This window comes from Empedobacter tilapiae (genome assembly GCF_004785645.1).
GTDB classification, from domain to species: domain Bacteria; phylum Bacteroidota; class Bacteroidia; order Flavobacteriales; family Weeksellaceae; genus Empedobacter; species Empedobacter tilapiae.
The window spans coordinates 230,686-288,356 of record NZ_SRPE01000004.1; the positions used below are offsets into that span (position 1 = coordinate 230,686).

The following is a 57,671-nucleotide window of genomic DNA, read 5'->3' on the forward strand; positions in this document are numbered from 1 at the left end:
GATATGTGAACAATCAAATTGCTGTGGAAGCAGAAATGATGGCAGTTATTACAAAAGAATAATTAAAGAAATGGAAGTTATGAATCATCCGATGGCATATGTTCATCCAACTGCAATAATAGGTGAAAATGTTACAATAAGTCCTTTTTCTTCTGTTTACGAAGATGTAGAAATTGGTGATGGAACATGGATTGGTCCTAATGTAACAATTATGTCAGGAGCACGTATTGGAAAAAATTGTAAAATTTATCCAGGTACAGTAATTTCTGGTGAGCCTCAAGATTTGAAGTATGAAGGCGAAAAAACTTTAACATATATTGGTGACAATACAACGATTCGTGAATGTGTTACTGTAAACAAAGGAACTAATGCATTAGGTTATACTAAGATTGGTGATAATTGTTTGATTATGGCAACAGCGCATATTGCGCACGATTGTGTCGTAGGAAACAATGTCGTAATCGTAAATGCTGTTGGTTTAGCTGGACATATAGAAGTAGGAGATTTCGCTTTTATTGGAGGTTATAGTGCAGTTCATCAGTTTACAAAAATTGGAGAACATGCTTTTGTAGCTGGTGCGACACAAATTCGTAAAGATGTTCCTCCATACGTTAAAGCAGCAAAAAATCCTGTTGCTTATGCGGGAGTTAATGCAATTGGATTGAGAAGAAAAGGTTTTACATCAGAAGAAATCTACGAGATTCAGGGTATTTACCGAATTTTATATCAACAAAAAAATAACGTATCTCAAGCTGTAGAACAAATCTTAGAAAAATTCCCTGATTCACATTATCGTGAAGTAATCCTTGATTTTATCAATACAAGTGATCGCGGAATTATGAAAGGATATAGCTCGGGAGTTTAATAAAATAACAATAGAATAAATGGCAACAACTTCTGATATCAGAAAAGGTTTATGTATTATTTTTAATAATGATACGTATAAAATTATCGAATTTTTACACGTAAAACCAGGTAAAGGTCCTGCTTTCGTTCGTACAAAATTAAAATCATTAACTAATGGAAAAGTATTAGACAATACATTTTCTGCTGGTCATAAAATTGAAGAAGTTCGTGTAGAAACACGTAACTACCAATATTTATATGAAGATGATAATGGTTTCCACTTCATGAATAATGATGATTTCTCTCAAGTTTATTTAAACAAAGATTTGATTGATAATTCACAATTTATGAAAGCTGGTGACGAAGTAAAAATATTATTCCGTGCATCTGATGAAACAGCTTTAGCAGCTGAGTTACCAACTACAGTTGTAATGGAAATTACATACACAGAGCCAGGTCTTAAAGGTGATACAGCTACAAATGCTACAAAACCTGCAACAACAGAAACTGGTGCTGAAATCCGTGTTCCTTTATTCATCAACGAAGGTGATAAAGTGAAAATCAACACAGAAGACGGTTCTTATGTAGAACGTATTAAAGAATAATAAATTCTCAATAATTATAAAGAAAAGTAGCTAATTTTAGCTACTTTTTTTATTAGTTAAAATCAACTAGATTCATTTTATGAAAGCCAAAGCAAAAAATATTATCAAGAAAATATTTCTTTACGGAACAATTATTTGTGTGTTATCTCTTTTATTTACTGTTTTTGCTAATTCTAAAATAGAAAATTCCACTGAAGAATTTGTTACAAATCAATTAGAAAAATTACCCAAAACAAAAGTTGCAGTTGTTTTAGGAACTGCGCCTAATTTGGTAAATGGTTATCAAAATTATTACTTTACGTATCGTATCGAAGCTGCAACAAAATTGTATCAATCAGGAAAAGTAACGCACTTTATTTTGAGTGGAGATCATGGTCGAAAAAGCTACAATGAGCCTGAAGCGATGAAACAAGCCTTGATAAAAAATGGAGTTCCAGAAAATGTGATTTATTTGGATTATGCAGGTTTTAGAACGTTAGATTCGATGATACGTGCAAAGGAAATTTTTGGTCAGAATGAATTTATTGTTGTTTCCCAAGAATTTCATAATCAACGAGCGGTTTACATTGCCCGTCAAAATGGAATTAATGCATTTGGTTACAATGCAAAAGATGTCAATAAACATACTGGATTAAAAACTAATATCCGTGAATATTTTGCTCGAACTAAAGTTTTTATTGATAGCTTTTTTGGTATTCAACCTAAATTTTTAGGAGAGAAAATAGAGATAATATGACAAAATTTCTAAAGCTTATTCCGATATTGTTGTTTTTATTTAATTCATGTGATGGAAATAATGAAGAAATTGAGTCTATTTATATAAAAAAATCCTTAAGTAATGATATAATTCTTAAATACCCAAAATCTCAATATATCACTCATTTTTATGATAAAAAAGATGATACGATTATATTTAACTTGTCAAAGCAACAATTTGATTCAATTCAGGTTTTATATACTAAATATGTAATTTCTTATCCTACTGATACAGAAATTTATTTAAAAAATAATTCTTTTGAAACTTTAGCATACGAAACAAAATACCATTTCAATTTAAAAAATAGAAATTCTAAGATCATAAAACTTTTTGATGTTGGAGGAAACAATGTTGATAAGGAATACAAAAATTTCATGGAATTTGATACTTACATACAAAAACTTTTAAAATCAAAGAAGGAATTAAAAAATAAACCGAGGCAAAATAATATACCATATATTTAAAAATCTTATGAGAAAATTTTTAATTTATCTATTTTTTAGTCCAATTATATTTGCTCAAGAGTTGATTGATACTGATGAAGATGGAATTCCTGATATTGAAGATCATTGTCCAACTGTAAAAGGTCAAAAAGAAAATAATGGATGTCAGTGGCAAGAAATCATTTGTAAATTTCCTTTATCATTAATTTTTAATTTTGAACAAATACATTTAGCAAATCATCATTTAAAGATGTTAGATGAAATAATAAAATTGAGTAAAACGAATAAAATTGATAAATTAGTTATTATTAGTACTCAAAGGAAAAATAGTAAAAAAGGTTTATCAGAAAATAGAGCTATTGAAGTCAAGAAATATTTAAAGAAAAATTATTTTAATACAAATAATTATGAGATAGTTTTGAAAGAAGGAAATGAAGATAAAATATTTTTTAAAGTCGAAGAGAAATCAAACTAATGATTTCTCTTCTAATATTCTTACTTCAAACTACTAAAATATCCTCTTAAAATAGCATCGTTAGCAGAATTTCGTGTATCAATTTCTAAAATCTTCGGGCGATTACTTTCTGCATAAAAATCGTTGAATGAATTTTCTAAATCTGTTAAATTTGAAACAACGTTATATTCAAAATCATACATTTTAGCCAAATGTTCGGCAGTGAAATGGTGTTTTGTTTCAAAATAATCTTCAACAACATCGGTTTCAGATGGACCAGGAATAAATTTGAAAATATTTCCGCCTCCATTATTAATCAAAATAATTCTAAAATTATTCGGCATATTGACATTCCACAACGCATTCGAATCATAGAAAAATGAAATATCTCCTGTAATCATCACCGTATTTTGACCAGAAGCGATACAAGCGCCAATTGCTGTAGAGGTAGAACCATCAATTCCACTTGTTCCGCGATTACAGAAAACAGGATTCGAATTGTTATGATCGAACAATAATCCGTAACGAATAACTGTCGAATTTCCGTACTGAATTTGCCAATTTTTAGGATAGTTTCTGATAATAGAATCAAATGCTTTCAAATCACAAAACGGAATCATATTGATGTAGTTTTTGTGTTTGATATTATTTGCTTCTCGTCTCGAATTCCATGTAATGTAATATTCAGATTCTTTTGGATTAACAAACGGAACAAACTGTTCTAAAAATAATTCAGGTTTCGTTTCAATTTTATCTGTTAATGCTTGGAAAGTGTCTGGTTGCCAATATTCATCTAAATGCCAATGTTGCGTTGGTTTTTGATCGCGTAAGAATTTTTTAATCTTTTTGGAAACGATATTTTGCCCAATTGTCAATAAAATATCAGGTTTCAACGCTTCTAATTCTTCTTCTGAATAAGGGAAAATAACTTGATCAATTTTATTGAAAAATCGTTCATCATGAATATTTGATGTTACCTCTGTCAACACAACAACCGAATCATCTTGCGCCAATTGTTTTAAAAAATGATCAAATTTGGCATCAGGATGATGTAATCCGACCAAAATCATTTTACGCGTCGAAGCATTCCAACGTTTCATCAAATCAATCACATCAATTTCAGGATAATCTTTTGCAGGAATTGTAATTGTATCAATTTCAATATCTGGAGTTGTTACAGACTCGTACAAGGGTTCAGAAAAAGGCATATTGATATGAATTGGCGCAGATTTGTGCATACAATCAATCAACGCATATTTCGTCAACAACATATTTCGCGTTAAATCATCCGTTTCTTCACTTTCGGAAAGCTGAACATTATGAACAGAATGTTTCTCAAAAATATCTTTTTGGCGAATGGTTTGTCCATCAAAATTATCAACTAAATGTTCGGGACGATCTGCAGAAAGCACGATTACAGAAACATTTTGAAAAAAAGCTTCCGTAATTGCTGGGTAATAATTTGCTGTTGCCGAACCAGAAGTACAACAAACCACAACAGGTTTCTGAATTTGCTGAGCCATTCCTAAAGCGACAAATCCAGCCGAACGCTCGTCGATTACACTATAAGTTTTGAAACGTTTGTCATTGGCAAATTGCATCGTTAATGCTCCGTTTCGAGATCCTGGCGATAATACGATATGATCAATTCCGAAAGCCAAAAAAGTTTCAGCAATCAATTGAACATTTAATTTATTTGATATTTTTCTCAACGTAGTTGTCTTAAATTATAAAAGGTTTTGATTAGCAAATTTACTAAACAAAACCTTTCAAAAAGTATGATATTTTAAAGAATTAAGTATGTAAACCTCCGTCTACACTCAAAACTTGTCCTGTTACATAACTTGATAAATCTGAAGCTAAGAATAAACATGCATTTGCAACGTCTTCTGGTTGTCCTCCACGTTTTAATGGAATTCCATTGCGCCATTCTTCAACTACTTTTTGATCTAAAACTTCTGTCATTTCAGTTTCGATAAAACCTGGTGCAATTGCATTGCAACGAATGTTACGAGAACCTAATTCTAACGCAACAGATTTAGAGAAACCAATTAAACCAGCCTTAGATGCTGCATAATTTGCTTGTCCTGCATTTCCCTTGATTCCAACAATAGATGACATGTTCACGATAGATCCAGAACGTTGTTTCATCATTGGTTTGATAACTGCTTTTGTTAAGTTGAAAGCCGAATTTAAGTTTGTTTGAATTACTTTTTCGAAATCTTCTGCAGACATTCTCATCAACAAATTATCTTTCGTAATTCCAGCATTATTAATTACAATATCAACTTGACCAAACTCAGCAATTACATCTTCCACTAATTTTTGAGCAGCTTCGTAATCAGAAGCATCAGATTGATATCCTTTTACTTTACCGAATTGTCCTAATTCTTCTTCCAAAGCTTTTGCTTTTTCTACAGAAGAAGCATAAGTAAAGGCAACGTTAGCGCCATTTTTAACAAAAACTTCAGCAATACTTTTTCCAATACCGCGAGTTGCGCCTGTAACGATTGCTGTTTTACCTTGCAATAAATTCATGTTTATAGGTATTATATATTGCTTCAAAAATACGATTTTTTGTGAGAGTTAAAAATGTTAAAAAATACTTTATCAATTTTATTTAACATTTTATGGTATTATAATTGAAAATATTGATTGTTATAACCAATAAAAAAATAAAAACATGAAGAATCTATTGAAATTTTTGGCGGTAACATTTTTCGCCTTATTTGTATTCACAGCTTGTAATGATGATGACGATCCTGCAAATAACGATTTTTTTGCAGGAACTTACAAAGGAAGTATAAGTTATAAAGACGCGAATAATTCATTATCAACTCAAAGTGGTAGTGTGTTTGTAACAAAAATTGCAAGCGGAACAAAGTATAATTTTGCTTTTTCTGATAAAATTCCAGATTTAAACGGTGTTGAGTTTGAGAAGAAAGGTGACAATACTTTAGTGAGTGTTGGAGCAGATGAATTATCTTATATTAGAATTGATAATGCTAAATTGACAATTCTTTACACAAAAGACGGTAAAACTTGGACTGCAAATGCAACAAGATAATTTTTAGGAATAATAATAGAAAAGACGTTCAGTAGTGAGCGTCTTTTTTTATACAATATTTTGAGCTGAAAATAGTTAAATATAAAATGATGTTTTATGAGAACGATTGTATGTTTTGCTTCATTATTATTGATGATATTTTCTTGTAATAATGAGGATGATAGCCAGAATACTATTTATAAAGAAAAATATGAAAGACGATTTATTATTTTTCAAGATTCTTTAGGAGGAATTGTACAAGATAGTGGAGTAGTGCAAGTTTCTCAATCTAAGAATTTATATAAATTTGATTTTATCACATCTCAAAAAATTGATCCGATAGAAAATATTCAAATGGAAATGACAGGAAGCAATTCGTTAAGAAACGTGGGTTGGACACCAACAAAATTGATTATGCTTTCCAAAGATAGTATAAATATTTCTTACAAAGAAGGAAAACGATATTGGTTAGTCAATTCGATTAGTAAAAATTAATCATAAAAAAAACCACTCAATATTGAGTGGTTTTTTTTATGATTTAAAATTTCAGATTATAATCCGAAAGCTGTTTTAATTTGATCTACGAAGTCTAATTTTTCCCAAGTGAATAATTCAACTTCAACTTCAACAACATCTTGTCCATTAGCAGATTCAAAACGTTTTGAAACCGTTTTTGGTTCTCTACCTAAGTGTCCGTAAGATGCAGTTTCTTTGTAAATAGGGTTTCTTAATTTTAATCTTTGCTCGATAGCGAAAGGCTTCATATCAAAGATTTCAGAAACTTTTGTAGAAATTTCTCCTTCAGTTAACTCAACTTTTTGAGTTCCGAATGTATTTACTAATAAAGAAACTGGAGCAGCAACACCAATTGCATATGAAACTTGTACTAAAATTTCGTCTGCAACACCAGCTGCAACTAAGTTTTTAGCAATATGACGTGCAGCATAAGCAGCAGAACGGTCAACTTTTGATGGATCTTTTCCTGAGAAAGCACCACCACCGTGTGCACCTTTACCACCGTAAGTATCTACAATAATTTTACGACCAGTTAAACCTGTATCTCCGTGAGGTCCTCCAATAACGAATTTTCCTGTAGGATTTATATGGTAAGTAATACTATCTGTAAATAAATCGCGTAAATGAACAGGTAATTGTGCCTTAACACGAGGAATTAAAATGCTTACTAAATCATTTGTAATTTTATCTCTCATTGCTTCTTCATTCGCGAAGTCATCATGTTGAGTAGAAATTACAATAGTATCAATACGAACAGGTTTGTTGTCATTATCATATTCAATTGTTACCTGAGATTTAGCATCAGGACGTAAATATGGCAATAAATCTTTTTCGTATTTGCGGATATGCGCTAATTCTTTCAATAATCTGTGTGATAAATCTAACGCCAAAGGCATATAGTTTTCAGTTTCGCTTGTAGCATAACCAAACATCATTCCTTGGTCACCAGCACCTTGCTCTTCGTCAGATTGTCTGTCTACACCTTGGTTAATATCTGGAGATTGCTCGTGAATTGCAGATAAAATTCCACAAGAATTTGCATCAAACATATATTCACTTTTTGTATAACCAATTTCAGAAATTGTTTCTCTTGCAACACGTTGTAAATCGATATATGAATTAGATTTAACTTCTCCTGCTAAAACAACTTGTCCAGTTGTCACTAATGTTTCGCAAGCTACCTTACTTTTTGCATCAAATGCTAAAAAATGGTCAAGAATTGAATCAGATATTTGATCGGCAATTTTATCCGGATGCCCTTCAGAAACTGATTCTGATGTAAATAAATATGACATTTCTATACTTTTTTATATAATATAAAAGAGGGGAGGAGATAACTGAAGTCCTGTTTTAGCAATTATTTTTATGAGGTTGCAATCAGTCAAATCTTTCCTCTTGATTTTTCGAGTTCAAATATACAATGAATAATATGAATAAAGAAAGAAATTTAACATTTATTAGTCTGTTAAAGCTATTCATTCAATTCGATAATGAAATATTAAATAGAATAAACATGATGGAATTTAATGATTTGCATAGTTATTTTCTAAACAAATGTAAATTATTGTTCTTTTTTAGATAATTATTCAAATTATTATTATTACTTTAGAAAAAAATAATTATAATATGAAATTTGATACTCTCGATCAACAACTACTTATGTACCTACAAGAAAACAGTAAAATTACCTATAAAGAATTATCTGATAAATTAAATCTGTCTTCAACAGCAATCCACGAAAGAATTAAGAAATTAGAGAAATCTGGAATTGTTTCTAAATATGTTGCGCTTGTGAATAGAAGACTTATAAACAAAGAACTTTTGGTTTTTAGCCATATTAAGCTGCAACAACATTCAGCTGATAATATTCGTGTTTTTGAAACTGAAATTCAAAATTTAAAAGAAGTACAAGCTTGTTTTCATGTCAGCGGTGATTATGATTATATTGTAAAAATGTCTTTTGAAAATATGGACGAATACAGAGATTTTATGGTAAATAAATTAACAACTATAAATGTGATTGGTAGTACTCACAGTACCTTTGTAATAGGTGATGTAAAAGATGATACTGCTTATCAATTGATATAAAATAAAAACAGAAATGAGTAAGGAGATAGCAGTTTTAGGAGCGGGGTGTTTTTGGTGTGTGGAAGGAATTTTTAATTCGATAAATGGAGTAGAGGAGGCTATTTCTGGTTTTACAGGAGGAAATGTAGAAAATCCTACTTATCGTCAGGTATGTGATACAGACACAAATCATGCAGAAGTTGTTGAAGTTACATTTGATAATGAAGTTATTTCGTACAAAGAATTATTAGAGATTTTTTGGAACATTCACAATCCCACTCATTTAAATAGACAAGGTAATGATGTTGGAACACAATATCGTTCGAGTATTTTTTACACATCAGAAGATCAAAAAAAGCAAGCTGAAGAATCGTTAAAAGAGTTTGACAACGGAACTTTATATGAAGATAAATTCGTTACAACAATAGAGTCTTTAGATAAATTTTGGCCAGCCGAAGATTATCATCAAGGTTATTACAATGAAAATCCGGATCAGCCATATTGTTCGGCAGTTGTAGGACCAAAAATTGCAAAATTTAAATCTAAGTTCAAACAGATTTTAAAATAAGAAAAGCGACCAATTGGTCGCTTTCATTTTATTTTCCTTTTTTGCGTGCTTTCGCTTTTTGTTTTTGCTGACCACGGTTTTTAGGTTTAGATTTTGGTGGTTTACGTTTCGTAGGACCTCCTAAATTCACCTTTTTATTTTTATCTTTTTTCTCGTGAAATGCAGCACCACGTTCTTCGATTTTTACAGTTGTAAGCTGTTTCATTTTTACAACATCTTTCTCAAACTCACGTTTTACAGGATTGATTTTTACTTCCTCTTCAGGGAATGGAATCTCGTAAATCTCTTTATCCATTAATGCTTCAATAGCATCTAAACGTTCAATTTCTTTTTCAGAAAAATAAGAAATCGCTTCACCTTTTTTATCTGCACGTCCTGTACGTCCAATTCTGTGAATATATTGTTCTGGAACATCTGGAATCTCGAAATTGATTACATGTGTAACATCTGGAATATCCAAACCACGAGCCATAATATCTGTCGTAATAATACCTCGGTATTCATCTCTGGTAAAAGCTTCCATTGTTCTCAAACGATAATTTTGAGATTTGTTAGAATGAATTACACCAAATTCATCTGGATAAATTTCATCTAAATGATTAAAAATTAAATCAGCATGTTTTTTATTATTTGCGAAAATTAAAACTTTCTCAAATTTTGCTTTGTCTTCTAATTGATGAACAGTTAAATTCAATTTAGTATTGAAGTTCTCAACTGGAATAGCCGATTGAGAAATTTTTTCTAAAGGAGTTCCCGAACGAGCCAATGAAATTTCAATAGGATTTTTGAAATATTCGTGCAACATATCATCAACCTGATCTGTCATCGTTGCAGAGAATAAAATGTTTTGACGTTTATCGCTCATCATTGTAAATAAATGAATCAGTTGTGGACGAAAACCTAAACTCAACATTTCGTCAAATTCATCAACCACTAATTTCTTCATTTCTTTGAATGACAACACATTGTCAATCGCCAAATCTAAGACACGACCTGGCGTTCCAACCAAAATATCAACGCCTTCATACATCAATAATTTTTGTGTATTGATGTTTACACCACCATAAATTCCTAAAACACGAACATTGATAAATTCTGTTAATTGCTCTAAAATATCGGTAACCTGAACAACTAATTCGCGCGTCGGAACCAAAATAACAATCTTTGGTTGATTCGTTTTAGAGTATTGATAAGTATTCAACAAAGGCAATAAGTAAGCCATTGTTTTACCTGTACCTGTTTGGGCAATTCCCATTATATCTCGTCCAGAAAGAATCGGTTTGAATGATTTTTCTTGAATTGGAGTAGGGGTTGTGATATTCAACTTTTCTAAAGCCGAACTCAATTGTTTTGTTAATTCGAAATCCGCGAATGTAGCTTTCATTTTGCAAAGATAAGTTTTCTTGATGACTTCTTAAAAACTCAATGTGCAATCCGTTCAAATTCGTTGAAACTTCGTACTTTTGCATTTCGATTAAGTAAAAAGGAATAAAATGAGTTTAAAACAATACATCACGCAGAATGTTTTAGAAGCGATTCAAAACGTTTATCAAATTAACCCTGAATCTGTTGAAATTCAGTTCACAAGGAAAGAGTTTGAAGGTGATTATACATTAGTTGTTTTCCCATTAATCAGAACTTTGAAAGGTAAACCAGAAGAAATCGGTGCTAAAATCGGTGAAAATTTGGTTGAAAATAATAAAATTACAGCATTCAATGTTGTAAAAGGTTTCTTGAATATGAGTTTAAGTTCAGTAGAATTTCTAGAAAATTTTACTCAAAATGCTCAAAATTCAACTTTTGGAATTACGAAAGTTGATAAAAATTCGAGAACGGTAATGGTAGAATATTCATCGCCAAATACGAACAAACCTTTGCATTTAGGACATGTTCGTAATAATTTGTTAGGATTTTCGGTTTCTCAAATCATTGAAGCAGCAGGAAATAATGTGATTAAAACACAAATTATCAATGATCGTGGGATTCACATTTGTAAATCGATGATTGCTTGGGAAAAATTTGGAAATGGTGAAACGCCAGAATCTGCAAATATGAAAGGCGACCATTTGGTTGGAAAATATTATGTGGAATTTGACAAACATTACCGTCAAGAAATCAAAGAATTAGAAGCGCAAGGAAAAACGGAAGACGAAGCGAAAAAAGAAGCTCCAATTTTCTTAGAAGCACAAGAAATGCTGCGTCAATGGGAAGCACATGAACCAAAAGTTATTGAGCTTTGGCAAAAAATGAACGGTTGGGTGTATGATGGTTTCGCGAAAACGTACAAACGTCTTGGTGTTGCTTTTGACGAATATTTATACGAATCGAATACCTACATTTTAGGAAAAGATATTGTTGAAGAAGGTTTAAACAAAGGTATTTTCTACAAAAGAGAAGATGGTTCTGTTTGGATTGATTTGACTGCAGAAGGTTTGGATGAAAAATTAGTTTTACGTTCGGACGGAACTTCAGTTTATATCACGCAAGATTTGGGAACAGCTGTAGAGCGTTTCAAAAATAATCCAACGTTAGAAGAATTAACGTATGTTGTAGGAAATGAGCAAGATTATCACTTTAAAGTTTTGTTCTTAATCTTGAAAAAATTAGGTTATTCTTGGGCTGATGCTTTACATCACTTGTCTTACGGAATGGTTGATTTACCAAACGGAAAAATGAAATCTCGTGAAGGAACAGTTGTAGATGCAGATGATTTGATGCAAGAAGTTTACAATACAGCAAAAGAGATTTCTGAAGAATTAGGGAAATTAGACGGAATGTCTGATGATGAAAAAGCTGAGTTGTACGAAACAATTGCGATGGGTGCTTTGAAATATTACATTTTGAAAGTAGATCCTAAGAAACGTATTTTATTCGATCCGAAAGAATCTGTCGATTTTAATGGAAATACAGGACCATTTATTCAATACACTTTTGCGCGTATTCAGTCTTTATTGAGAAAAGAATCTCCAAAAGAATTTGATGCAAATGCATTAGAATTGAATGCTGCTGAAAAAGAAATTATTCGTGCATTATACGATTTCGAAGATACAATAGAAAAAGCAGCAACAGAAATGAGTCCAGCTTTGATTGCGAATTATGTGTACGAATTGGTGAAATTATTTAATTCATTCTACCAAAACAATCCAATCTTGAAAAATGAAGATGAAAACGTGAAAAATTTCCGTTTATATCTTTCTCAATGGGTTGCAAATACAATTCAGAATTCGTTACGTTTATTAGGAATTGGTGTTCCAGAAAGAATGTAATCGACTTATAAAATAAATAAAATGCCTCATCAATTTGGTGAGGTATTTTTTTAACTTTACAATATGAAAATAGGAGATTTACTGAAACAAAAAGATCCTCACGATAAATTTAATTTGAAACGATTTCATGATGCGCAAAGTTTTGTGTATGATGAAATTTTGATGGAAGTTCATGCAGGAAAAAAGCAAACGAATTGGATTGTTTTTATGTTTCCTCAATTAGTTGGATTAGGTTCGAGTGATTCGTCATTAGAGTTTTCGATTTCTTCAAAAGAAGAGGCGAGAGCTTTTGTGAAAGATGAAGAGCTTTGGGGAAATTATTTAGAAGTTTTATCTGTATTATTAATGCAACATAAAGGCGTAATTCCGCAATTAATTTTCGGAAAAAATGATGCAATGAAACTGAAATCAAGTTTGACATTATTCAATTTTATAGTTCCGAAAGAAAAAATTATTAAAGATGTTTTGAAGTTTTTTTATGCAGATCAAGTCGATAAAAAAACATTAAGTATATTGAAACAAATGAATAAATAAAAAAATCTCGCAATTGCGAGATTTTTTTATGCCTATAATTAATTATTTTTTAATTATTTTTTTAGTTACATCTTTTCCATCAATTGTAGTTTTTAAGATGTAAGTTCCTTTTGGTAAAACTGAAATATCAATCTGATTTTGATTAGAGTTTAATATTTTTTGTCCTTGCATATTATATAGGATAGAGTTAGAGACAGTACCTTTAGTTTCGATATTAATAAAGTCTGTTGTTGGATTGGGATAAACTTCAAATTTTACTGAATTTATATCAGAAGTTCCTAATTTTGGTAATGATACTAAAAATGAAACTACCCCTGAATTAGTTTTTCCTAAGCCTACAATTTTAGAACCATCTTTTGAAAGGCCTAATGGTAGTGCAAAAGTAATTCCTAAATCATCATAACCTAGTGATTTTACATATTCATTTAATTCAATTCGTCCAGTTTTTTCTGTCCAAATAAAACCTTCTCCCATCGCTGCAGGACCAGGCCAAGGTCTATAATAACCTATTATTACACTTCCGTCGCTATTTATTGCAGTAGAAGCTCCGTTAAAGTAAAATCCTTGGTTAGGATGTTCTATTTTTTGAACACCAGTTTCTTTGCTGTAGCGCATAGCTATATCGTCACCTGTAGCTCCAATCATCCATTTTCCATCACCAGAAATACCTCCTAATTCAAGAACTTCATTTCCATTCTGATCCAAAACTTGATGTCTTACACCATCTTCCCAGTATACACCCCAACGATCGAAATCTGTATCATGCCATCCAACAACAGTTCGTCCATCGTTGCTTATTCCATTTGCTCTAGAATAATATTCTCCATCAGTTTTTAAATCCACAAATCCTGTATTTTCGCTCCATACAATACCATGAAAACTTCCATCTTTTGTTGCTCCTAATCCTGAAATATATTTTCCATCAGCACTCATTCCCCAAACAGAACTTGATTCATTTTCAGAAACTCCACCTAATCCTCCTAAATATTTCCATGCCTTTGTTTCAAGGTTAAAAATAGACATTTCATTAGCTCCACTAGTAGGATTCATAACCATAACAGCTATTTTTTTTCCATCTGATGTTACTAATGGATGTCCAGAATTAGCTGTGTCAGCTGCTAATTCCCCCAACAATTGAATTCCATTCTCTTGAGTCCAATAGTAATTATTGTCGACAGTATTTAATGTTACTACTTTACCATCATCTGAAACACTATAAGCTGTTTCTCCCGCTCCAATAACATAAACCTGTGCATCAACAAGATTTGCTCCAACAAATAACATTGTTATAGCTACTAAGTTTTTAAGTTTTAAGTAAACTTTTTTCATAATCAAAAATGTGTTAATTAATTTCATTCTAAAATTATGTTGATTAGCTTTAGAAAAAATGTTTTTAGAAACAGAGTGTATTGTTTTCTGATTTTTTAAAATTTAGTGTATAGAAAATCAATATTATATCCGTTGGTGTTATTTAATTGATTTTGAGGAATTTCTTTGAATTAAGTAAAGTAATTATCACAGTATTGATTTTAAAAATCATAATTACGGTTTCATTTTTATTAAATATTCAATTTTTCTGAAATAAATATTAAAAATAAAACAGCTATTTTCTTGTTCGTTTTAAGTTATATATCTTAATTTAAAAATTAAATTATACTTTATTTAATTATTGGTTTACTTTTTGTGTATTTCGTGCAGTATAATTAGGGTATAAATAAAAGGAATACTATTTTTGAACCATGCAGCTTTCCACAAAACAAAAGTTTTTTAAATACATAAAAAAATCAGTTAATTTTTTTCAAAATTTATTGAATCTCTTAAAACTTGTTTTAACAGAAAGACAATTTTTATACCTTTCATGTATATTAGTAGCGATTTCTTCTGCATTAGCTGTAATCGTTTTGAAAAGTTTCGCTCATAGTGTGTTTCAGTTTACTGTATATATTAATAACTTGGTTAAACTTCCATATATAAATAGTATACTGCCTATAATAGGTATTTTATTGACTGTTTTTGTAGTGCAGAAATTTCTTGATGGTTCTATAGAAAAAGGGACTTCACAGATTATGATTGCAGTAGCAAAAAAGTCTGGAATAATGCCTAAAAAACAGATGTATGCTCAAATTTTAACAAGCTCTTTAACTGTAGGTATGGGAGGTTCTGCTGGATTAGAATCTCCAATAACAATTACGGGGGCAGCATTTGGATCAAATTATGCACAATATTATAGGTTTAAGTATAAAGAGCGAACACTTCTATTAGCGTGTGGTGTTGCGGCAGGAATAGCAGCAGCTTTTAATGCTCCTATCGCAGGAGTTTTATTTGCAATAGAAATTGTATTAGCAGATATGAGTGTAACTGCTTTTATTCCATTATTATTATCTTCAGCTACAGGAGCTTTAATAGCAAATTTGACACTAAAAAGTAATATGTTACTTTCATTTCGATATGCTTTAGGATTTGATTACCATAATGTTATTTTTTATGTTATTTTAGGTGTTTTAGCTGGATTTGTCTCTGTTTATCATGCAAGATTATTTAGAAAAGTGGAACACCTTATAGGTACTTATTCTGATAATGTCTATTGGAGAGCAATAGTAGGAGCAGGAAGTTTAGCAATTTTAATATTCTTTTTCCCAACCTTATTTGGAGAAGGATATGAAAGTATTAAGTTTTTAGCAAACGATGAAGCAGGATTTATTTTAAATAATTCTTTATTAGAAAATTTTAGAACAAATCAATGGATTGTTTTAGGTTTTGTTTTTGTGACGATTTTAATAAAATCTATTGCGACAGGTTTAACTTTAGGAAGTGGAGGAAATGGAGGAAATTTCGCGCCTTCCCTATTCGTAGGTTCTTACTTGGGTTTTGTTGTTGCTAAGTTTTTCAATTTAATTGGTTTCAAAGATGTTCCTGTAGGAAATTTTACAGTAGTCGGAATGGCAGCTGTTTTGAGCGGATTATTTCATGCACCTTTAACAGCAATTTTCTTAATTGCAGAAATCACAGGAGGTTATGGTTTAATGATTCCTTTGATGATTGTTTCATCAATTAGTTTTGCGATATCAAAACGCTATGATAAATATTCAATGGATATTTATGCTATAGCAGATAAAGGAATTGTATTTACATCAGATAAAGACCGAAATTTATTTAATAAAATAGATTTGTTTTCTATTTATATTAAAAATATTAAAACATTAACCGTTTTTGATTCTATAGAAGATATTAAAACAATTTTTTCAACTACAACCCAAGATTTTATTCCTGTTTTAAATGAAGATCAATCAATTTATGGTATTATTGTTTTAGATAACATTCGATCATTTATTTTTAATGAAGAAATAAAGAATAAGAGTTTTTTAGAATGTATAACCGAAGCTACTTCTACATCTATTTTTACAAATGCTGCGAATGTGATGAAGATGATGGAGAATAAAAAAATAGATTATATTTTGTTAACTAAAAAAGGTAAATACGAAGGTTATGTGACAGAAAGTTTATTGCTAGAAAACTATCGAAGCAACTTAAATAAATTACGAATAGAATAACTTATTTGTCATTGTTATTCGAATTATCTTGCAAAATAAGATCATAATTATCATATTTCTTTTTTAATCGTTGTTTAGCTTTCTTTACAGAGTCGGGAGTTATACCTAATAAGTGAGCAATTTCTATGTTATTTAGTCCTAATTTTAAAAGGTAAATAATTCGTAAATTTGATTCAGTAAGTTTTAGAAAATTTTGATTTAAATATTTAACAAATTCTTTCTGTTCATATTCAAAAATGTTTTTAAAATTGTTCCAGTTTTCATCTGTCATTAAATGTGAATTTAATAAATGAGTTAACTTTCCATGTTGTTCCTCCATTTTTGAGAAACTAGAGTATGAAATATTATTGATCTCTTTATTTAAGACTTCGATTTGTTTATTTTTATCAGATAAATAAGTTTTATAAGAATCTAAAGTTTTTTTTGCTTCGTTTAGACGATTTTCTGATTTTAATTTCTGATTTTGAAGTTTCAAAACTTTATTTTCATAAATAGAATTTTGAATTTTAATTTTGCGTTTAAAAGAAATAACTACAAATAAAATTAAGATAAATAATAAACCAGCAATAAGAATGAATGTATTCTTTAATAAAGTTGTTTTTTCTCTTATTTCTTTTTCTGCTTTATATTTATAATTGAAATTATCTTTCTGAATACTCCAATTTATTTCATTTATAACATTTTCTCCATCAGCTTTCTTTAAATCAATCTCTAATCCGCTTAACCTTCTTCTTATTTTTAATTCTTCACTACTATTATTTTTTTTAATAGCAATTTGAAGTAAAATGGATTGGATATCATATTCGAAACTATTAAGATGTGTTTTTCTTGAAGCAATTTTTTCTGCTTCATTTAATAACTTTTCTGCTTTGTCAATTTGATTTAAACTTAAATATAATTCACCCAGTTTTATATCAGCATACATTAAATTTTTTAAGTTATTTTCTTCTTTGGAAATTTCAATGTCTTTTTTTAAATTACTAATAGCAAGTTCGTATTGTTTGTTATGAATATTAATAGCAGCAATATCGCCCAACGCCTTTGCGTATCTAATCTTATCATTGTTTTGTAAAGCATACTTTTGTGTAAGATAAAAATATTCATTAGCCTTTTTTAAATCATTTTTTTCGAGATAAATATGTCCAATTGCATTTAAGATTGTACCATATTCTTTATCCTTTTTATCTGTATATTGTAAGGCTAACAGTAGATATTTTTTGCTTTTATCGAATTCTCTAACATTCATAAAGAAAAAAGCATTTTTCTTATAAATATCACTTTTCTGAAAAATATATTCGTTATCTGTTTGTTCGAGAAGCTTAGAAACTTCCATAAAAAAAGGAAATGCCTTTTGGTAATCACTAAAGGAATAATAGTAATATCCATATTGAGTATTTACCCAAATTTGTAAATTAACTAAATCTATTTTTTCAGCTGAAGTTTTAGCTTTTTTAAAAAGTATATCACTTTTCGAATTAAGTTTATCTAGATTATTAGCATAAATTTTTGCTAAATATACTTTATAAATAATATTTAAATTTTCAGAAATTAAAGGAGTTGATTTACTTTGTAAGCCTTTAAAATTATTTTGTAATTGAATAGAATCTGTAATCTCTTTGTTTTGATTGATCACGTATTCTAACAAAACTAAATCTTCATTTTTTCTAGCTGAACTAAATGATATATTGGTAAATAAGATAAATAAAGTAAAGAGAAAAAAAATAAAGGATTTTAGCATATTTTTTTTTCAAATATAAATTGAAAAATTAGTTATAAAAAGTAAATGAATAAGTATTTTATAAACAATTAAGACGTGAATAAGTGTTTGTTTATTAGTCTCTTAGTGATTGTCCCCCAAAATGTCCCCTTTAAAAAAATAAATTTTATTTTCGTTTTTTCTAAATTTGAATAAGTAATGAGGATTACTAATTACCAAACTATTAAGTAAATAAGATTACACTCTCAATTAACTAAACTTATTATAAATCTAATTATCCAATTTTTGTTCCTTTAGAGGTATAACCTTTAGAGGAATTTTTTTTGAACTATATTCTTCGTAATTTAGTTTTAGAATTATTTTGAATGGAACGATTGAAAAAAATAAATTACTCAGTGTTAGATTTGGCTTATGTTAGAGAAGGAGAAACATTAAATCAAACGTTCAAAAACACGTTAGAAAATGCAAAATTTGTTGACGAATTAGGATATAGTCGTTACTGGTTATCAGAACATCATAATATGCAAAATGTTGCAAGTGCAGCAACTTCTATATTAATTGGATATGTAGCTGGTGCTACAAAAAAAATAAAAATAGGTTCAGGAGGGATAATGTTACCTAATCATACAACATTATCAATTGCAGAACAATTTGGAACGTTAGAAGCTCTTTATCCAAATCGTATCGATTTAGGATTAGGTCGCGCTCCAGGAACAGATCAATTAACAGCCTCAATTCTTCGTCGAGGAGATAATTTTATGAATTATGATTTTGAAGCTGAAATCAAAAATTTACAACAATATTTTAGTTCAGAAAATAAAGAAAGTAAAGTACGTGCAATTCCTGGAGAAGGAGCAAATGTTCCACTTTATATTTTGGGATCAAGTACAGATTCAGCTTTTTTGGCAGCAAAATTAGGTTTACCTTATGCGTTTGCAGGACACTTTGCACCGCAACAGTTTTATAATGCAGTTGAGATTTATCGATCTCAATTTCAACCTTCAGAGTTTTTGGAGGAACCTTATACAATCGCTTGTGTCAATGTAATTGCAGCGAATACAGACGAAGAAGCACATTATTTATCGATGTCTATGTACCAAGGTTTCTTGAATATTATAACAGATAAACGTCAGCCAATAGTTTCTCCAGAGAAAACACAATTAGAATTAGCTTCTCCAGAACAGAAATATATGTTAAAAGGAATGACAGCTTTATCTTTTATAGGTAGCAAAGGTGCATTGTCTCAAAGTTTTGACGAATTTATTTTTGAATCTAAGATTGATGAAATTATGGTTTCTTCAAATATTTTTGATCAAAAAGCAAAACGAAAATCCTATCAAATTGTTAGTGAATTATTTCGTTAGATGAAATCAAAAAAAATTTCAAAACTCAATTATTATTCTATGTTTGTTGATCAATTTAAAGATCAATTGACAATTGTTTTGATGCTAAATCTTATTTTATTTTTTATTGCAAATCATTGGAGCTATGTTGTTCCAGAAGTATTTCTATTTGTAAGTCATAAAGATATTTTTGAATTATTTAGAGAACAGTTTGTTTTAAACGAATTTTTCGAGGTTTTAGCTTATACTTTTTTAGGTGCTTTATTTATTCATTTAGGAACGTATAAAATGAATAAAGTCTGGATTTTTAGACTTAATGCATTACTTCTAATAATTGTATCAACTTATTTTTGGACAATTCCTTTAGTACAAAGTGCTGTTATAGTTTTGGAAAAAGGACATCCATTTTTTATTGCTGCAATAATTGGGCAAATTCTTTTGTATTTGATTGTTGGAAATGAATTTTTGAGCTTCATCAAAAATAAAATAAAACAGCCCAAAATCAATCATTCTTAGTTATATTTGCCAAAACTTAATTTTTACAAAAATCAAACTATGTACTCATTTGATAAATTTCACGAATTAATTGCCGAAACAATCGATAAAGATCCATTTTCTAAAAATCCAGAAGAGCTATACGAGCCAATGGATTATATTTTGAATATTGGAGGGAAAAGAATTCGTCCAATTTTGACTTTATTGGGAACTAATTTGTTTGATGGAGAACTTGAAAAAGCGTTGAAACCTTCGTTAGCGATTGAGTTTTTTCATAATTTTTCGTTGATGCATGACGATATTATGGACAATGCTTCGTTGAGAAGAAGTAAACCAACAGTTCACGAAAAATTTGGATTAAATACGGCGATTCTTTCAGGTGATGCGATGTTGGTAAAAGCGTACCAATATTTAGAAGATTTAGAACCAGAATTATTTAAAAGTTCGACAAAATTATTTTCTAAAACTGCTTTAGAAGTTTGTGAAGGACAACAATTGGATGTGAATTATGAAACAAAATTGAATGTTTCGTATGAAGATTACATCAAAATGATTTCTTTAAAAACGAGTGTTTTACTTGGCTGTGCTTTGAAATTAGGAGCAATGATTGGAAATGCTTCGGAAGAAGATGCAGAGAAATTATACCAATATGGTTTGAATTTAGGAATCGCATATCAATTGAAAGATGATTATTTGGATGTTTTTGGTAGCCTTGAACATTTAGGTAAAAAACATGCTGGGGATATTTTCGAGAATAAGAAAACAATTCTTTACATTTCTGCTTTAGAAGCGGCAAACGAAGAAGAAAAAGAGGAATTATTATATTGGTATAGTTCAAATACAGATAATATAGATAAAGTATATGCGGTAGAAAAATTATTCAGAAAACTGAATGTTAACCGTAAACTTTCGACATTAATTAGAGAGTATACAAATAAAGCGCACAGCTATTTGGATCAAATTGATGTTCCAGAAGAACGTAAATCTTATTTGAGAGAATTAAGCGAAGTTTTAATTGATCGACAAGGATAAAAATGCAATTTCGAACGACTTTTCAAATTCAATCTTCTGATTTTAAACTCAATCATCAACACAAAATATTGACGATAGGCTCTTGTTTTTCAGATGAAATTGGAAAACGTTTGATCGATTTAAAGTTTGACGGATTAATTAATCCATTTGGTGTGATTTTTAATTCGCATTCTATTCAAAATTTAATTGAAAGAAGCATTCTAAAAAAATATTTTACAACAGCAGATGTACATCAAAATGGAGAAGAATTTTTCTGTTTTGATGTACATTCGTCGTTTAATGCGTTGACGAAAGAAGCTGTTTTAGAGGAATTAAATTCGACTTTAGATCAAGTTCATGATTATATTCTTTCTTGTGATGTTGTGATGATTACATTGGGAACATCGTGGATTTATGAATGGAAAACATCTAATCAAATTGTCGCAAATTGTCATAAAGTTGACGCAAAACAATTTGAAAAAAGATTATTAACAACAGAAGAAAATCTAAAATCATTGGAATTAATTTTTTCAGATTTGAAGAAAATTAATCCAAAAATTCACATCATTACAACAGTTAGTCCAGTTCGTCATACAAAAGATGGAATGATCGAAAATAATGTAAGCAAAGCGAGATTGTTAGACGCTTTATATGAATTGAGTCTTCAAAATAATCAAGTTGAATATTTTCCATCATATGAATTAGTTTTGGATGATTTGAGAGATTATCGTTTTTTCAAAGAAGATTTGATTCATCCAACAAAACAAGCCGTTGATTATATTTGGGAAAAATTTTCGGAAACTTATTTCGAAAAATCAACGCAAACAATTATTCAAAAAATAAACAAAGTTATTTCAGCGATTAAACACCGTCCTTTTAATGAAGAATCAGATAATCATCAACAATTTTTAGTAAAAACGATTACATTGATGAATGAATTAGAAAAAGGAAATCAACTCGATTTTTCAGCTGAAAAAGAACTTTTGAAATCAAAAATAAAACATGTTAATTGATACACATACACATCTATATTCGGAACAATTTGAAAATGATATAGATGAAGTAATTGCGCGAGCAAAGCAAAATGGAGTAGAGCGATTTTATTTGCCAGCAATTGATAAAAGTTACACGGACAGAATGTTGGCATTAGAATGTCAACATCAAGATTCGATGTTTGCGATGATGGGTTTACATCCGTGTTCGGTTCATCCAGATACGATAGAAGAGGAATTGACTCATGTGCGTGAATGGATTGATAAACGTCCATTTAAAGCGATTGGCGAAATCGGAATTGATTTGTATTGGGAAAAGGAATTTTTACAAACGCAACAAGATGCTTTCAAAATACAAATTGAATGGGCAAAAGAAAAGAATTTACCAATTGTGATTCATTGTCGTGATGCATTCAACGAAGTTTTTGAAGTATTAGAAGAAGTAAAAGATGAAAAATTATTCGGAATTTTTCATTGCTTTTCTGGAACAAAAGAAGATGCACAACGCGCAATTGATTTCAATTTAAAATTAGGAATTGGTGGAGTTGTGACCTTCAAAAATGGAAAAATAGATCAATTTTTAGGTGATTTTGATATCAAAGATATCGTTCTCGAAACAGATTCACCTTATTTAGCTCCAGTTCCGTTTCGTGGAAAACGAAATGAAAGTAGTTATTTGACACATGTTTGCGATAAGTTGGTCGATATTTATCATCAAACACCAACTGAAATTGCAGCAATTACAACAAAAAATGCGTTTGACATTTTCGAACGTTAGGATAAATCAGATTAGAAAAATTATATTTGCAAAAGAAAACCTTTGACAAGATGAAATACAAAAGAATATTACTTAAATTGAGTGGTGAAGCATTAATGGGAGATTTACAATATGGTATTGATCCAAATATGCTGAAACAATATGCGCAACAGATAAAAGGAGTTGCAGAACTTGGTTGCGAAGTAGCAATCGTAATCGGAGGTGGTAATATTTTTAGAGGTGTACAAGGTGTTGCTTCTGGTATGGATCGTGTACAAGGAGATTATATGGGAATGTTAGCAACTGTGATTAACAGTATGGCATTGCAAGGAGCTTTGGAAGATGCTGGCGTTAATACGCGTTTACAAACGGCTATTCGTATGGAGCAAATCGCAGAACCATTTATAAAAAGGAGAGCAACGCGTCATTTAGAAAAAGGTCGTGTCGTAATTTTTGGTGCAGGAACAGGAAATCCATATTTTACAACAGATACAGCAGCAGTTTTGAGAGCAATTGAAACACAAGCTGATGTTATTTTGAAAGGAACTCGTGTTGACGGAATTTATACTGCAGATCCAGAAAAAGACCCAACAGCAGAGAAATTCGAAACAATTTCTTATCAAGAAGTTTACGATAAAAACTTAAAAGTAATGGATATGACAGCTTTTACTTTGAGTGAAGAAAATAATTTACCTATTATTGTATTTGATATGAATACAGATGGTAACTTGAAAAAATTAATTTTAGGAGATAACGTAGGTACTCTAGTAACAAATAAATAAATCCCGAAATGGAAGAATTAGATATTATTTTAGAAACGGCTAAGGAGCAAATGCAGGGAACTGTAAGTCACTTAGAGGTTGCATTCGACAAATTAAGAGCAGGTAAAGCTACTCCTGCAATGTTAAGTTCAGTTCGTGTTGATTACTACGGAAGTTTATCTCCGTTAACTCAAATTGCAAATGTAAATACTCCAGATGCAATGACATTGAGCATTCAACCATATGAGAAAAATTTAATTCATGAAATCGAAAAAGCAATCATCAATGCTAATTTAGGCTTTGCACCTTCTAACAATGGAGATACAATTATTATCAGTATTCCTCCAGTAACAGAAGAACGTCGTAAAGAGTTGGTGAAAATGGCAAAAGCGGATATGGAACATGCAAAAATTTCTCTTCGTAATGCGCGCCAAGATGCAAACAAAGCATTGAAAGGTGTAAAAGAAGCTTCTGAAGACATGGTGAAAGATTACGAGACACGTGTGCAAGGACTAACAGATAAGTTTTCTAAGAAATTAGAAGAAGCTTTAACAAAAAAAGAAGCTGAAATCATGAAAGTTTAATCTTTCTTGAAAAAAAAATATTTTAAGGCAGCGTTTCGCTGCTTTTTTTATTTATTTGCATAATCAATTTCAAAAGATGAAGAATTATATATTCCTGCTAAATTTCTGTATTTCAATTGCCACATTTGCTCAAATTAAAGTAAGAGTATTCGATGCTCAAGACGAATTTCGTTTAACAGGAGCTAATGTATATAGTGATACGAAACAATTTCTTGGAGAAACTGATGAATTGGGTGAATTAGATATTAATGATTCAATTCATTTTATAGACGTACTCAAAAATGGATATTTTACAGAAAGTATACAAACCAATGGTAAAAAGTTAATAGAAATTATGATGAAACCTTCTTTCATTAGTTTGGATGAGGTTACATTTACAACGAATGATTCTGTTGGAAGAAATATAATTATCAAAGCAATTCGCAATCAATCCAGAAATACGATTAAAAATGGAGGGAATATTTTCTTGAAATCGTATACAAAGTTTTGGAGTACAGTAAATAATGATTCAATTCCGTTTATTATTCAACCTCAAAGTCACAAAGATTCTGTCAATAATCAATGGAAAAAATTGTTAGACAATAGCCATTTATTTTTAGGAGAACGTGCAATGGATCATAAAGTATCGAAGCGTTTTGGACTAAAAAATATCGTGCAATCTTCTCGTATTTCAGGAATGCGTTCACCATTGTATGAATATTTGGCAATGCAACCAATTGCTTTTAATTTTGATCAAGATAAAATCAATTTTTTCTTCAAAGGAATTGTAAATCCAGTTAGTAGAGAAGGGCTTTCTAATTATCGTTATGGATTTAAAGAAGATATTTTTATAGATGGAAGAAAAACAATCGTAATTAGTTTTTTTCCGTCAATAAAAACAGATAAACGTCAAATTAAAGGAACACTTTGGATTGATGATAAAACATTTGCTTTAGTCAAATTTGAAGGAGAAAATACAAGTACAAATTATGTTGCTGAATTAGAAGCTGATTGGAAATTGAACAATGGAACTTGGATTCCGAATCAGCAGAAATATCGTATGGAAGCAGGTAATTTTAAGATTACAGAAAAATTAGCAGGTAGCGATTTTATTGATAAAAAAGAAAAGATTTGGATTAATCTTGAAACAACTTTTAAGGATATTCAGAATCCAGCTCATTTCAAACGCAATGAATTTTTAGGTTATGAAGATGAGATTTCTTTTCAGAATATGGATGAGAAAAAATGGGATAATGTAATGGAAAATTATCGTGATTCATCTTTATCAAGCAAAGAAAGAAATACATATACAACTATCGATAGTATTGCAGATAAATATAAGTTAGAACGACAAATGAAGCTCATGAGAATTATGAGTTCAGGTGGGAAATTATCGTTAGGTAAAGTTGATTTAGATCTAACAAAAATCTTAGCTTTTAATGATTATGAAGGTTTTAGACTTGGGGCTGCTTTTAATACGAATGAAAATTGGAGTGATAAATATTCATTGAATGCTTATTCGGCTTATGGTTTTAAAGATGAGTCGTTTAAATTTGGTTTTGGAGGAGATTATTTTGTAAATAAACCTTACTCAGGACGGATTTTTGCGAAATATTCGCAAGATGTTTCTGCTTCAGGTAAAACACCAATTTTATTACAATCAAATTACACGCGTTTAATGAGTGGAGCATTTAGTAATATTTATAACCACGAGTATTTTTCATATAAGCGTTATTCATTAGGCTACGAACAAGATATTTTTAAAAATGTAACATTTAACATCTCCGCAAATTATGAAAAACAACAAGCAGAATTTGATTATTCTTTCCAAAATAATATTGATTGGTACGATTTATACAACACGCAATTAGCGATTCGTTTTGCACCAAAAGATAAATTTATTAGAACACCTTATGGAAAAGTGACAGTAAATAGTGGAAAATCTGTTTTCTATGCTACGCTTACAAAATATTGGGATGTTTTTAATTCTGATTATGATCCACTTCGTTTCAATGTTTCTTATTTTGATGTTTTTGATACGCGAGTAGGTAAAACAAATTTCAATGTAAATGCGGGTTGGGTTGAAGGAAAAATGCCATTGATGAATTTGTTCGAAGGACAAGGAAATGCAAAACGAAATGACTTTTTGAATTTTGGAGTAGGAGGTTTAACGAATTTCGAAACAATGCGTCCAGGTGAATTTTATTCGGATCGATTTGTATCATTTCAATTGAAACACATTTTTGCTGGCGTTAAAGTTGGAAACAAAATTATTTTACCACAATTTGTTTACCGAGGTGTTTTGGGTGATATGAAAGATAAAGCAGATCATCAAAATTTAGAATTCAAAACGTTGAATCATTACTATCACGAAACAGGTATTGAAGTAAATAATTTAATTTTCAAAACATTCGGACTTGGAGCTTTCTATCGTTTAGGTGCTTATTCAGAGGAAAAATTCAAAGATAATTTCTATTTAAAATTAACCGTTAATTTGAATTTCTTGTAAGTTATGGATAATAAAGAATTTGATTTTGATAAAATGGAAGAGGATCATAAAAAGATTAGTGAAACATTTGATAAAGTTGAATATGATGGAAAGAGAGATATTTTAAAATATTTTGATAGAATTCATGATAAACTATTTACTTTTAATAATATTTTAATTGTTGGTTTTTTTACTTTATCAAAGTTTAAAGAAAATGTGAGTATAAATACAATCTTGTTTCCAATATGTAATTTGATTTTTTTAATTTATATAGAATACTCTATGATGGAGAAAAGTAGGTTTGAAGCTTCTATTAAAGATAAAAACTTAAGTGAAATTAATGAAAATGGTAAGTTAATAAAGAGTACTAATAAATATTCTTTGTATATTATATTATCAACATTATTGGTTACACTTATATTCCTACTAAACTTGTTTAATTAAATCACTTCAAAAAATAAACTAAAATCAAAAATCCTTTACAATTTCATTGAAATTGTAAAGGATTTTTAGGTTGGTTGAAAAATATTCGCAAAAATTATGCCTATAATTTTTATAACTTTAAATAATAACTAAATTTGTAAGGATAAATTAAAAAATTATGCAATCGTACGGAATTAAAGCCTTATTAGAAAAAGGCAAGGATTTGTTGCTACAGGAAGTAGTTGTAAATGGATGGGTAAGATCGTTCAGAAGTAATCGTTTCATCGCGTTGAATGACGGTTCTACAATTAATAATATTCAAGTAGTAGTAGATTTTGAAAATTTTGACGAATCAATTATAAAACAAATTTCTACAGCAGCTTCTTTGCAAATAAAAGGTGAAGTGGTAGAAAGTGAAGGAGCAGGTCAAGATATTGAAATTGTTGCGAAAGAAATCAAAATTTTAGGTACTGCACCATCTGATGATTTAAAAGGAACAATTTTACAACCAAAACAACACAGTTTAGAAATTTTGCGTGAGCAAGCACATTTACGTTTCAGAACAAATGTTTTTGCTGCAACTATGCGTGTTCGTAATGCGTTAATGTTCGGGATTCACAAGTATTTCAACGAAAATGGATTCGTTTACATCAACACGCCGATTATTACAGGATCTGATGCTGAAGGAGCAGGAGAGATGTTTCATATCACGAACTTGGATATGGAAAACTTACCTAAAAACGAAGAAGGAAAAATAGATTATACACAAGACTTTTTTGGTAAATCGACTAACTTAACGGTTTCTGGACAATTAGAAGGAGAAACTGCTGCAATGGGATTAGGAAAAATCTACACATTTGGACCTACTTTCCGTGCGGAAAACTCGAATACTTCTCGTCACTTAGCTGAATTCTGGATGATTGAACCTGAAGTTGCGTTTTTCCGTTTAGATCAAAATATGGATTTGGCAGAAGATTTCATGAAATCTGTTATTACTTATGCAATGGAAACTTGTAAAGATGATTTGAAATTCTTAGCTGAACGTTTTGACAAAGAACAAAAGCAAAAACCAGAAGCAGAGCGTTCAGAATTAGGTTTAATTGAGCGTTTAGAATATGTTTTAAACAATAAATTCATTCGTTTAAGTTATACTGAAGCAATTGATATCTTAAAAGATTCTAAACCAAATAAAAAAGGTAAATTCAAATATCCAATCGAAGGTTGGGGAGCAGATTTACAATCTGAACACGAACGTTATTTAGTTGAGAAACACTTCAAAACTCCAGTTATTTTATTTGATTATCCTGCAGAAATCAAAGCATTTTACATGCGTATGAATGATGATGGAAAAACAGTTCGTGCAATGGACGTTTTATTCCCTGGAATCGGAGAAATTATCGGAGGTTCTGAGCGTGAAGAACGTTTAGAAGTTTTAGATGAAAAAATGGAAAAATTCGGAATCGATAAAGAAGAATTATGGTGGTACCGTGACACAAGACGTTTTGGTTCTGTGCCACATTCAGGTTTCGGTTTAGGTTTAGAGCGTTTGGTATTATTCGTTACAGGAATGGGGAACATTCGCGACGTAATTCCTTTCCCAAGAACACCGAATAACGCTGAATTTTAATTAAAATATTTTTTACGGATTTACGCTTAAATATTGTAACTTTAAGCTAAATCCGTTTTTTTATATAAGCCAAAACCCAAAATATGTTAAAGCAGGAATTAAATTTAAAATTACAACAAAAACTATCGCCACAACAAATCCAATTAATGAAGTTAGTTCAGCTTCCTACGGTTGCTTTTGAACAACGCGTAAAGGAAGAGTTGGAAGAAAACCCTGCTTTGGATGATCAATCTTCTGAATATGATGAAGATTATGGAGGAGAGCAGGAAGAATGGGATAATCAGAGTGATGATTTTGGCGACGAACAAGTTATTGATACAAGTGACATCAATATTGATGATTATTTGAGTGATGACGATATCCCAAATTATAAAACATATACGAATAATTATAGTGATGATGACGAAGATAAATCTGTTCCTTACGCACAAGGAGAGAGTTTTATCGAGTTTTTAACATCTCAATTATATACATATCGATTAACTTCGGAACAATTTCAAATTGCAGAATTTATTTTAGGAAATATTGACGATGATGGTTATATGCGTCGTGATATTAAATCGTTGGTTGATGATTTGGCGTTCTCACAAAACATTTACACTTCGCCAGAAGAAGTAGAAAATTTGTTGATTAATTATATTCAACGAATGGATCCAGTTGGAGTAGGTGCGCGTGATTTGCAAGAATGTTTATTGATTCAATTAGAAAATAAAAACCAAACGGAAGCAGTAGAATTAGCTGAAAAATTAATTTCAGAATCGTTTGATGCATTTACGAAAAAGCATTATTCGAAATTGATGGCGAAATATGATGCGGATGATGATGAGTTACGTGATGCAATTTCGGAGATTGAACGTTTGAATCCAAAACCAGGAAAATCATTTTCCAGCAGTAGTAAAATTGTAGAGCAAATAACGCCAGATTTTACAATTCATATCAACGATGGCGATTTAGAATTATCGTTAAATGGACGTAATGTACCAGAATTGAAAATTTCGAGTGCGTTTGCAGAAATGTTAGATACGTACAAAAAAACCGAAAATAAATCGAATCAACAGAAAGAAGCTGTGATGTTTGTCAAACAAAAGTTAGATTCTGCGAAATGGTTTATTGATGCGGTTCAGCAACGTCGTAACACGCTTTTGTACACGATGGAAGCGATTATGAAATTTCAAAAAGAATATTTCTTAACAGGAGATGAAACGAAAATTAAACCGATGATTTTGAAAGATATTTCAGACAGAATTGGAATGGATATTTCTACTGTTTCTCGTGTAGCGAATTCTAAATATGTCACAACGCCTTACGGAACATTTTTGATTAAGGATTTGTTCTCAGAATCGTTAACAAATGATGAAGGTGAAGAAGTTTCGACGCGCGAAATTAAACGAATTTTGCAAGATGTAATTGCAGATGAAGACAAACGTAAACCTTTGACAGACGAGAAATTAACCGAAATTTTAAAAGAAAAAGGTTATCCAATTGCTCGTCGTACAATTGCAAAATATCGCGAACAACTAAATATTCCAGTTGCGAGATTAAGAAAAGAAATCTAAACTTTTAGAAATATTATCAAACAAAAAAAGAGCTTTATAAAGCTCTTTTTTTGTTTTTATATTAAATAGGTGTCATTCAAGATAATTTTTTTAATATTCATTAAATCTGTAACTTTTTTATAATTCTTACGTCTTTATAAAAACATAACCTAATATGTCTAAATTATATATACCGATTCTACTATGTGCTTCTACTTCGATTTTTGCTCAGCAACAATATAAAGGTAGCTTACAATATGTGAATCAAACGCCTGTTAGTTTAGCTGATGTGATTATTATAAAAGATGATCAAATTATTGATGAAATTTCGACAGATGAAAAAGGAAATTTTATTGTTGAATTAGCCATAGGAAATTATACTTTTCGAATAGAAGAAGCTGGTATTTTGCTTCATAATCAAACAATTTTGTGTGGACAAAATCAAGATTTAGGCGTTATTATTATTCCAAAAACTGAAAACATTACATTAACTGAAACGGTTGTAAAAAGTCAGAAAAAATTAATTGAAAAGAAAGTTGATCGACTTGTTTTTAATGCTGATTTAGCAGAAGGAGCAAGAGGTGGAGATGCTCTAGATTTGTTGAAATTGGCTCCTCGTGTAAAGGTTGATAATGATGTGGTATCGATTATTGGTAAAAGTACTTTACGTGTAATGGTGGATGATCGTTTGTTAGAAATGTCTGGTGATCAATTGACGAATTATCTTAAAACGCTTCGTGCAGATGATATTGAAAAAATTGAAGTAATTACTAATCCGCCTGCAAAATATCAAGCAATAGGAAATAGTGGAATTCTGAATATTGTGTTGAAATCTGGAAAAAAAGATTCGTGGAATGGTAGTTTGTCGTCGTCATTTCAACATTATAATAAACCATATTGGAATAATAGCGCATCATTTAATTATCGAAAAAATAAATGGACATTAGTTTCGAATATTTTTGGAGGTTTTGGTGAATATGATGGAATTGGTCAATCGGATATTTATTTCACGAAAACAAATGAAGTTTGGACTGAAAGAGAAAGAAATAGCGGGAAGAATGGAAGTATTGGAGGAAAATTAGGTTTAGATTACAAAGTATCAGATAAGTTGACAACAGGTTTTACGGTTGATTTATATGCAGGAAACCGTAAAGGGACTGGAGGTACAATAACAACGATGAATAGTTTGGATAAAAACGAGTTGTTGAGTTATATTCTGAATGATCGAAATGGGAGCAAAGGGAATACGAAATACAATACATTGAATTATCATGTGATTTATAAAATGGACACAATTGGTAAGAAATTGACGTTTGATTTTGATTGGGTCAATTTTAATAATAACAATACAAGCGTTACTTCAAACAGATTTTTTGATTCAAAAGATGTTGAAAATATAGCAGAATATCAAGGAAATAAAAGTTTGTCAGACCAAATAGCAAATAATTATAGTTTGAATATAGATATGGAACATCCTATAAATACTTGGAAGTTAAATTATGGAAGTCGTTATAGTTGGACCAAAAATAATAGTGATAACTTATTTTACGATACAACTAGTGGCTCACCTGTTTTTGATAAGAAGCTTAGTAATGGTTTTTATTATGATGAAAATATTTTGGCTTTTTATGGAAGTATCGAAAAAGATATATCAGAAAAATGGTCTGCAAAAGTTGGTTTGAGATACGAAAATACAAATGCAAAAGGTTTTTCTCCACAAAAAAATCAACATGATACGTACAAATATGATGGATTATTTCCGACAGCTTATTTAATGTATAAAGCAGCAGAAAATCATTCGTTAAGTGTGAATGTAGGACGTCGTATTAATCGGCCATTTATGGGGCAACTGAATCCTTTTCGTACTATTTATTCACCTTATTCCTTTGCTGAAGGTAACCCGGATTTAAAATCTTCTTATTCATATAATTATGAATTAGAATATGCTTATAAGGATTTATCAATTACAACTTTATATTACCAAAATTCTACTAATGAGATCAGTCAAATTGTAGTTGTAAATCCGACCGAAAATACACAAAATTGGATTCCGTATAATTACGCTGATTCTGAAAGTTTTGGGATTAGTGAAAATATAAACTTTAAACCTGTAAAATGGTGGAAAGTTAATGGGGCGATTGATTTGTATTACAAGAAAACGAAAGGAATTATTCCAGAATATAATTATACATTGGATGGATTTAATGGAGAATTTCGTTTGACAAATAATTTAGAACTGAATAAATCTAAAACATTATTATTTAACCATACTACAAATTATTCAACAAAAACAATTGATGCGATGTCAAGAGGTCGTGAAAATTGGAAGACATCTTTAGGTTTGAAAGCATTGTTTTTGGATAAAAAGTTTGAAGTTTCGTTTAATGTAAATAACGTTTTCAAAGATAAAGCTTGGCAAGATCAAAGTTATAGTAACGATACAAGATTTGTTTACACAGGACAATCAGTACGTTTTTATCGTGTTGGAATTCGATACAATTTTGGAAAATCATTTACAATAGAACAATCAAAAAGTAGTTCAGAAAAAGGAAGATTATAAAAAAATAACCTCCAATATTAATTAATATTGGAGGTTATTTTTTTATAATAGATGACTTTACTTCTTTTCCATTTTATAGAACAATAAAATCACAAAGCTAATCGCGAACGAAACACCCATTGCAAGTGCAGAAGCTTTCATTCCACCAGAATATTCTATCAATAAACCATAAATTACTAAACCTAAAAACAGCGCAAATTTTTCGAAGACATCGTAAAAACTAAAATAGGTTGTAGTATCTTTTGTTTCTGGTAATAATTTCGCGTAAGTAGAACGCGACAAAGCTTGTAAACCTCCCATTACAAGACCAACCATTGCAGCCATTACATAAAACTGAGTTTTTACATTTGGATCATTTTTATTAATCAAATAACCAATAATACATGTAATAATCCAAATAAAAATTCCTATTAATAAGGTTTTCTTATTACCGATTTTTCCTGATAGAAAAGAGAAAAACCAAGCACCTAAAACAGCTTCGATTTGAATTAATAAAATAGTCATAATCAATTCTGAAGATTCCATTCCTATTTCTGAACTTCCAAACATTGCTGCCATTAAAAAGATAGTTTGCATAGCTAAACTGTAAAAGAAAAATCCAGCCAAAAAAACACGAATATTTTTGTATTGATTCAGATCCTTGAAAGTATGTTTTAAATTTCTAAAACTAGATTTTATGATATCTTTTGGAATTTCGCGATCATATTTGTGATTTGGTAATTTACTTAATGCAATTTGTCCAAATCCTAACCACCAAATTCCTGTTAATAAGAAACTTATTCGAGTAAACATTGCTTGTTGTTCTTCTGGAGCGAATTGTATCATCGCCAAACAAATTGTCAATAAAATGACAGAACCAATGTAACCAAACATATAACCTTGCGCTGAAACTTTGTCCATTTTTTCATCTGAGACAATTTCTGGTAAATAGGCGTTGTAAAAAACTAAACTTCCCCAAAAACCTATGCTTGCGGTAATATTGAGTAATAAAGCTAACCAAACTAAATCGCTCGATGTGAAGAAAAACATTCCGATACATGAGAACGATCCTAAGTAACAAAAAAAGCGAAGAAATTTGATTTTATTTCCGATTAAATCTGCAATTGAAGATAAAACAGGAGACAAAACAATCACAAAAAAGAAAGCAATTGCTAATGAAAAATTGAAGGCAGATTCTGGTAATAATCCTAAAAATTTAATTGGTTGATCGTTCGTATCATAGGTCATTAAAGTATAATAAACTGGAAAAATAGCAGAGGCAATAACTAAAGAATGAACAGAATTTGCCCAATCGTAAGAAATCCAAGCTCGTATTAGTTTGGGATTATCTTTTGTATTCATAAATTTTTTATAGTAATGTTGGTTAAACTTAAGAAAAAAATAGAGAAACTAAAGTTATCTTTTCAAATTATTGAAATTTTATAGTTTGTAGTATTTTTTCAACGTCTTTTACAGCGTTTTGATTATTGTTAAATATTTCTGTTCGTATAACATAGATTTTTTTGCCTTTTTCAATAAAGTAAAAATCAATCGAAACATTTTTAGATATATTTTGCCCATTAGGATGACTTAAAGTCGCTGTACCAGTCAAAGTAAAACGAGTTGTAGGCAAGTTATCAATAGTAGTTTCAGGTTGCTCATTTAATTCCAATTGATAAATATTTTCGTCAATGTTATTCAAATAATTTTTTACAATACCTTCTACATTTTTATTATAAAATTCTGAAACATAAATTTTATCGATATAAAGAGGATTTTCAGCAGTTACTAACTTTTCTGTAGAATAAATAATAACATTCGGATTGTATTCAATTGCTTTAAAGGAAGTATTCGAATTGTTTAATTTAAAAGAAAATATTTTACCATAATCTATTTTATGTTTTATATCAAAACTTGCTGATTTTATGAAATTAATAACATTATCTTTAGTTTTTTGATTGAAAACAGCTTTAATTGAATTGAAAATTGTATCATTTCCAAAATGTATAGAAATTTGTTCTGTATCATTTTCGTGTTCTAAATAATAAATTCCATTTAATCGATTAAATTTTATAGAATAACTTTTGATATTATTTTTCGCATTTGTTTCAGTTATAAAATTTGAAATTCTATAAAAATTACCAACAGATTCATTAAAATAAATTCCAGATAAACTGTCTTTTTTATAATGAAAAGTGGTATTTTTTTGATTGAAATCTGAATTATTTGAGACAAAAAAACGAGTGTTATTTATTTGATTCAATCCAGTAATAGGATTATTAATTTCATTAGGTAAAATTGTATTTTGACCATGACAAGAAATAATGGTGATAAAAAATAGAAATAAATAGCGCATAATCATTATAGTGGATGATTCAAAAGTACTATAAATATCTATAATTTGATTATTCTTTCAGTTCAAATTTCGTTAGTTTATTGCCTTTGTAACAATAAAATTCATAACTATCTTCTCCAATTCTGAATACTTTTTCGAGGTGGATTTTATCGTAATTAGGTAAAATTTCATTGTATTTTTTTAGTAAATTTTCAGGTAACTCATTCGGTTGAATTGGACGTTCAATCTCAAATTCACCATCTAACGAATATTCCATCACAAAATCACTGTTTCGCCATTTCAAAGTTGTTTCATTTTCGTCACCTTTACTTGTTGTTGTAAGTTGAACTTTATCTTCTTGAATGATTTTTTGAGAACTTGTATAAAAAAGTGTAATTCCAGAAATAACCATCGCCGCATAGCCAACTTTTCTGAAAATAAAATCGCTAAAATAAGGTAAAATATATTTGACTGTATAAGAAGAAATAATTGAGGCAACTGCAATCGTCAACCCAAGTAATAAAGCGTTTTTTGAGTATAAACCAAGAACAATATAAATGATTAATTTTATGATATGAAGTATAATTTCGTTGGCAGCTCGCGTTGCAATAATTTCTTCTTTTGTTAGTCCGTATTTTAAATAAAATCTATTGAACAATAAGCCAATTGCACCTGTTATTCCAGAAACGAATCCAGCTAAAAAACCAACAATAGCTAAAATATATTTTGGCGAAGGTTTTTCTTCATTATCTTGTTGTTTTTTGTTTAGAAATAATTGCGGAACATTTGAAATCAATAATACAGCTACAATAATTTGCAAATAAATTGGGTTGATAAATTTGATTAAATAAGCACCCATTAAAACTGCTGGAATTGAAAAAGGAACGAACCAAAAGAAGATTTTCCAATGTACAGATTTTCTGAAAACCGCTATTCGAGAGGCAGAACTTGTAAATGTTCCAATTGTTAATGAAAAAGGAACTAACGAAGTTGGAATAATAAGATTGAGGATTGGAATTAAGATTAAACTTGCGCCACCGCCACAAATTGCACTTATCCAAAATGCTAAAATTGCTCCAATAAATAGCAGAAAAATAGTAAAAATCATGATCAGAAATTTTATTCTGATACAAAATTAGGGCGATGATTTTAGAAATAAACGTTTAAAGATTTATCTTAAGTAAAACTTAAGAATAGGTAAATCTTAATTGAAAAAGATGATTTTTCGGATAAATTGTTTGCGAAATCTGATGAAAATTATTTTTTAATAAGGCTTTGGATGAGGCGATATTTTCTTTTTTCACCCAAGCTTCAATCAGCATATATTTTCTCGATTTCAATTCTTTCGAAATCAGATTGATAATTCGTGTTGCATAACCTTTGTTCCAAAATTGTTCATCAATCGAATAGCCAATAATTGCTTTGTTGTGTACAGGTTGAAACATCACAGTACCAATCAAGGTTTTAGAAGATTTTTCGATAACAGCAAAACGAAATTCATATCCAGAATTCTTTTTTTCTTTATCTCTTTCCAGCATTTTGTACGAATCTTCGATCGTTTTCATTGGTGCGGTTTCGCGATATTTCATGGCTTCAGCATTCGAATAAATTTCGAAAAGTCGCGCTACATCAGTATCCAAAAGTTCCCTGAAATAAATTAATTCGTCTTCCATATTTTAGTTTTAAGAATTTGCTTGACGTTCTAATTTTTCAATCAGTAAAGCTTTTGCATTTGTAAGCGCATAATCTTTTGCTTCGGCAAATGAAATATTATATTGTCGTTTAAGAGATTGAATATCTTTTGGTAAATCGTTTAAAATTTTATCGTAATAAACATCTAACATTTCGGAAGTTGGCATTTTGAAATCAATTTTTAACTGAAATCTTCTCAATAATGCAACATCAATAATATGTGGATGATTTGTCGCGGCTATCAACAACGAATTTTGTGGTAAATAATCAATTAATTGAATTACCGTATTCACCAAACGACGCATTTCGCCAACATCTTTGTCGTCATTTCCGCGCGCTTTTCCGATTTGGTCAAACTCATCCAAAAATAGAATCGCTTTTTCACGTGCAGCTTTATCAAAAAGCATTCGAATATTTTGCGAAGTTTCACCAATTCTTGACGAAACAATATTGCTTAAATTCAGAATCAATATAGGTTTTCCGATTTCATTTGCAATTGCTTTTGCAGTTGTTGTTTTTCCACAACCCGAAAATCCATGCAACAAAATTTTATTATTGACAGGCAAATTATATTTACTCAATTCCTCTATATATCGATGTTCTTTGATCAGTTGTTTTACTTGCGCAAGATTTTGATCATCCAAAAAAACATCATTCAAAGAAATTTCTTCTTTATCGTCAACAATTAAATCGTAAATATTCATATCAATTTTACTTCAAGACTCAAAATTAAACTATTTTAATCCGAAAGCCGATTTTTAGCACAAAAAAAGCTTCAGAATTCTGAAGCTAAAATTTTAAACCATCATATGAGAACTGATCGCAATTCTATTCCAGGCATTAATCGTGGTAATTGCAATAATGATAATCGCAATATAATTTTCAGAAAAAAGTGACAAAGCTTTTTGATACGTTTCTTCTGATAAACCATGTTGACTAATATTTGTAATTTCTTCGGTCATCGCCAATATTACACGTTCTTCTTCTGTAAAAAGTGTCGTTTCTCGCCACGCATTCAACAAAAAAATACGTTGATTTGTTTCGCCTAATTTCATCGCATCTTTGGTGTGCATATTAATACAAAAAGCGCAACCATTGATTTGTGAAGCTCTGATTTTGATAAGCTCTAAATGCAATTTATCTAATTCAGAATTTGCTAAAAAATTCTCTAAACCATACATCGCTTCGTAAGCTTTTGGTTCTAATTTTTGAATGTTTAATCGTGATTTCATTTTTTAATTTTTAACAAAGTTCGACGATTATTTATTCAATAAAATTAAACTGGTTTAAGAAAACTCTTTCTTTCGGATTTCGCTTAAATATTCGGGTGTGAAACCTAAATAAGAAGCTAATAAATATTGGGGAACACGTTGCAAAAATTCGGGAAAATTCTTTTTGAAATGAAGGTAAAACTCTTCTTTCGAAAATTGTTTCAAATATTTCGAACGCATTTGTGCAGCAGCAGTTGACTTCTGGTAAATTAGTTTAAAATAAGAATTAAAAATTGGAAATTTTTCACACAATATTTCTTCATTATTTCGACTGATTGTTAGAATAGTTGATTTTTCTACTGCTTGGATATAAAACTCTGAATTTTGTTGATTGATATAAGAGAAAAGATCTGTTATCCACCAATTTTCTATTGCAAAATCAATAGTTTGTTCAACTCCTTTTTCATTAATAAAAAACATTCTAACGCATCCTGAAGCAGTAAAATAATTATACTTACAAACTGTTCCAGCTCTATGAACCGTTTCTTTTTTCTTGATTGAAACTTCTTCAAAGTATTGAATAGAAGCAGCAAATTCTTCATCTGAAATAGATGTAAAAAATTGTATATGTTTTTTTAAATTATCAAAAGAATTTTCCATTTTTATAATCTTAATGTATTACTCATTAAAATTAATGATTTGTTTATAAAGAACTTAATTTAGCTAAAGATTAGTCAGGATTAAAGTCGAAATTAGGAGTGTAATTCGCTTGAAATGAATCGTTGAAAGAACATGAAAATAATCTATAAAGATTTGTTATTATTTTTTACTTTTACGAACCAAAAATAACAATAATATGGCTTCAGGAATATTTGCAATTTTAGATGATATTGCAGCATTGATGGATGATGTAGCAGTTACAAGTAAAGTAGCAGCGAGTAAAACAGCAGGAATTTTAGGAGATGATTTGGCTGTAAATGCTGAGAAAGCAACGGGATTTTTGTCTTCGCGTGAAATACCAGTTTTATGGGCAATTACAAAAGGTTCTTTTATTAATAAACTGATTATAGTTCCTATTGTTTTGACACTAAATCATTATATGCCAGAAGTAATAAAATATGTTTTGATTTTGGGAGGTTTTTATTTGGCTTTTGAAGGTGTTGAGAAAATAATTGAGTTTATATTTCATCGAGCTAAAAAAGGAACAGAAGTTATTGATGATGATAAAAAAGAAGTTTCAGAAAAATCAAAAGTGAAATCAGCTATTATTACAGATTTTATCTTATCTATAGAAATTGTGATTATTGCGTTGAGTACGGTTTTAGAACAACCAATGATGACACAAGTTTTTACAGTTTCTTTAATTGCAATATTAGCAACTGTAGGTGTTTACGGAATAGTTGCATTAATAGTTCGTATGGATGATGCTGGTTTTAAATTAATAAAAGCTTCTCATGATAAAGGGGCTGTTTCCAAATTAGGACACTTTTTGGTAGATGGATTACCATATGTAATTAAAATTTTGGGTGTTGTAGGAACAATTGCTTTATTGTTAGTCTCTGGTCAAATTTTTGTTCATAATATAGAATATATTCATCATCATTTACCTCAAAATATTCCTGCTATAATTAGTGAAGCATTGGTTGCTTTAGTAGCTGGTTTATTAGTTGTATTAATTGTTACAACTTTTAAGAAGATTTTTAAATTGAAAAGTACACATTAAAGAATAAAAAAGAGAGCTATTATAGCTCTCTTTTTTATTTAAAAATTGTATTTTGATTTCCTTCTGGAGGGTTTATATCTTCTTCTGATTTTATAATTGTTTTCTTTCTAGAAGAAGGTGGTGGAGGTGAAATAATTTCTTCATTAGTAACTTTAGGCTCATCAATAACTGTTGTATTACTTTGTACTTCAGTTTTTAGAGTTTTAGATTTTCTTAATTTATCCAATAATCGTTTCGCTTGTTTTGCTTCTTCTGTTCCATCATAAGCTGTTGCTACAACTTCCAATGCTTGCTCAAATTCTTCTTGCGTTGCGGTTTGCTTCAAAGCATAAGCATTTAATAAAACAAATTTTGCTACAATAATTTCAGTTGGAAATTTTATAATTGCTTCCTGAACTTTTTTCTTTACATCTTCGTATTTTTCTTCTTTGTACAGATCATAAGCAATTTTATATGCTTCTACAGCTTCTTTTGTTTCTGGAGTAATATATTCAACTTCAGGATTTAAAATATAACCAGCATATATTGTATTTGGATAATTTGTAAGTATTTCGTTTTTGTATTGATCTTCTAATTTTTTATCACGATTTTTATAAATACGATATAATTGATAAGTTGCTTTTAATTTTACATCTTCCGATTTTGGAGGTGTAGCAACTAATGCTTTTAATTCTTTTCCAGCTAATTCACTATTATTAAATGTATCAAAATAGCCAATTCCTAGGGCTAATTGAGTTGTATCACGTACAATTTTTAAATCATTTAATGCTTTTTGAGTTGTAGGTATTTGTTCTAAATAATAATCTATTTCAAAGCGTCTTGGATCACCAGCTGCAATTTGACCTGTCAATTCAGCTTGTTTATCTTCAATAACAGTACTAATAGCATTAGAATTTCTCCAATTATCTTTCAGAGAAATCCCTCCCCAAATACGTTGAAATTCTGCTTGTCCAGAAGATTTTAAACCTTGATTATAAAAATAAAATTTACCTTTATCAGTATTATTAAAACTTGAAGTAAAACTTGCTGTTTTGGTTTCTAATTGAAATGTTTCCATTTCTTTTCGTTCTTCTTCCGCTTGCTTTTCTTCCTTTTTCTTTAATTTTTCAATATAATCCGTGAAAAATTTTGATTGATCTTCTCTTGAAAGAGAAGCGATTTTTAAGATAGAATCATTTTTCTGAACTAAATAATGCTTTTCCATTAATTTTTTCAGAACATCATTTCGTTTCTGAATTCGTGTTTGATCTTCTTTTAAATTATAACTTGTTTGTGCAGAATCATAATAAGCAGATGCATAAACATAATCGTTTTGTTTAAATTTTATATCACCATAATTTTCAAAAGCGCGTCCACGAATATATGGATCTGACATTGGTTCTTTCAAACTTAATTTTGCATATTTGACAGCATCGTCCATTTTATCAGCTCGGAATGCTATTTCTGAAATACCATAATACAATTCATTCTTTTTAGAAGAATAAATTCCTTTTTTGGCAATATCAAGTAGATTTTGTTTGTAATTAGAATAATTGTTAATCTTAGGATCAAAATTTGCAGCAATAGCTAGTTGCGACTTAATCTCCATATCGAACCCAGGACTCATTTTATATACTTTAGTAAAAGCTTCTCCTGCTTCTTGTTGTTTTCCTAACTTAGAAAAAACTTGTCCCATTGTATAAAATAAACGAATTCGTTCTTCTTTATTTGTAGAAAAATATTCTGCTTTTTGCAAAGGATCTAAGGCTTCTTCGTACTTTTTTTGATCAATTAAGAATTGAGCATAAGTACGAGCAATCATTGTTTTTAGCTCTTTACTTTTGTAAGGATCACTTTCATATAATTTTTGCAAAGTTTCGGCTCCATCAAAGTAGTTTCCACCTTTTATCTCTGCAACGGTTTTATATACATTTGCTTCTTGTGCATATTTAGAGTCTTTGAAATTTTTGACAACATAATTTAATGCATCAAGTGCTTCAAAATATTTTTGTTGATAAAAAAGAGATTTTCCAATCAAAAGATAAGCACGTCCCATTAAAGGATTTTTTTCCTGTCCTTTAATTAACATCGAATGTTTTTCAATAGTTTTAGAAGCCTTTGCTTCAACCGCAGCAAATCCGATAGGTTTTTCTACTCTATCTTGATTATTACGATTTCCTCCACCAAAGTTAAAGTTTGGTGATTCCATACTTCCAAGATTAGTAGAATCAGAAACAGAAAAATATTCTATTTCAACAGGTAAAATCTTTGAATAGTTTTCTATATAATTTGTTTGTAGTTCTGTGTTCTTTTTGTCTAACTCTTCTTCAGCATTAAATACTCCATTAAACCACGATGTCATTTTATGATATTGTCGGTTTTTGAAATTATTTTTTTGTGTAGAACAGCCGATTAAAAAACTTGCGGCGAATATACTCAGTACAATCTTTTTCATGATAGTGAATAAAAACAAATCTACAATAAAACGTTCGATTAGAAAAAATCTTGTATCCTTCAAAAAAATAAGATAATTTTATATAGAATAGAAATAATAAAGAAGCGACTTTTAACGAAGTGATTATAAAATGATAGCTAACGTTTTAGCTTTAATGTGATTAGTGATTTGACTAAGAAAAATCATTGCAATTGTTGTTAAATTATTTAGAATATTCGTTTAAATTCGACCAATAATAATGTTTTAAAGGAACAGCATGAAAGCTTTTTTAGCGAAAATTTTTGCAAAATACATTGTCAATAAAGAACAAAAGTGGATAAATAACCCGCTAGAAACACAAGACAAAATTCTAAATGAATTAATTGTTGCAGCAAAAAATACAAAGTTTGGAATTGATCATCATTTTAATTCAATCAAAAATTATGAAGATTTTAAATTACAAGTTCCAATCAATGATTATGAAGGTTTGAAACATTATTTTGATGAAGTAATTGAAGGGAAACCTGATATTCTGTGGCCTGGAAAACCCCTCTATTTAGCTAAAACTTCAGGAACTACTTCTGGAGCCAAATATATTCCGCTTACAAAAGAGTCTGTTCCATCGCATATAAATTCTGCTCGAAACGCTTTGTTATTTTATATTAATGAAACAAACAATTCTAATTTTGTTGATGGAAAAATGATTTTCTTACAAGGAAGTCCAATTCTTGAAGAGAAAAATGGATTGAAAGTAGGTCGACTTTCTGGAATTAGCGCACATTTCGTTCCAAATTATTTGCAAAAGAATCGCTTACCATCTTATGAAACAAATGTGATTGAAGATTGGGAAACGAAAGTGGATAGAGTAGTGGATGAAACCGTAAAAGCAGATATGACGTTGATTTCTGGAATTCCACCTTGGTTGATTATGTATTTTGAACGATTGATTAAAGTTTCTGGAAAAGAAAACGTTCAGTCAATTTTTAAAAATTTACAACTAATGGTGACAGGAGGAGTAAATTATGAACCTTATAGAGAAAAAGTTAATCAATTAATAGGTCGAAAAATAGATTGCATTCAGACATATCCAGCTTCAGAAGGATTTATTGCGTATCAAGATTCTCAAAAAAGTGATGATCTATTACTTTTATTGAACAATGGAATGTTTTATGAATTTGTACCTGTTGATGAATTTTTTGATGAGAATCCAACTCGCATTTCACTAAAAGATGTGGAAGTAGGAAAAGATTATGTCTTAATCTTGAATACAAATGCAGGTTTGTGGGGATATAATATTGGTGACACAGTTCGTTTTACTTCAACAAAGCCATATAGAATTGTAGTTTCTGGACGAATTAAACATTATACATCTGCTTTTGGGGAACATGTAATTGGTCACGAAGTTGAACAAGCATTGCAGAAAACATTAGAAAAATATCCAGCGAGTGTAAACGAATTTACGGTTGCGCCACAAGTTAATCCAGTAGAAGGTTTACCTTATCATGAATGGTTTATAGAATTTGATCAGAAACCACAAAATATAGAGGAATTTAATCATGAATTGGATACACAAATGCGTAAGCAAAATACATATTATGATGATTTAATAACAGGTAATATTTTGAGATCTCTTGTTATTACAGAGATTAATAAAGATGGATTTCAATATTATATGAAATCTATTGGAAAGCTAGGAGGACAAAATAAAGTTCCGCGTTTGTCTAATAATCGCGAAATTGCAGATGAATTTTACAAACTTAATTTAATTCAAAGAAATTGAATACACACACAACAATAGATAAAATGATTTACAAAACTGTAAAAAGTTCATTAGTAACTTTTTCACAATTAATGCTTCCATCGCATTCCAATTTTAGTGGGAAAATTCATGGTGGATTCATTCTTTCTTTACTTGATCAAATTGCATTTGCATGTGCTTCTAAATATTCAGGAAAGTACTGTGTAACAGCATCTGTTGATCGAGTAGATTTCTTAACACCAGTAGAGGTAGGAGAGTTATTAACGCTAAAAGCTTCTGTTAATTATGTAGGGAGAACATCAATGGTAGTAGGAATTAGAGTTGAAAGTCAGAATATTCAAACAGGAGAAATCAAACATTGTAATTCATCTTATTTCACAATGATTTGTAAAGAAGAAAATGGAGAAAAAGCAGAAGCTCCAAAATTAATTTTAAAAAATTTGAATGAAGTTCGACGATTTTATAAAGCTTTGCACCGAATAGAAGAACATCGCAATGCTAAGGAACAAATAAAAGATCCTATTGATTATAAATCGCAAGTTTTGATTGATCATTTATTGAATAATCACTTTGTAAAAATAGAACTAGATTAAAAAAATATATAAAAAGACTCGATTATTTATAATTGAGTCTTTTTATATATTTGAAACAATTGTAAACTAGTTTTATTGAAATTAATTATTTGCTAATGCAGAGAAGTAAAACAGTAACAAAATTATTGAAATTTGGATATTTCTAAAAATTAGGCATTGTATTTGTGTTGTGTGTTTTTAACTACCTAATGACTTTGCCTTTCAACTAAATTTTAATATTGTAAAATTACAAGAATGAAAGTGTTATTTAAATCATGTTTATTGATTATTTTTTTGACTAGTTCTATAAACATATTAGCGAAAACAAATAATAAACAACTTGCCAATATAGAAAATAGTGAAATTTCCAGATCATCAAATCCTATTAATTTGTATGGAGCTGCTGTATTTCTTGTTGTTGCTTTATGTGCTTATCGTTTCAGAAAAAAAATTATTTAATCCTAATAGTAAGAAAATCTATTCTCTAAATAAATCAATAATCTTTAACTTTACCGAATGAAATATCTAATTTTATTGGGTTTAGTTTTAGTGTTTTTTTTGATTTATAAGAGATTAAATTTTAGAAAAAATATTGAAAAAAAAGAGATAAAAGAACCAAATGTATCTTTTATTAATGTTAAAAAATCAGATTGTAAGGAGAAGGTAATTACAGAAAAGAATACCCCTTATGATTTTTTGATTTCTTCTATTACTAAAAAAGATAACACTTTAGAATTATTAGTATCTATACGAAATCATACTGAAAAGACTATACGTATTAATTTATTAGAAGCAATTTATTTTTCAGCCGATTTACGACAAGCTTTTACTGCAGATGTTACATTTTATGGAGAATTAAATATGGGAACAAATGATATTTTACTTAAAAATACAATTCTTCCAAATTCACATGTGATTCGAAATATTTATTTTTTTGAACATGATTTTTTAGTTTTCGATGAAAACGATTATGTAGAAATAATATTGGAAATCAATCAAAAAAAGTATAAATTTAAACAAACACTTTTAGAATCTAATTTAGATTCGATTAAATTCATACAAAAATCATAGTTCATGAATTAGATACTATGCTTAATTTTGCAGCCAAGAATTAGTTTATATGAAACATTTACAATTGATGCTAGGAAGTGTAATGCTTTTTGGTTTAACAGCATGTCAAACACCAAAAGTAATTACACAGGAACAACCTAAATCAGCTACATATCAAAGTTTACAAGTTGATGGAAAAATATATGCCGCTTTTTTTCAGCAAAGAGCAGCAGAATATCAAGCTTTAAGTCAACAAGCTTATAATGTCGCAAAATTTCGTTTAGATGAAGCAATTGCTAATAAAGGTAGTAAACCTTTAGCTATTGTAACTGATATAGACGAAACTTTTTTGGACAATTCTTATTATGCAGTAGAAATGGCAAAACAAGGGAAAACTTGGTCACAAGACACTTGGGCTAATTGGACTTCTAAAGGAGTTGCTACACCTTTGGCTGGATCTTTAGAATTTTTTCAATATGCTGCGAATAAAGGGGTTCAAATTTTTTATATTACAAATAGATACGAAGTAGAACGTCCAGGTACTTTAGCTAACTTACAAAAATATAATTATCCATTACAAAGTCCTCAAAATTTAATTTTAAGAAGTAAGGAAAGTAGTAAAGAAACTCGTCGTCAGAATGTTGCAAAAGATTATGATATTGTATTATTATTAGGAGATAGTCTAACAGATTTTTCAAATTTGTTTGATAATCATAAGTCAGAAAAAGAAAGAGCAGCAGCTGTAGAAACATTGAAATCTGAATTTGGAAAGCGTTTTATTGTTTTACCAAATGTAGGATATGGCGATTGGGAATCTGCTATTTTTAATTATAAGTATAATTTGACTCAAGAACAAAAAGATTCTATTTTATACGAAGCAGCAAAAGAAATGCCAAGTAAATAATAAATAAAAAAACCTCTTAGTTAGAGGTTTTTTTTATTTTAAATGATCCAATAACATTTCTGCTGTAGCAGGATTAGTAGCTAGAGGAATGTTGTGTACATCACATAATCTTAATAACATATTTACATCTGGTTCATGAGGATGTTTTCCCATTGGATCTCTAAAAAAGAAAACCATATCAGTTTTTCCTTCCACAACGCGAGCAGCAATTTGCGCATCACCTCCTAAAGGGCCAGATAGATAACGAGTAACTTTCAAGCCAGTTTGTTCAGCATATTTTCCTGTTGTTCCAGTAGCAATAAACGTAATATTATTTTTGTTTAAAGCTTCTTTATGTTTCATTAAAAAGTTGACCATTTCAGCTTTTTTACCATCGTGGGCGATTAATGCAATTTCCATATATTTTTTCTATTTAATCTAAAATCTTACTTTTGTACAAATTTAATAGAACAATCTTAAATATTGATTTGTTTTAAGAATTATAAATAGTAATACGACTATGAAATTTAATTTATTAACGGTTAAAGAAATTGTAAAATTAACAGAAGATGCTGTTCAAATTTCATTTGATGTACCTGAAGAGTTACACGAAGAATACAATTTTTTACCAGGACAATATATCACACTAAATATAAATGGAGAACGAAGAGATTATTCTTTATGTGTTTCTCCTAATGATAAAAAATGGAGCATTGGTGTAAAATCTCAACCAAATGGAAAGGTTTCTAATTACCTTTTTAATGATTTAAAAGTTGGTGATCAAATAGAAGTTTCTACACCTAGTGGACGTTTTACGATTCCTACAAAACCAAACGAAAAACGTACTTTATTAGCTTTTACAGCAGGTAGTGGAATTACACCTATTATGAGTATGTTAGAGTTTACTTTACAAACTGAAGAATGGGTTAATTTTCATATATTTTATGTAAATAGAGACGAAAATTCAATTATGTTTAAAGAACGTTTAACGGAATTGAAACAACAATATCCAAACAATGTTTTTATTCATCACTTTTACACAAGACAGGATCAAGAGAACTTTATTTACAATGGGCGAATTGATGAGAAAAAATTTGATTTAATCTTAAATCAAATCATTGATATAAATGAAGTTGACGAAGCAATGATTTGTGGTCCAGAGGAAATGATTTTAACTTTAGCGAAGAAAATAAACGAAGCGGGAATTATAGAAAAGCATATTCATTTTGAAATGTTTAATCCATCAATCAAAACAGAAGATATTTTTACGAAACATGACGAAGGTCCCCAAACGGTAAAAGTAACTGTAACACTTGATGGAGAAACTTCTGAAGTGACTTGGGATAGAGGAAAAAACTTGATTGACACAATGTTAGATGCAGGAATAGATGCACCTTATTCTTGTAAAGGAGGTGTTTGTTCTTCATGTATGTGTAAGGTAACAGAAGGAGAAGTTCATATTGGAGATAATTATGTATTGACGGATTCTGACTATGAAGAAGGAATGACATTAGCGTGCATTTCTAGACCAAAATCTGCTACTTTATCAATTGATTTTGATGAGGTTTAAATGTTTTAAATACTATTATAAAAAAAGCGGTTCTATTTTGAACCGCTTTTTTTATAATAATTATTAGATTATTTTAGTTTTTTTGTAACATACATTTTCTCTGCTAATTGAACCGCTTTGTATGCATCAACAACACCTCCTGTTACAGAAATATCTGTTAAAGCAGGATTTTTATTGACTGATTCTAATAAAATTTGTTTGATATCAATAGCAGTTAATTTTGGATAATGAGCCCAAACTAAAGCAGCAACACCAGCAACAACTGGAGAAGCCATAGAAGTTCCGCTCTCATTTTTGTATTCTCCTTCTTTATTTGGAACAGTTGAATAAATATCATTTCCTGGTGCAAAAACATCAACTGATTTTTTACCAAAGTTAGAGAAGCCAGCCTTCAAATTATCATTATCCATAGTATTAGCTCCAACAGTTATCACATTTTTAGAAACAATAGCTCCATTACCATCAAATACTGTTGGATAATGCACTTCTTCGTCTATATTTATATTATCATTCCCAGCAGCTTTTATCAACAAAAGTCCTTTCTTTTCAGCATATTTAAATGCATCCCAAACGATTTGTTTATCTGGAGAATATGCTTTTCCAAAAGACATATTTAAGACTTTTGCTCCATTATCTGCTGCATAACGAATGGCATTTGCAACGTCTTTATCTCGCTCATCTCCATTAGGAACTGTACGAACTGACATAATTTTTACATAACCATTTCCTGCTATACCATCCATACCAATTCCATTTCCAGATTTGGCTGCAATAATTCCAGAAACATGTGTTCCATGTGTTGAATCAGGACCATCTACATCATTATTTCCATAAATATGTTCCGATTTGTTAGCATAATTATCACCAACAATTGGACGAGGATCTAAATCAGTATTCAAGTTTATTTCTACTTGCTCTTTGTAGTATTTTGCTCCACCAGAAATTTCATCAGTCATTTCTTTCAAGAAATCTTTCATCGATTTTCCTTCCCAAGCTTCTTTTGGAACCATACCGAAAATTATCATTCCTTGCTGAGCTTCTTTAGATGTTGGTTTAAATGAAATCATATTTTTTTCGTTCAGATCTCTTTCTCCCCATTCTTTGACTAATGCAGGAAAAGCTACTTTAAAAATTTCGTTCATTTGTCCGTATTGAGCAGCTCCTTGTTTTGCTTCGGCTAACTTATTTTCGAACTCAGCTTTGATTTTTTGATATTCTTCAAATTCTTTTGGAAACTTAGTTTTATTTGAAGTGGCATTCGTACTTTTTTCGAACAGATCCTGGTATTTCACAAAAAGTCGTGTTAACTCTAATGTATCTCCGTCAACGTTTTTACCATCTTTTCCTCCAATAAAATTCCAACCATGAATATCGTCTATATAACCATTTTTATCATCGTCGATTCCATTACCTGCAATTTCTTTAGTATTGGTCCAAATATTATCCTTTAAATCAGGATGAGTAATTTCTACTCCAGAATCTAAAACACCAACGATTAATTGAGAAGGTTTACGTTTTTTCGATTCTAAAAATTGCAAAGCTTTTTGAGTATTTACACCATAAACACCACTTTCCTCAAAAGATTCATGTTGCCAATATTTTTGATCAACTTTAGGTAGTGGTATTGCTGCTGTTTCTTGGGCATAAGATGTTATTCCAAAAAACATCGCAACAGATATACTTAACAAGAATTTTTTCATAATTAATTTTAATAAAATAAGTCGTATAATCAATAAAATTGTTACACGTTGAGTTTTTGATAATATTTTATGCTGCAAAAAAGACTCCAAAATAGAAGTTTTTCTTAATAATTAATTTAAATAATTGTTATTTAAATATTTATATATTGTAAAATACAAAATGAAGACAAGAATAATTTTCTGAAATTTAAAAGAAAAGCAGTTTTAAAACGATAATCTCCATTTGATGAGCTAAAATTTAATTATATTATTTAAAAACCATTTTGCGTGTATGTAATTTTTTAGTTTGTATTTCTAATTTTTCCTGGTGTTACAGCAAAAGTTTCTTTAAATTTTCTATTAAAATATTCAACATTATTAAACCCACATCTATAACTTATCTCAGAAATTGTTAGATTTTGATTGTTAGACGATAGAATTGAATGTGCGTACTCTAATCTTTTATGGATAATGAAATGATTGGGAGAACAACCAAAATTTTCTTTAAATTTTAAGAATAATTTTGATTCGCTCATACAAGCTAATTTAGCTAACTCTTCAATTTTTATTTTGGATTTAAAGTTTGTATTAATATAATTAATTACTTCAAAAAGAGGATTGTTTTGAGATATAGACAAATCAATTAATAACTTTCTAGCTTTTGATTGTAGGATAAGATAAGTAAGCTCTTTCATTTTTAACTGAAAAATATAATCCAATTGATTAACCTTTTCTTTAAGAGATGTTCGATCATTTAATAAGTTAAAAAAACTATTGATTAATAAACCTTCTTCAGAAACAAAGTAGTTTAATATTTCATTTTGATCTCCTCCAATCACGTCTAACCAATCTTTGTTCTGAATAGATGTTAATTCATCATAAAACTCTGTTACAAAATTCTCGTCAATAGATAATATTGCACATTTCAAAGGATTTTCTAAAGATGCAGATTCAACGTCAACGGTTAATGTTTGTTTCTTTTCTGGAATTAATATTTTTTTTGTGCCAAATTCAAAAATTTCATCTTTCCATTTTATTTGTTTTTCACCTTGTAACATCATAGAAATAGAAGGACTATCAAAGTTGAAATGAAGTCCTTTAAAAGGAACATTTGTTTCATATAAGCATATTTCTCCGTAGGGTATACTATACACTGTTTTATGTTCTATTTTTTCCATGTGGCGAGTTTTAATTTTGTGAAAATTGTAGAATAAATCAATCATTTTATAGGATAGTTCAATTTATTCTATATAAATATTTCAAAATTTGAATAAATGAAATTAATAAAAAATAATTCGTTATGAAAGAATATTCGTATATAATTAATGGTGTACAAAAAACATCAGATAAATTAATAGATGTAACAAACCCTGCAAATAATGAAAGTATAGGTTCTTATTATGTATCGACAATAGAGGATGTTGAAGAAGCTGTTATTAATGCAAAAAAATCTCAAGTAAAATGGGCAAGATTGTCACAAGAGGAGAGAGATCAATATATTTCAAAAATAACAGAAGTTTTAACAACAAATAAAACTTATTTAGCTGAATTGATTACAAAAGAACAAGGAAAACCATTGAGTGGACCAGGTTCTAATTTTGAAATGGACGCTTGTATTGGATGGACACAAGTGCCTACTTCTCTTCAGTTAGAAGATGGATTAATTTTTGAAGATGATACAAGAAAAGATATTCTGAAGAGAGTACCAATTGGAGTTGTTGCAGCAATAACACCATGGAATTGGCCTTTGATGATTGCAATTTGGCAAATAATTCCTTCTTTAAAAATGGGAAATACAGTTGTAATTAAACCTTCTGAATATACAACGATTGCATCTTTAGAAATGTTCAGATTAATAAACACTGTTTTACCAGCAGGAGTTTTAAATTGCGTAACAGGAGATGGAAAAATAGGTGGACATCTTACTTCTCATAAATTAGTTGGTAAGATTATGTTTACGGGTTCTATAGCTACAGGAAAAAGAATTATTGAAGCTTCAACGAATAATATGGCAAGGTTGACATTAGAATGTGGAGGAAATGATGCCGGAATTGTTTTACCTAAAACTGATTTTGATCAAATAGCAGAAGGCTTATTTTGGGGGAGTTTCTTGAATATGGGGCAAACCTGCGCAGCTTTAAAGCGTTTATATGTACATGAAAATGATTTAGAATCAGCTGTTAATGCATTAATTAATATAACAAAGAATTTTAAAATGGGAAATGGATTAAATGAAGAGAATTCGTTAGGTCCAATTCAAAATAAAATGCAATTTGATAAAGTAAATGAGTTAATTGAAACAGCAAAGAATAATCCTAATGCTAAACTATTTATTCCTGAACTAAACGTACCATCAGAAGGTTATTTTATTCCAATAACTTATATAACAGGAGTTGACAATGGTGATCCTATTGTAGATGAAGAACAATTTGGACCAGTTCTACCAATCATTACTTATAAAACTGTTGAAGAAGCAATTGAAAAAGCAAATGCATTAGAAGTAGGTTTAGGAGCTTCTGTCTGGGGATCAGATTCTAATCAACTGGAAGAAATAGTATTGCAATTGGAAGCTGGAACAGTCTGGATAAATCAACATGGAGCTATTCATCCTTTTGTACCTTTTGGAGGTGTAAAACAATCAGGATATGGCGTTGAGTTTGGAATTGAAGGACTTAAAGCAGTTACATTACCTAAAATAGTTAGTTATAAAAAATAATAATTTCAAAAAACCATATAAAAATGACAAATACATACGATTACATTGTAATTGGAGCTGGTTCTGCAGGAGCAGTAGTAGCTTCTCGCTTAGCTGAAAATCCTCAAATTAATATATTACTTTTAGAAGCTGGACCATCAGATTTAGCAGATGAAATACAATCTCCTGCAAAATGGCCTTTAATTTGGAACACGCAACGAGATTGGGCTTACCATACAATTCCACAAGAAAATGCAGGAAATACAACTAAATATTGGCCACGTGGAAAAACGTTAGGAGGTTCTAGCGCAATCAATGGAATGATATATATACGTGGAGCAAAAGAAGATTATGATAATTGGGCATATAAGGGGTGTTATGGTTGGGATTACGAAAGTGTTTTACCTTATTTCAAAAAGTCTGAAGCCTACGAGTTAGGAGCAGATGAAACACACGGAGGAGAAGGTCCTATGGCAGTAACTAAAATTAAAGAACCTAATCCTATTTCTATTGCAGCAATTAATGGCTGTAAAGAGTTAGGATATCCTACAACAGATGATTTTAATAAAAATATTTGGGGAGCAGGATTAAATGATCTTTCTGTAACAAAGGACGGTATTCGTTGTTCTACAGCAGAAGCTTTTTTGAAGCCACATTTAAGTAAAGAAAATTTAACCATTCTTACAGAAGCAACAGTTAATAAATTAATTATAGAAGATAATAAATGTATAGGTGTAGAATATGAAAAAGAAGGAAAATTAGTACAAGAAACAATTAATAATGAAGTTATATTGTCTGCAGGAACAATAGGTTCTGCACAAATATTAATGCTTTCAGGAATTGGAGATCAAGATGAATTAAAGGAAGCTGGAATTCAGCCTATTCATCATTTGCCTGGTGTAGGAAAAAATCTACAAGATCATTTATTATGTAGTGTTATCTTCGAAGCTAAGCAAGATATCGTTCCAGCAAAAGCAAACTTATTAGAAGCACAAATTTTTTGGAAAAGTAGACCAGAACTAAAAGTTCCAGATATGCAACCTTTGTTCATGGCTTTACCTTATTATGCACCTGGCTTTGAAGGACCAGAAAATGCATTTACATTTTGTGCAGGCATTATTCGACCAGTATCAAAAGGATTTATCAAGTTGAAATCAAATGATCCTAAAGATACACCGATTATAGATCCTAATTATTTAGCTGAACAAGCTGATGTAGATGCTTTATATGAAGCGGTACAACTTTGTCGAAAATTGGGATATACAGATGCTTTAAAGGATTGGATGAAAGAAGAAGTATATCCTGGAAAAAATAAAACCAAAGAAGAAGTAATAGACTACATTAGAAAAGCTTCAAGTACATATCATCATATGACAGGAACTTGCAAAATGGGAATTGATCAATATGCTGTAGTCGATCCAGAATTGTGCGTACACGGAATTAAAGGTTTACGAGTTGCGGATGCATCAATTATGCCAGATGTTCCTTCTGGTAATACAAATGCACCTGCAATTATGGTGGGTGAAAAAGCTGCCGACATGATTAAAGAAACGTATGAAAAATTAAGTGAAATAGAAATGTAAATATTTGTAATTCTTTTACTTAAAAATTTAAAGATAATAATATAGATAAATAACTTCTACAGACTAATTCTCATAATTAGATTAAAAAGTCTGTTGAAGTTTATTTTATCTAGTCACAGTGTTTTAACAATTAGTAATTTATTAAAATATTATAGTTGTTTAATTATTTTTTTTAACAGATATTTAAATCTTAATTATATAAAACACTAATCCTAAGATGAAGAAAATAACAATTTTATTGGCAATAGGAATGGTATTTTTTGCTTGTAAACAAACTACAAAAGAAGACAAAAATTCCATTGAAATAATAGAAGTTGATTCTAGCAAAGATTCGATTACAAACGAATCTAAAACAAAATTTAATATTGAAAATATTCCTTATTCAAATGCGGATTTAGGAGACTTCCCATTTTTTACTTTACCAAAGGGATTAAAATCATTAAATAAACCATTACAAAAAAACTTCGATATATGTTTTTTTCCAATTGACGGAATAATGACTCCATTTGAAGGGAAATTGTATAAAATATTCGTGAGCGCTGAACAAGGAGAGCAATTTTCGAAACGATATTTTGAAAAAAGTATGGAAGACTACTTGATTTCAATAGGTGCAGTAAAAGTTTTTGATGGAGAAATAGGACGAGAAGAATATGATCGTTACAATAAAGAAGATCCAAATAAAGGTGATGAAGGAGATATGGGATATGCAGAAGAAAATATTAAGTTTTATGTAATTAGAAGCAAAGAAAAAGGAAATATTTATATACAATTTTCTGCTAATAATGAAGGAGGAAAATTAAATATATTGCAAGAAGAAAGTTTAAAGCAAACAATTACTAAAGTATCTGCGGCTGATATTGTAAAAGACCTCACTGAAAAAGGAAAATCCATTCTATATATAAATTTCGATGTAGATAGATCTACTGTAAAACCAGAAGGGAATGAGGTGATAACACAAATAGCTGAAGCATTGAAGAAGGATCCAAATTTGAAAATATCAATTGAAGGACATACAGATAATTCAGGAGAAGCTACACATAATAAAAAACTTTCTACAGATCGGGCAAATGCTGTTATGTCTATATTGATAAAACAAAACATAGACAAATCTCGTTTATCTGCTAATGGTTATGGAGCAGAAAAACCTTTAGTAGCAAATGATTCAGAAGACAATAAAGCTAGAAATAGACGAGTTGAATTAGTGAAAACTAATTAACATATATTAGCTCTTTTTTATTAAAAGAGCTTTTTATTTTACTATAATTATTTAATATTGAAAATGCAGATACGACAATTAGCAAAACAAGATACAAACGATTTATTAAAAGCCATTAATGGAGCTTTTGCAGATTACATTGTTCCTTTTCAACTGAATGATGAGCAGTTACAGTTTAAAATTGAGTCGGAAAATATTTTATTAGAATGGTCTATTGGAGTTTTTGATTCCGATCAATTGGTTGCTTTTATCATGCACGGAATCAGAACAGAAAATGGCAAAACAATTGTGTACAATGCAGGAACAGGTGTATTATCGAAGTATCGCGGACAAGGTTTGGTTGGTAAAATGTACGATTATATTCAACCGTTTTTTAAAGAAAATAAAGTCAATCAGCATGTTTTAGAAGTTATCGAGAACAATCAATCTGCCATAAGAGCTTACGAAAAAAATGGATTCTATATCAACCGAAAATTACTTTGTTTTAGTGGTAAATTACAAGTAAAATCTCATTCAAATATAGCTTTGATTCAACCTTTAAATGAATTTTTATGGAATGATTTTCAGCTGTTTTGGGATATTTCTCCGAGTTGGCAAAGTGCTGAACTGAGTATGAATAATGCAAAACCAACTGCATTAGGTGCTTTTATAGAAGATGAATTAGTAGGTTACGTTTTGTTTAATTCTGCTAAAAATCGAATTTATCAAATAGCAGTAAAACCTCAAGAAAGAAGAAAAGGAATCGCAAAACAATTGGTAGTAGAAGTAAATAAGCAATTATCTGATGGAACCATACAAATAAATAATGTTGATGAAGCAGCCGAAAACCTAAAAATATTCTTAGAAAAACAAGGTTTAGTGAACGATATCAATCAATTTGAAATGGTAAAGAGTTTATAATCCGAACAAAATAGTATGATTAGAAAAGCACAATTGAGCGATTTACAAAGGATAAAAGAACTTTATTTTCAGTTGTTTAATCAAATGGAAAAATATGAACCTTTTTATATGGAAAAGACTCATCAAGATGAAGAATTTTTAAAAAAGGTTATTGCAGAAGAAGATTTTTTTACTGCATTTGTTTATGAATCAGCAAAAAAAGTCGAAGGTTTTGCGATTACACATCAACAAGAAAGTTTGCCTTATAATTGTTTTGTTCCACTAAAATGTTTGTATTTAATGGATATTGTGGTCGATGAAAATGCTCGCGGAAAGGGAATTGGAACAGCTTTATTGAATCAAGTTAAAATATTTGCAAAAGAAAATAAAGTTGATTATTTAGAATTAAATGTTTTGGCTAAAAATAAGTTGGCAGAAGCTTTATATATACGCGAAGGTTTTGAAAACTATAGTAAATCAATGCGTTTAAAAATCGATAATGTTTAGAAATAACAAAACAATTTATCGTATTTATAAGTAAATTAGTTGGGTCTAATAATTATGAAAATGTCCAACGAATTTAAAATTCAAATTAGAAAAATCACGATTAACGATTTCGATTTTGTCTACAATTCAATTTGCGATCTTGGAAACGAAGCTTTTGATGTTAATCTTTTTAAAGAAATTTTTGTCGAAAATATTTCAAATCAAAATTACGTGTATTTAATTGCTGAAATCGAAGATGAAAAAGTAGGATTAATTAGCTTTCACGTACAAAATTTGTTACATCATTGCGGTTTAGTTGGCGAAATTCAAGAGTTTTATATTTCTAAATCTTACAGAGGAAAAGGTGTTGGAAGAAGTCTTATTCATAAGATTATAGATTTTTCGAAAACACATAATCTAAAAAGTATAGAAGTTACAACCAATAAAAAACGAATCGAAAATGTTGCTGTTTACGAAGGATTAGGATTTAAATTAAGTCATAATAAATTCACAATCAATCTTACTTAGTTTAAAAAAATAATCCATTTCTAATGAAAAAATCTGAGATTAAAGAATTACGAAACGAACAAGATTTCAAAGACTTTTATTTGAAAGATGCTTCTTTGACATTTTGTGAAGAATGTAATGCAATTTCGTACGAACATGGAAATGGTTTTTTAGAAATTGCTCGTTTAGAAGATCTTAAAAAGCAGCAAAAACAGATTGAAGGAAAACAAACTAGAAGAAAGTTTTATAGCATTATTTTATTAACCGAAGGACGAATTGAAGAACATATTGGTCATCTAAAATATGAATTTAAACCGCAAACAATGTATTTTGTTGGTGAAAATCAATTGCATGCTGTTGAATATTGGAGCGAAGATGTGAAAGGAATTTATTGTATGTTCGATGCAGATTATTTTTTACTTTGCATTAAACATCAAATAAAACTGAATCAATTTCCTTTTTTTGATTTGGATAAGGAACCTTTTATTCAGCTTTCGGAACGTGAAACAGGAAT

Annotated in this window: 56 protein-coding genes (2 of these 56 only partly in view); 39 read left to right on the forward strand and 17 right to left on the reverse strand. The window is 29.7% G+C overall.

The window, feature by feature from the left end:
• From E4J94_RS07005 to E4J94_RS07030, 6 genes are all read left to right on the forward strand, one after another.
• Window positions 1-62, forward strand: partial view of a bifunctional UDP-3-O-[3-hydroxymyristoyl] N-acetylglucosamine deacetylase/3-hydroxyacyl-ACP dehydratase gene (locus E4J94_RS07005; RefSeq protein WP_135835139.1) — the 3' end only. The gene continues 1,327 nt to the left of window position 1, outside the view; 62 of the gene's 1,389 nt are visible here — the last part of the coding sequence; its start codon lies beyond the left edge, outside the window; the stop codon is at window positions 60-62.
• Between the two features lie 17 nt (window positions 63-79).
• Window positions 80-865, forward strand: coding sequence for an acyl-ACP--UDP-N-acetylglucosamine O-acyltransferase (lpxA, locus tag E4J94_RS07010; protein ID WP_135835228.1), 786 nt, complete (start codon window positions 80-82; stop codon window positions 863-865).
• Between the two features lie 19 nt (window positions 866-884).
• Window positions 885-1,451, forward strand: coding sequence for an elongation factor P (gene efp / locus E4J94_RS07015; RefSeq protein WP_038336113.1), 567 nt, complete (start codon window positions 885-887; stop codon window positions 1,449-1,451).
• A gap of 79 nt (window positions 1,452-1,530) precedes the next feature.
• The gene (locus E4J94_RS07020; RefSeq protein ID WP_135835140.1) at window positions 1,531-2,187 is read left to right on the forward strand and encodes a SanA/YdcF family protein; all 657 of its coding nucleotides are present in this window, start codon (window positions 1,531-1,533) and stop codon (window positions 2,185-2,187) included.
• Window positions 2,184-2,672, forward strand: a complete 489-nt coding sequence (locus E4J94_RS07025) for a hypothetical protein (protein WP_135835141.1) — start codon at window positions 2,184-2,186, stop codon at window positions 2,670-2,672. Before E4J94_RS07020 ends, E4J94_RS07025 begins: the two co-directional genes overlap by 4 nt.
• Window positions 2,673-2,679: 7 nt before the next feature.
• Window positions 2,680-3,126 (forward strand): OmpA family protein, encoded by a 447-nt coding sequence (locus E4J94_RS07030; protein ID WP_135835142.1) that lies wholly within the window; start codon window positions 2,680-2,682, stop codon window positions 3,124-3,126.
• A 20-nt stretch (window positions 3,127-3,146) separates the two neighbouring features.
• On the opposite strand, the gene menD is transcribed toward E4J94_RS07030, so the two are convergent.
• The gene (gene menD, locus E4J94_RS07035) at window positions 3,147-4,817 is read right to left on the reverse strand and encodes a 2-succinyl-5-enolpyruvyl-6-hydroxy-3-cyclohexene-1-carboxylic-acid synthase (protein ID WP_135835143.1); all 1,671 of its coding nucleotides are present in this window, start codon (window positions 4,815-4,817) and stop codon (window positions 3,147-3,149) included.
• Window positions 4,818-4,899: 82 nt separating this feature from the next.
• Window positions 4,900-5,643, reverse strand: coding sequence for a 3-oxoacyl-[acyl-carrier-protein] reductase (fabG, locus tag E4J94_RS07040; protein ID WP_038336119.1), 744 nt, complete (start codon window positions 5,641-5,643; stop codon window positions 4,900-4,902).
• Between the two features lie 145 nt (window positions 5,644-5,788).
• Here fabG and E4J94_RS07045 point away from each other — a divergent pair, with 145 nt between their 5' ends.
• Window positions 5,789-6,172 (forward strand): hypothetical protein, encoded by a 384-nt coding sequence (locus E4J94_RS07045; RefSeq protein ID WP_115001026.1) that lies wholly within the window; start codon window positions 5,789-5,791, stop codon window positions 6,170-6,172.
• A gap of 96 nt (window positions 6,173-6,268) precedes the next feature.
• Window positions 6,269-6,646 carry a hypothetical protein gene (locus tag E4J94_RS07050; protein WP_135835144.1) on the forward strand — a complete coding sequence of 126 codons (378 nt, stop codon included), beginning with the start codon at window positions 6,269-6,271 and terminating at the stop codon, window positions 6,644-6,646.
• 56 nt (window positions 6,647-6,702) lie between these two features.
• Here E4J94_RS07050 and metK read toward each other — a convergent pair whose 3' ends face one another.
• Window positions 6,703-7,962 (reverse strand): methionine adenosyltransferase, encoded by a 1,260-nt coding sequence (gene metK / locus E4J94_RS07055; RefSeq protein ID WP_135835145.1) that lies wholly within the window; start codon window positions 7,960-7,962, stop codon window positions 6,703-6,705.
• Window positions 7,963-8,293: 331 nt separating this feature from the next.
• On the opposite strand from metK, the gene E4J94_RS07060 reads away from it, so the two are divergent.
• Both E4J94_RS07060 and msrA read left to right on the forward strand, forming a co-directional pair.
• On the forward strand, window positions 8,294-8,755 hold the full coding sequence (locus E4J94_RS07060) for an Lrp/AsnC family transcriptional regulator (RefSeq protein WP_135835146.1): 462 nt from the start codon (window positions 8,294-8,296) through the stop codon (window positions 8,753-8,755).
• 13 nt (window positions 8,756-8,768) lie between these two features.
• On the forward strand, window positions 8,769-9,302 hold the full coding sequence (gene msrA, locus E4J94_RS07065; RefSeq protein ID WP_135835147.1) for a peptide-methionine (S)-S-oxide reductase MsrA: 534 nt from the start codon (window positions 8,769-8,771) through the stop codon (window positions 9,300-9,302).
• 28 nt (window positions 9,303-9,330) lie between these two features.
• Here msrA and E4J94_RS07070 read toward each other — a convergent pair whose 3' ends face one another.
• Window positions 9,331-10,686, reverse strand: a complete 1,356-nt coding sequence (locus E4J94_RS07070) for a DEAD/DEAH box helicase (protein WP_135835148.1) — start codon at window positions 10,684-10,686, stop codon at window positions 9,331-9,333.
• Window positions 10,687-10,795: 109 nt separating this feature from the next.
• On the opposite strand from E4J94_RS07070, the gene argS reads away from it, so the two are divergent.
• The gene (gene argS / locus E4J94_RS07075; protein WP_135835149.1) at window positions 10,796-12,568 is read left to right on the forward strand and encodes an arginine--tRNA ligase; all 1,773 of its coding nucleotides are present in this window, start codon (window positions 10,796-10,798) and stop codon (window positions 12,566-12,568) included.
• A 63-nt stretch (window positions 12,569-12,631) separates the two neighbouring features.
• Complete coding sequence (locus tag E4J94_RS07080) at window positions 12,632-13,102, forward strand: DUF1810 family protein (protein ID WP_135835150.1); 471 nt, start codon at window positions 12,632-12,634, stop codon at window positions 13,100-13,102.
• Between the two features lie 42 nt (window positions 13,103-13,144).
• Here E4J94_RS07080 and E4J94_RS07085 read toward each other — a convergent pair whose 3' ends face one another.
• Entirely contained in the window at window positions 13,145-14,458 is a 1,314-nt protein-coding gene (locus E4J94_RS07085) for a T9SS type A sorting domain-containing protein (protein WP_135835151.1), read from the reverse strand.
• Window positions 14,459-14,841: 383 nt separating this feature from the next.
• Here E4J94_RS07085 and E4J94_RS07090 point away from each other — a divergent pair, with 383 nt between their 5' ends.
• Window positions 14,842-16,653, forward strand: a complete 1,812-nt coding sequence (locus E4J94_RS07090) for a chloride channel protein (RefSeq protein ID WP_135835152.1) — start codon at window positions 14,842-14,844, stop codon at window positions 16,651-16,653.
• 1 nt (window position 16,654) lies between these two features.
• Here E4J94_RS07090 and E4J94_RS07095 read toward each other — a convergent pair whose 3' ends face one another.
• Window positions 16,655-18,298 carry a tetratricopeptide repeat protein gene (locus tag E4J94_RS07095; RefSeq protein WP_135835153.1) on the reverse strand — a complete coding sequence of 548 codons (1,644 nt, stop codon included), beginning with the start codon at window positions 18,296-18,298 and terminating at the stop codon, window positions 16,655-16,657.
• Window positions 18,299-18,735: 437 nt separating this feature from the next.
• Here E4J94_RS07095 and E4J94_RS07100 point away from each other — a divergent pair, with 437 nt between their 5' ends.
• The 12 genes from E4J94_RS07100 to E4J94_RS07155 all read left to right on the forward strand — a co-directional run bounded on the left by E4J94_RS07100 (window position 18,736) and on the right by E4J94_RS07155 (window position 32,925).
• Window positions 18,736-19,734, forward strand: coding sequence for an LLM class flavin-dependent oxidoreductase (locus tag E4J94_RS07100; protein ID WP_135835154.1), 999 nt, complete (start codon window positions 18,736-18,738; stop codon window positions 19,732-19,734).
• Window positions 19,735-19,773: 39 nt separating this feature from the next.
• A complete protein-coding gene (locus E4J94_RS07105; RefSeq protein ID WP_221411283.1) occupies window positions 19,774-20,229 on the forward strand; it encodes a hypothetical protein in 456 nt (151 codons plus the stop codon).
• Window positions 20,230-20,268: 39 nt separating this feature from the next.
• Window positions 20,269-21,240, forward strand: a complete 972-nt coding sequence (locus E4J94_RS07110) for a polyprenyl synthetase family protein (protein ID WP_135835156.1) — start codon at window positions 20,269-20,271, stop codon at window positions 21,238-21,240.
• A gap of 2 nt (window positions 21,241-21,242) precedes the next feature.
• Window positions 21,243-22,232 carry a GSCFA domain-containing protein gene (locus E4J94_RS07115; RefSeq protein WP_135835157.1) on the forward strand — a complete coding sequence of 330 codons (990 nt, stop codon included), beginning with the start codon at window positions 21,243-21,245 and terminating at the stop codon, window positions 22,230-22,232.
• Window positions 22,222-22,989, forward strand: coding sequence for a TatD family hydrolase (locus E4J94_RS07120; protein ID WP_135835158.1), 768 nt, complete (start codon window positions 22,222-22,224; stop codon window positions 22,987-22,989). The genes E4J94_RS07115 and E4J94_RS07120 overlap by 11 nt, the downstream gene beginning before the upstream one ends.
• A 50-nt stretch (window positions 22,990-23,039) precedes the next feature.
• On the forward strand, window positions 23,040-23,750 hold the full coding sequence (pyrH, locus tag E4J94_RS07125) for a UMP kinase (RefSeq protein WP_135835159.1): 711 nt from the start codon (window positions 23,040-23,042) through the stop codon (window positions 23,748-23,750).
• Window positions 23,751-23,758: 8 nt separating this feature from the next.
• Complete coding sequence (gene frr / locus E4J94_RS07130; RefSeq protein ID WP_135835160.1) at window positions 23,759-24,313, forward strand: ribosome recycling factor; 555 nt, start codon at window positions 23,759-23,761, stop codon at window positions 24,311-24,313.
• Between the two features lie 76 nt (window positions 24,314-24,389).
• Complete coding sequence (locus E4J94_RS07135; protein ID WP_135835161.1) at window positions 24,390-26,801, forward strand: DUF5686 family protein; 2,412 nt, start codon at window positions 24,390-24,392, stop codon at window positions 26,799-26,801.
• Between the two features lie 3 nt (window positions 26,802-26,804).
• Window positions 26,805-27,224: a hypothetical protein gene (locus tag E4J94_RS07140; protein ID WP_135835162.1), complete on the forward strand. Its 420-nt coding sequence runs from the start codon at window positions 26,805-26,807 to the stop codon at window positions 27,222-27,224.
• 157 nt (window positions 27,225-27,381) lie between these two features.
• Entirely contained in the window at window positions 27,382-28,830 is a 1,449-nt protein-coding gene (asnS, locus tag E4J94_RS07145; protein ID WP_135835163.1) for an asparagine--tRNA ligase, read from the forward strand.
• 83 nt (window positions 28,831-28,913) lie between these two features.
• On the forward strand, window positions 28,914-30,386 hold the full coding sequence (rpoN, locus tag E4J94_RS07150; RefSeq protein ID WP_135835164.1) for an RNA polymerase factor sigma-54: 1,473 nt from the start codon (window positions 28,914-28,916) through the stop codon (window positions 30,384-30,386).
• Window positions 30,387-30,540: 154 nt separating this feature from the next.
• Window positions 30,541-32,925 (forward strand): outer membrane beta-barrel family protein, encoded by a 2,385-nt coding sequence (locus tag E4J94_RS07155; protein WP_135835165.1) that lies wholly within the window; start codon window positions 30,541-30,543, stop codon window positions 32,923-32,925.
• 57 nt (window positions 32,926-32,982) lie between these two features.
• On the opposite strand, the gene E4J94_RS07160 is transcribed toward E4J94_RS07155, so the two are convergent.
• From E4J94_RS07160 to E4J94_RS07190, 7 genes are all read right to left on the reverse strand, one after another.
• Window positions 32,983-34,266, reverse strand: coding sequence for an MFS transporter (locus E4J94_RS07160; RefSeq protein ID WP_135835166.1), 1,284 nt, complete (start codon window positions 34,264-34,266; stop codon window positions 32,983-32,985).
• 67 nt (window positions 34,267-34,333) lie between these two features.
• Window positions 34,334-35,260 (reverse strand): hypothetical protein, encoded by a 927-nt coding sequence (locus E4J94_RS07165; RefSeq protein WP_135835167.1) that lies wholly within the window; start codon window positions 35,258-35,260, stop codon window positions 34,334-34,336.
• A 49-nt stretch (window positions 35,261-35,309) separates the two neighbouring features.
• Window positions 35,310-36,347, reverse strand: a complete 1,038-nt coding sequence (locus E4J94_RS07170) for a sulfite exporter TauE/SafE family protein (RefSeq protein WP_135835168.1) — start codon at window positions 36,345-36,347, stop codon at window positions 35,310-35,312.
• Between the two features lie 79 nt (window positions 36,348-36,426).
• Window positions 36,427-36,912 (reverse strand): GNAT family N-acetyltransferase, encoded by a 486-nt coding sequence (locus E4J94_RS07175; RefSeq protein WP_135835169.1) that lies wholly within the window; start codon window positions 36,910-36,912, stop codon window positions 36,427-36,429.
• Window positions 36,913-36,921: 9 nt separating this feature from the next.
• Window positions 36,922-37,635 carry an AAA family ATPase gene (locus E4J94_RS07180; protein ID WP_135835170.1) on the reverse strand — a complete coding sequence of 238 codons (714 nt, stop codon included), beginning with the start codon at window positions 37,633-37,635 and terminating at the stop codon, window positions 36,922-36,924.
• Between the two features lie 93 nt (window positions 37,636-37,728).
• Window positions 37,729-38,163, reverse strand: a complete 435-nt coding sequence (locus E4J94_RS07185; RefSeq protein WP_135835171.1) for a carboxymuconolactone decarboxylase family protein — start codon at window positions 38,161-38,163, stop codon at window positions 37,729-37,731.
• Window positions 38,164-38,217: 54 nt separating this feature from the next.
• Window positions 38,218-38,802 carry a Crp/Fnr family transcriptional regulator gene (locus E4J94_RS07190; protein ID WP_135835172.1) on the reverse strand — a complete coding sequence of 195 codons (585 nt, stop codon included), beginning with the start codon at window positions 38,800-38,802 and terminating at the stop codon, window positions 38,218-38,220.
• Window positions 38,803-38,998: 196 nt separating this feature from the next.
• Between E4J94_RS07190 and E4J94_RS07195 the strand changes: the two genes are divergently transcribed.
• Window positions 38,999-39,865 (forward strand): DUF808 domain-containing protein, encoded by an 867-nt coding sequence (locus E4J94_RS07195; RefSeq protein WP_135835173.1) that lies wholly within the window; start codon window positions 38,999-39,001, stop codon window positions 39,863-39,865.
• 34 nt (window positions 39,866-39,899) lie between these two features.
• Here E4J94_RS07195 and porW read toward each other — a convergent pair whose 3' ends face one another.
• Complete coding sequence (gene porW, locus E4J94_RS07200) at window positions 39,900-42,299, reverse strand: type IX secretion system periplasmic lipoprotein PorW/SprE (RefSeq protein ID WP_135835174.1); 2,400 nt, start codon at window positions 42,297-42,299, stop codon at window positions 39,900-39,902.
• A gap of 256 nt (window positions 42,300-42,555) precedes the next feature.
• Here porW and E4J94_RS07205 point away from each other — a divergent pair, with 256 nt between their 5' ends.
• The 5 genes from E4J94_RS07205 to E4J94_RS07225 all read left to right on the forward strand — a co-directional run bounded on the left by E4J94_RS07205 (window position 42,556) and on the right by E4J94_RS07225 (window position 46,563).
• A complete protein-coding gene (locus E4J94_RS07205) occupies window positions 42,556-44,058 on the forward strand; it encodes a GH3 family domain-containing protein (protein WP_135835175.1) in 1,503 nt (500 codons plus the stop codon).
• Window positions 44,059-44,081: 23 nt separating this feature from the next.
• On the forward strand, window positions 44,082-44,630 hold the full coding sequence (locus E4J94_RS07210; protein WP_135835229.1) for an acyl-CoA thioesterase: 549 nt from the start codon (window positions 44,082-44,084) through the stop codon (window positions 44,628-44,630).
• A gap of 234 nt (window positions 44,631-44,864) precedes the next feature.
• Window positions 44,865-45,068: a hypothetical protein gene (locus E4J94_RS07215; protein ID WP_135835176.1), complete on the forward strand. Its 204-nt coding sequence runs from the start codon at window positions 44,865-44,867 to the stop codon at window positions 45,066-45,068.
• 57 nt (window positions 45,069-45,125) lie between these two features.
• A complete protein-coding gene (locus E4J94_RS07220) occupies window positions 45,126-45,680 on the forward strand; it encodes a hypothetical protein (protein WP_135835177.1) in 555 nt (184 codons plus the stop codon).
• A 49-nt stretch (window positions 45,681-45,729) separates the two neighbouring features.
• Window positions 45,730-46,563 (forward strand): 5'-nucleotidase, lipoprotein e(P4) family, encoded by an 834-nt coding sequence (locus tag E4J94_RS07225; protein WP_135835178.1) that lies wholly within the window; start codon window positions 45,730-45,732, stop codon window positions 46,561-46,563.
• Between the two features lie 33 nt (window positions 46,564-46,596).
• Here E4J94_RS07225 and E4J94_RS07230 read toward each other — a convergent pair whose 3' ends face one another.
• Window positions 46,597-46,962: a methylglyoxal synthase gene (locus E4J94_RS07230; RefSeq protein ID WP_019973715.1), complete on the reverse strand. Its 366-nt coding sequence runs from the start codon at window positions 46,960-46,962 to the stop codon at window positions 46,597-46,599.
• A 100-nt stretch (window positions 46,963-47,062) separates the two neighbouring features.
• Here E4J94_RS07230 and E4J94_RS07235 point away from each other — a divergent pair, with 100 nt between their 5' ends.
• The gene (locus E4J94_RS07235; protein ID WP_135835179.1) at window positions 47,063-48,112 is read left to right on the forward strand and encodes a 2Fe-2S iron-sulfur cluster-binding protein; all 1,050 of its coding nucleotides are present in this window, start codon (window positions 47,063-47,065) and stop codon (window positions 48,110-48,112) included.
• Between the two features lie 68 nt (window positions 48,113-48,180).
• On the opposite strand, the gene E4J94_RS07240 is transcribed toward E4J94_RS07235, so the two are convergent.
• Both E4J94_RS07240 and E4J94_RS07245 read right to left on the reverse strand, forming a co-directional pair.
• Complete coding sequence (locus tag E4J94_RS07240; protein WP_135835180.1) at window positions 48,181-49,812, reverse strand: S8 family serine peptidase; 1,632 nt, start codon at window positions 49,810-49,812, stop codon at window positions 48,181-48,183.
• A gap of 281 nt (window positions 49,813-50,093) precedes the next feature.
• Window positions 50,094-50,969, reverse strand: coding sequence for a helix-turn-helix domain-containing protein (locus E4J94_RS07245; RefSeq protein WP_168801838.1), 876 nt, complete (start codon window positions 50,967-50,969; stop codon window positions 50,094-50,096).
• A gap of 122 nt (window positions 50,970-51,091) precedes the next feature.
• Here E4J94_RS07245 and E4J94_RS07250 point away from each other — a divergent pair, with 122 nt between their 5' ends.
• The 7 genes from E4J94_RS07250 to E4J94_RS07280 all read left to right on the forward strand — a co-directional run.
• Entirely contained in the window at window positions 51,092-52,507 is a 1,416-nt protein-coding gene (locus tag E4J94_RS07250) for an aldehyde dehydrogenase family protein (RefSeq protein ID WP_135835182.1), read from the forward strand.
• A 23-nt stretch (window positions 52,508-52,530) separates the two neighbouring features.
• Entirely contained in the window at window positions 52,531-54,069 is a 1,539-nt protein-coding gene (locus E4J94_RS07255) for a GMC family oxidoreductase (protein ID WP_135835183.1), read from the forward strand.
• 217 nt (window positions 54,070-54,286) lie between these two features.
• Complete coding sequence (locus E4J94_RS07260) at window positions 54,287-55,285, forward strand: OmpA family protein (RefSeq protein WP_135835184.1); 999 nt, start codon at window positions 54,287-54,289, stop codon at window positions 55,283-55,285.
• Window positions 55,286-55,348: 63 nt separating this feature from the next.
• Window positions 55,349-56,185: a GNAT family N-acetyltransferase gene (locus tag E4J94_RS07265; RefSeq protein WP_135835185.1), complete on the forward strand. Its 837-nt coding sequence runs from the start codon at window positions 55,349-55,351 to the stop codon at window positions 56,183-56,185.
• Window positions 56,186-56,200: 15 nt separating this feature from the next.
• On the forward strand, window positions 56,201-56,671 hold the full coding sequence (locus E4J94_RS07270; RefSeq protein WP_135835186.1) for a GNAT family N-acetyltransferase: 471 nt from the start codon (window positions 56,201-56,203) through the stop codon (window positions 56,669-56,671).
• A 60-nt stretch (window positions 56,672-56,731) separates the two neighbouring features.
• Window positions 56,732-57,178 carry a GNAT family N-acetyltransferase gene (locus E4J94_RS07275; protein WP_135835187.1) on the forward strand — a complete coding sequence of 149 codons (447 nt, stop codon included), beginning with the start codon at window positions 56,732-56,734 and terminating at the stop codon, window positions 57,176-57,178.
• 23 nt (window positions 57,179-57,201) lie between these two features.
• Window positions 57,202-57,671 carry the 5' portion of a helix-turn-helix domain-containing protein gene (locus E4J94_RS07280; protein WP_135835188.1) on the forward strand. It continues 481 nt past the right edge of the window, so 470 of the gene's 951 nt are visible here — the first part of the coding sequence; its start codon is at window positions 57,202-57,204; its stop codon lies off the right edge, out of view.

Excerpts from the sequence above, each read along its gene's own strand:
- E4J94_RS07060 (WP_135835146.1), top strand. The coding sequence starts at position 8,294 with ATGAAATTTGATACTCTCGATCAACAACTACTTATGTACCTACAAGAA.
- E4J94_RS07080 (WP_135835150.1), top strand. The coding sequence starts at position 12,632 with ATGAAAATAGGAGATTTACTGAAACAAAAAGATCCTCACGATAAATTT.
- E4J94_RS07265 (WP_135835185.1), top strand. The coding sequence starts at position 55,349 with ATGCAGATACGACAATTAGCAAAACAAGATACAAACGATTTATTAAAA.
- E4J94_RS07070 (WP_135835148.1), bottom strand. The coding sequence starts at position 10,686 with ATGAAAGCTACATTCGCGGATTTCGAATTAACAAAACAATTGAGTTCG.
- msrA (WP_135835147.1), top strand. The coding sequence starts at position 8,769 with ATGAGTAAGGAGATAGCAGTTTTAGGAGCGGGGTGTTTTTGGTGTGTG.
- E4J94_RS07105 (WP_221411283.1), top strand. The coding sequence starts at position 19,774 with ATGTTTGTTGATCAATTTAAAGATCAATTGACAATTGTTTTGATGCTA.
- porW (WP_135835174.1), bottom strand. The coding sequence starts at position 42,299 with ATGAAAAAGATTGTACTGAGTATATTCGCCGCAAGTTTTTTAATCGGC.
- E4J94_RS07100 (WP_135835154.1), top strand. The coding sequence starts at position 18,736 with ATGGAACGATTGAAAAAAATAAATTACTCAGTGTTAGATTTGGCTTAT.
- E4J94_RS07140 (WP_135835162.1), top strand. The coding sequence starts at position 26,805 with ATGGATAATAAAGAATTTGATTTTGATAAAATGGAAGAGGATCATAAA.
- E4J94_RS07275 (WP_135835187.1), top strand. The coding sequence starts at position 56,732 with ATGTCCAACGAATTTAAAATTCAAATTAGAAAAATCACGATTAACGAT.
- E4J94_RS07030 (WP_135835142.1), top strand. The coding sequence starts at position 2,680 with ATGAGAAAATTTTTAATTTATCTATTTTTTAGTCCAATTATATTTGCT.
- E4J94_RS07110 (WP_135835156.1), top strand. The coding sequence starts at position 20,269 with ATGTACTCATTTGATAAATTTCACGAATTAATTGCCGAAACAATCGAT.
- E4J94_RS07190 (WP_135835172.1), bottom strand. The coding sequence starts at position 38,802 with ATGGAAAATTCTTTTGATAATTTAAAAAAACATATACAATTTTTTACA.
- E4J94_RS07195 (WP_135835173.1), top strand. The coding sequence starts at position 38,999 with ATGGCTTCAGGAATATTTGCAATTTTAGATGATATTGCAGCATTGATG.
- E4J94_RS07160 (WP_135835166.1), bottom strand. The coding sequence starts at position 34,266 with ATGAATACAAAAGATAATCCCAAACTAATACGAGCTTGGATTTCTTAC.
- E4J94_RS07240 (WP_135835180.1), bottom strand. The coding sequence starts at position 49,812 with ATGAAAAAATTCTTGTTAAGTATATCTGTTGCGATGTTTTTTGGAATA.
- lpxA (WP_135835228.1), top strand. The coding sequence starts at position 80 with ATGAATCATCCGATGGCATATGTTCATCCAACTGCAATAATAGGTGAA.
- E4J94_RS07025 (WP_135835141.1), top strand. The coding sequence starts at position 2,184 with ATGACAAAATTTCTAAAGCTTATTCCGATATTGTTGTTTTTATTTAAT.
- E4J94_RS07235 (WP_135835179.1), top strand. The coding sequence starts at position 47,063 with ATGAAATTTAATTTATTAACGGTTAAAGAAATTGTAAAATTAACAGAA.
- E4J94_RS07045 (WP_115001026.1), top strand. The coding sequence starts at position 5,789 with ATGAAGAATCTATTGAAATTTTTGGCGGTAACATTTTTCGCCTTATTT.
- E4J94_RS07135 (WP_135835161.1), top strand. The coding sequence starts at position 24,390 with ATGAAGAATTATATATTCCTGCTAAATTTCTGTATTTCAATTGCCACA.
- E4J94_RS07050 (WP_135835144.1), top strand. The coding sequence starts at position 6,269 with ATGAGAACGATTGTATGTTTTGCTTCATTATTATTGATGATATTTTCT.
- E4J94_RS07215 (WP_135835176.1), top strand. The coding sequence starts at position 44,865 with ATGAAAGTGTTATTTAAATCATGTTTATTGATTATTTTTTTGACTAGT.
- argS (WP_135835149.1), top strand. The coding sequence starts at position 10,796 with ATGAGTTTAAAACAATACATCACGCAGAATGTTTTAGAAGCGATTCAA.
- E4J94_RS07165 (WP_135835167.1), bottom strand. The coding sequence starts at position 35,260 with ATGCGCTATTTATTTCTATTTTTTATCACCATTATTTCTTGTCATGGT.
- E4J94_RS07120 (WP_135835158.1), top strand. The coding sequence starts at position 22,222 with ATGTTAATTGATACACATACACATCTATATTCGGAACAATTTGAAAAT.
- E4J94_RS07250 (WP_135835182.1), top strand. The coding sequence starts at position 51,092 with ATGAAAGAATATTCGTATATAATTAATGGTGTACAAAAAACATCAGAT.
- fabG (WP_038336119.1), bottom strand. The coding sequence starts at position 5,643 with ATGAATTTATTGCAAGGTAAAACAGCAATCGTTACAGGCGCAACTCGC.
- E4J94_RS07205 (WP_135835175.1), top strand. The coding sequence starts at position 42,556 with ATGAAAGCTTTTTTAGCGAAAATTTTTGCAAAATACATTGTCAATAAA.
- E4J94_RS07260 (WP_135835184.1), top strand. The coding sequence starts at position 54,287 with ATGAAGAAAATAACAATTTTATTGGCAATAGGAATGGTATTTTTTGCT.
- rpoN (WP_135835164.1), top strand. The coding sequence starts at position 28,914 with ATGTTAAAGCAGGAATTAAATTTAAAATTACAACAAAAACTATCGCCA.
- pyrH (WP_135835159.1), top strand. The coding sequence starts at position 23,040 with ATGAAATACAAAAGAATATTACTTAAATTGAGTGGTGAAGCATTAATG.
- E4J94_RS07180 (WP_135835170.1), bottom strand. The coding sequence starts at position 37,635 with ATGAATATTTACGATTTAATTGTTGACGATAAAGAAGAAATTTCTTTG.
- E4J94_RS07020 (WP_135835140.1), top strand. The coding sequence starts at position 1,531 with ATGAAAGCCAAAGCAAAAAATATTATCAAGAAAATATTTCTTTACGGA.
- E4J94_RS07220 (WP_135835177.1), top strand. The coding sequence starts at position 45,126 with ATGAAATATCTAATTTTATTGGGTTTAGTTTTAGTGTTTTTTTTGATT.
- E4J94_RS07090 (WP_135835152.1), top strand. The coding sequence starts at position 14,842 with ATGCAGCTTTCCACAAAACAAAAGTTTTTTAAATACATAAAAAAATCA.
- E4J94_RS07185 (WP_135835171.1), bottom strand. The coding sequence starts at position 38,163 with ATGAAATCACGATTAAACATTCAAAAATTAGAACCAAAAGCTTACGAA.
- E4J94_RS07115 (WP_135835157.1), top strand. The coding sequence starts at position 21,243 with ATGCAATTTCGAACGACTTTTCAAATTCAATCTTCTGATTTTAAACTC.
- E4J94_RS07085 (WP_135835151.1), bottom strand. The coding sequence starts at position 14,458 with ATGAAATTAATTAACACATTTTTGATTATGAAAAAAGTTTACTTAAAA.
- E4J94_RS07255 (WP_135835183.1), top strand. The coding sequence starts at position 52,531 with ATGACAAATACATACGATTACATTGTAATTGGAGCTGGTTCTGCAGGA.
- E4J94_RS07270 (WP_135835186.1), top strand. The coding sequence starts at position 56,201 with ATGATTAGAAAAGCACAATTGAGCGATTTACAAAGGATAAAAGAACTT.
- metK (WP_135835145.1), bottom strand. The coding sequence starts at position 7,962 with ATGTCATATTTATTTACATCAGAATCAGTTTCTGAAGGGCATCCGGAT.
- E4J94_RS07175 (WP_135835169.1), bottom strand. The coding sequence starts at position 36,912 with ATGGAAGACGAATTAATTTATTTCAGGGAACTTTTGGATACTGATGTA.
- E4J94_RS07170 (WP_135835168.1), bottom strand. The coding sequence starts at position 36,347 with ATGATTTTTACTATTTTTCTGCTATTTATTGGAGCAATTTTAGCATTT.
- frr (WP_135835160.1), top strand. The coding sequence starts at position 23,759 with ATGGAAGAATTAGATATTATTTTAGAAACGGCTAAGGAGCAAATGCAG.
- E4J94_RS07230 (WP_019973715.1), bottom strand. The coding sequence starts at position 46,962 with ATGGAAATTGCATTAATCGCCCACGATGGTAAAAAAGCTGAAATGGTC.
- E4J94_RS07210 (WP_135835229.1), top strand. The coding sequence starts at position 44,082 with ATGATTTACAAAACTGTAAAAAGTTCATTAGTAACTTTTTCACAATTA.
- E4J94_RS07225 (WP_135835178.1), top strand. The coding sequence starts at position 45,730 with ATGAAACATTTACAATTGATGCTAGGAAGTGTAATGCTTTTTGGTTTA.
- efp (WP_038336113.1), top strand. The coding sequence starts at position 885 with ATGGCAACAACTTCTGATATCAGAAAAGGTTTATGTATTATTTTTAAT.
- E4J94_RS07245 (WP_168801838.1), bottom strand. The coding sequence starts at position 50,969 with ATGGAAAAAATAGAACATAAAACAGTGTATAGTATACCCTACGGAGAA.
- E4J94_RS07155 (WP_135835165.1), top strand. The coding sequence starts at position 30,541 with ATGTCTAAATTATATATACCGATTCTACTATGTGCTTCTACTTCGATT.
- asnS (WP_135835163.1), top strand. The coding sequence starts at position 27,382 with ATGCAATCGTACGGAATTAAAGCCTTATTAGAAAAAGGCAAGGATTTG.